This is a genomic window from 'Cynodon dactylon' phytoplasma (assembly GCF_009268075.1).
GTDB lineage: Bacteria > Bacillota_I > Bacilli_A > Acholeplasmatales > Acholeplasmataceae > Phytoplasma > Phytoplasma cynodontis.
The window spans coordinates 611-49,288 of record NZ_VWOH01000003.1 but is presented as its reverse complement, the minus strand read 5'-3'; the positions used below and the strand labels follow the sequence as shown (position 1 = coordinate 49,288).

The 48,678-nt window shown below is 19.0% G+C and carries 41 protein-coding genes; 13 read left to right on the top strand and 28 right to left on the bottom strand.

Annotated elements, in window-relative coordinates; translation table 11 throughout:
- Positions 1 to 896 precede the first annotated feature (896 nt).
- Complete coding sequence (locus F1741_RS01700; RefSeq protein ID WP_152309884.1) at positions 897 to 1,718, bottom strand: DUF2963 domain-containing protein; 822 nt, start codon at positions 1,716 to 1,718, stop codon at positions 897 to 899.
- Between the two features lie 581 nt (positions 1,719 to 2,299).
- On the opposite strand from F1741_RS01700, the gene F1741_RS01695 reads away from it, so the two are divergent.
- Positions 2,300 to 3,073 carry a YitT family protein gene (locus F1741_RS01695; protein ID WP_152309883.1) on the top strand — a complete coding sequence of 258 codons (774 nt, stop codon included), beginning with the start codon at positions 2,300 to 2,302 and terminating at the stop codon, positions 3,071 to 3,073.
- Positions 3,074 to 3,142: 69 nt separating this feature from the next.
- On the opposite strand, the gene F1741_RS01690 is transcribed toward F1741_RS01695, so the two are convergent.
- From F1741_RS01690 to F1741_RS01645, 10 genes are all read right to left on the bottom strand, one after another.
- The gene (locus F1741_RS01690; protein ID WP_152309882.1) at positions 3,143 to 4,249 is read right to left on the bottom strand and encodes a metal ABC transporter permease; all 1,107 of its coding nucleotides are present in this window, start codon (positions 4,247 to 4,249) and stop codon (positions 3,143 to 3,145) included.
- 2 nt (positions 4,250 to 4,251) lie between these two features.
- Complete coding sequence (locus F1741_RS01685; protein WP_152309881.1) at positions 4,252 to 5,295, bottom strand: metal ABC transporter permease; 1,044 nt, start codon at positions 5,293 to 5,295, stop codon at positions 4,252 to 4,254.
- 28 nt (positions 5,296 to 5,323) lie between these two features.
- The gene (locus tag F1741_RS01680; protein ID WP_152309880.1) at positions 5,324 to 6,055 is read right to left on the bottom strand and encodes a metal ABC transporter ATP-binding protein; all 732 of its coding nucleotides are present in this window, start codon (positions 6,053 to 6,055) and stop codon (positions 5,324 to 5,326) included.
- Positions 6,056 to 6,084: 29 nt separating this feature from the next.
- Positions 6,085 to 7,173: a metal ABC transporter solute-binding protein, Zn/Mn family gene (locus F1741_RS01675; RefSeq protein ID WP_152309879.1), complete on the bottom strand. Its 1,089-nt coding sequence runs from the start codon at positions 7,171 to 7,173 to the stop codon at positions 6,085 to 6,087.
- Between the two features lie 116 nt (positions 7,174 to 7,289).
- Positions 7,290 to 8,093 carry an ATP-binding protein gene (locus tag F1741_RS01670; protein WP_152309878.1) on the bottom strand — a complete coding sequence of 268 codons (804 nt, stop codon included), beginning with the start codon at positions 8,091 to 8,093 and terminating at the stop codon, positions 7,290 to 7,292.
- A 12-nt stretch (positions 8,094 to 8,105) separates the two neighbouring features.
- Positions 8,106 to 9,332, bottom strand: coding sequence for a hypothetical protein (locus F1741_RS01665; protein ID WP_152309877.1), 1,227 nt, complete (start codon positions 9,330 to 9,332; stop codon positions 8,106 to 8,108).
- A 22-nt stretch (positions 9,333 to 9,354) separates the two neighbouring features.
- The gene (gene mutM / locus F1741_RS01660) at positions 9,355 to 10,173 is read right to left on the bottom strand and encodes a DNA-formamidopyrimidine glycosylase (protein WP_152309876.1); all 819 of its coding nucleotides are present in this window, start codon (positions 10,171 to 10,173) and stop codon (positions 9,355 to 9,357) included.
- A 58-nt stretch (positions 10,174 to 10,231) separates the two neighbouring features.
- Positions 10,232 to 10,591, bottom strand: a complete 360-nt coding sequence (locus tag F1741_RS01655) for a hypothetical protein (protein WP_152309875.1) — start codon at positions 10,589 to 10,591, stop codon at positions 10,232 to 10,234.
- Between the two features lie 266 nt (positions 10,592 to 10,857).
- A complete protein-coding gene (locus F1741_RS01650) occupies positions 10,858 to 12,564 on the bottom strand; it encodes a ribonuclease J (RefSeq protein WP_152309874.1) in 1,707 nt (568 codons plus the stop codon).
- 71 nt (positions 12,565 to 12,635) lie between these two features.
- The gene (locus F1741_RS01645) at positions 12,636 to 14,315 is read right to left on the bottom strand and encodes a ribonuclease J (protein WP_152309873.1); all 1,680 of its coding nucleotides are present in this window, start codon (positions 14,313 to 14,315) and stop codon (positions 12,636 to 12,638) included.
- A gap of 139 nt (positions 14,316 to 14,454) precedes the next feature.
- On the opposite strand from F1741_RS01645, the gene recU reads away from it, so the two are divergent.
- Positions 14,455 to 15,057, top strand: coding sequence for a Holliday junction resolvase RecU (recU, locus tag F1741_RS01640; RefSeq protein ID WP_152309872.1), 603 nt, complete (start codon positions 14,455 to 14,457; stop codon positions 15,055 to 15,057).
- Positions 15,058 to 15,089: 32 nt separating this feature from the next.
- Here the strand turns inward: recU and F1741_RS01635 are convergent, their stop codons facing one another.
- From F1741_RS01635 to hrcA, 6 genes are all read right to left on the bottom strand, one after another.
- Entirely contained in the window at positions 15,090 to 15,761 is a 672-nt protein-coding gene (locus F1741_RS01635; RefSeq protein WP_212380324.1) for a hypothetical protein, read from the bottom strand.
- 55 nt (positions 15,762 to 15,816) lie between these two features.
- A complete protein-coding gene (locus F1741_RS01630; protein ID WP_152309870.1) occupies positions 15,817 to 16,806 on the bottom strand; it encodes a lipoate--protein ligase in 990 nt (329 codons plus the stop codon).
- Between the two features lie 278 nt (positions 16,807 to 17,084).
- The gene (gene dnaJ, locus F1741_RS01625) at positions 17,085 to 18,185 is read right to left on the bottom strand and encodes a molecular chaperone DnaJ (protein ID WP_152309869.1); all 1,101 of its coding nucleotides are present in this window, start codon (positions 18,183 to 18,185) and stop codon (positions 17,085 to 17,087) included.
- 260 nt (positions 18,186 to 18,445) lie between these two features.
- Positions 18,446 to 20,344, bottom strand: a complete 1,899-nt coding sequence (gene dnaK, locus F1741_RS01620) for a molecular chaperone DnaK (protein ID WP_152309868.1) — start codon at positions 20,342 to 20,344, stop codon at positions 18,446 to 18,448.
- Positions 20,328 to 21,230 carry a nucleotide exchange factor GrpE gene (locus F1741_RS01615; protein WP_152309867.1) on the bottom strand — a complete coding sequence of 301 codons (903 nt, stop codon included), beginning with the start codon at positions 21,228 to 21,230 and terminating at the stop codon, positions 20,328 to 20,330. The genes dnaK and F1741_RS01615 overlap by 17 nt, the downstream gene beginning before the upstream one ends.
- A 37-nt stretch (positions 21,231 to 21,267) precedes the next feature.
- Positions 21,268 to 22,335 (bottom strand): heat-inducible transcriptional repressor HrcA, encoded by a 1,068-nt coding sequence (gene hrcA, locus F1741_RS01610; protein ID WP_152309866.1) that lies wholly within the window; start codon positions 22,333 to 22,335, stop codon positions 21,268 to 21,270.
- Positions 22,336 to 22,660: 325 nt separating this feature from the next.
- On the opposite strand from hrcA, the gene F1741_RS01605 reads away from it, so the two are divergent.
- The 6 genes from F1741_RS01605 to F1741_RS01580 all read left to right on the top strand — a co-directional run bounded on the left by F1741_RS01605 (position 22,661) and on the right by F1741_RS01580 (position 30,903).
- Positions 22,661 to 25,597: a S1 family peptidase gene (locus tag F1741_RS01605; protein ID WP_212380321.1), complete on the top strand. Its 2,937-nt coding sequence runs from the start codon at positions 22,661 to 22,663 to the stop codon at positions 25,595 to 25,597.
- A gap of 218 nt (positions 25,598 to 25,815) precedes the next feature.
- The gene (locus F1741_RS01600) at positions 25,816 to 26,574 is read left to right on the top strand and encodes a hypothetical protein (protein ID WP_152309864.1); all 759 of its coding nucleotides are present in this window, start codon (positions 25,816 to 25,818) and stop codon (positions 26,572 to 26,574) included.
- 361 nt (positions 26,575 to 26,935) lie between these two features.
- Positions 26,936 to 28,273, top strand: coding sequence for a hypothetical protein (locus F1741_RS01595; protein WP_152309863.1), 1,338 nt, complete (start codon positions 26,936 to 26,938; stop codon positions 28,271 to 28,273).
- A 149-nt stretch (positions 28,274 to 28,422) separates the two neighbouring features.
- Positions 28,423 to 28,977, top strand: a complete 555-nt coding sequence (locus F1741_RS01590; protein ID WP_152309862.1) for a hypothetical protein — start codon at positions 28,423 to 28,425, stop codon at positions 28,975 to 28,977.
- Positions 28,978 to 29,393: 416 nt separating this feature from the next.
- A complete protein-coding gene (locus F1741_RS01585) occupies positions 29,394 to 29,927 on the top strand; it encodes a hypothetical protein (protein WP_152309861.1) in 534 nt (177 codons plus the stop codon).
- Between the two features lie 217 nt (positions 29,928 to 30,144).
- Complete coding sequence (locus F1741_RS01580; protein WP_152309860.1) at positions 30,145 to 30,903, top strand: hypothetical protein; 759 nt, start codon at positions 30,145 to 30,147, stop codon at positions 30,901 to 30,903.
- A gap of 181 nt (positions 30,904 to 31,084) precedes the next feature.
- On the opposite strand, the gene F1741_RS01575 is transcribed toward F1741_RS01580, so the two are convergent.
- Positions 31,085 to 31,750 (bottom strand): hypothetical protein, encoded by a 666-nt coding sequence (locus F1741_RS01575; RefSeq protein ID WP_152309859.1) that lies wholly within the window; start codon positions 31,748 to 31,750, stop codon positions 31,085 to 31,087.
- A 653-nt stretch (positions 31,751 to 32,403) separates the two neighbouring features.
- Between F1741_RS01575 and F1741_RS01570 the strand changes: the two genes are divergently transcribed.
- Both F1741_RS01570 and F1741_RS01565 read left to right on the top strand, forming a co-directional pair.
- Entirely contained in the window at positions 32,404 to 33,306 is a 903-nt protein-coding gene (locus F1741_RS01570) for an AAA family ATPase (protein ID WP_152309858.1), read from the top strand.
- Between the two features lie 541 nt (positions 33,307 to 33,847).
- On the top strand, positions 33,848 to 34,561 hold the full coding sequence (locus tag F1741_RS01565) for a hypothetical protein (protein ID WP_152309857.1): 714 nt from the start codon (positions 33,848 to 33,850) through the stop codon (positions 34,559 to 34,561).
- Between the two features lie 1,059 nt (positions 34,562 to 35,620).
- Here F1741_RS01565 and F1741_RS01555 read toward each other — a convergent pair.
- Positions 35,621 to 36,043 carry a hypothetical protein gene (locus F1741_RS01555; protein ID WP_152309855.1) on the bottom strand — a complete coding sequence of 141 codons (423 nt, stop codon included), beginning with the start codon at positions 36,041 to 36,043 and terminating at the stop codon, positions 35,621 to 35,623.
- A gap of 1,386 nt (positions 36,044 to 37,429) precedes the next feature.
- On the opposite strand from F1741_RS01555, the gene F1741_RS01550 reads away from it, so the two are divergent.
- Positions 37,430 to 38,032 carry a hypothetical protein gene (locus F1741_RS01550; protein WP_152309854.1) on the top strand — a complete coding sequence of 201 codons (603 nt, stop codon included), beginning with the start codon at positions 37,430 to 37,432 and terminating at the stop codon, positions 38,030 to 38,032.
- Positions 38,033 to 38,798: 766 nt separating this feature from the next.
- Here the strand turns inward: F1741_RS01550 and F1741_RS01545 are convergent.
- The 9 genes from F1741_RS01545 to F1741_RS01510 all read right to left on the bottom strand — a co-directional run bounded on the left by F1741_RS01545 (position 38,799) and on the right by F1741_RS01510 (position 46,382).
- Positions 38,799 to 39,278 (bottom strand): hypothetical protein, encoded by a 480-nt coding sequence (locus F1741_RS01545; protein ID WP_152309853.1) that lies wholly within the window; start codon positions 39,276 to 39,278, stop codon positions 38,799 to 38,801.
- A gap of 772 nt (positions 39,279 to 40,050) precedes the next feature.
- The gene (locus F1741_RS01540; protein ID WP_152309852.1) at positions 40,051 to 40,425 is read right to left on the bottom strand and encodes a hypothetical protein; all 375 of its coding nucleotides are present in this window, start codon (positions 40,423 to 40,425) and stop codon (positions 40,051 to 40,053) included.
- A gap of 208 nt (positions 40,426 to 40,633) precedes the next feature.
- Positions 40,634 to 41,104, bottom strand: a complete 471-nt coding sequence (locus tag F1741_RS01535; RefSeq protein WP_152309851.1) for a hypothetical protein — start codon at positions 41,102 to 41,104, stop codon at positions 40,634 to 40,636.
- A 265-nt stretch (positions 41,105 to 41,369) separates the two neighbouring features.
- Positions 41,370 to 41,774, bottom strand: coding sequence for a hypothetical protein (locus tag F1741_RS01530; RefSeq protein WP_152309850.1), 405 nt, complete (start codon positions 41,772 to 41,774; stop codon positions 41,370 to 41,372).
- Positions 41,775 to 43,002: 1,228 nt separating this feature from the next.
- Entirely contained in the window at positions 43,003 to 43,485 is a 483-nt protein-coding gene (locus F1741_RS01525; RefSeq protein ID WP_152309849.1) for a hypothetical protein, read from the bottom strand.
- Between the two features lie 146 nt (positions 43,486 to 43,631).
- On the bottom strand, positions 43,632 to 44,003 hold the full coding sequence (locus F1741_RS01520; protein ID WP_152309848.1) for a hypothetical protein: 372 nt from the start codon (positions 44,001 to 44,003) through the stop codon (positions 43,632 to 43,634).
- Between the two features lie 860 nt (positions 44,004 to 44,863).
- The gene (locus tag F1741_RS02265; RefSeq protein ID WP_193310880.1) at positions 44,864 to 45,019 is read right to left on the bottom strand and encodes a hypothetical protein; all 156 of its coding nucleotides are present in this window, start codon (positions 45,017 to 45,019) and stop codon (positions 44,864 to 44,866) included.
- A 402-nt stretch (positions 45,020 to 45,421) separates the two neighbouring features.
- Positions 45,422 to 45,724 (bottom strand): hypothetical protein, encoded by a 303-nt coding sequence (locus F1741_RS01515; RefSeq protein ID WP_152309847.1) that lies wholly within the window; start codon positions 45,722 to 45,724, stop codon positions 45,422 to 45,424.
- 31 nt (positions 45,725 to 45,755) lie between these two features.
- On the bottom strand, positions 45,756 to 46,382 hold the full coding sequence (locus tag F1741_RS01510; protein ID WP_152309846.1) for a hypothetical protein: 627 nt from the start codon (positions 46,380 to 46,382) through the stop codon (positions 45,756 to 45,758).
- A gap of 864 nt (positions 46,383 to 47,246) precedes the next feature.
- Between F1741_RS01510 and F1741_RS01505 the strand changes: the two genes are divergently transcribed.
- On the top strand, positions 47,247 to 47,645 hold the full coding sequence (locus F1741_RS01505; protein ID WP_152309845.1) for a hypothetical protein: 399 nt from the start codon (positions 47,247 to 47,249) through the stop codon (positions 47,643 to 47,645).
- 411 nt (positions 47,646 to 48,056) lie between these two features.
- The gene (locus tag F1741_RS01500) at positions 48,057 to 48,677 is read left to right on the top strand and encodes a hypothetical protein (RefSeq protein ID WP_152309844.1); all 621 of its coding nucleotides are present in this window, start codon (positions 48,057 to 48,059) and stop codon (positions 48,675 to 48,677) included.
- Position 48,678: the final 1 nt, after the last annotated feature.

Below are 48,678 nucleotides of genomic sequence, written 5' to 3'. Positions count from 1 at the left end.
GTTATCCATAAATCATTTCAATTTGCAGAAACTTCTTTTCCACTTTTATAATCTACTATAATTATTTCTTCTTTCGTTAAAATAACCGATTATCTATTGCCACATATTATCACAACGTGTATAACTGGTAAGGTTACTAAATATCTAGGCTGCTTTTCGTCCTCAAATGCGTCTACCAAATTTCGCCACATCAGCATATTATAATAATACAATAAAAATTTCAAAATTCTTTTTTTTTACTTTAAAATTAATTTAAAAAAACATTTCTAATCTATTATGTTCGAATAATGTTCGAATATACAATATAATAAAAATGGTGGAGATGAGGGGATTCGAACCCCTGTGCAACATTAAAAAATTTTATTTTTCTACATATTTATTTTGTTTTATTTTATAAAAACAAACAAAAGTATTTAAAATATATTCTTTAAATTAAGTAAAAGTCTTATAAAAATTTATAAAATCTATGGAAAATTTAAAATTAATTTCAAAAATATTTTTATAATTCTATATCTATTTTTTTAAATATAAAATTTAAAAAGCTGAAGCAGTCATCATTGATGACATACCACTTCCTAAAGAACTAAATGACAAACCTCTTAAGTTTTTATCATCTAATTCTTTTATAGATGAATCCGTTTTTTTATTTTCGTTGCCTTTTATTAAACCTCATAATATGTTTTTACTTGCATAACCAAGATATGCTTAATAAAACTTTTTAACCCTGGCAAAACCTAATAACATCCCCACAAAATATTTTAACTAAAAAAAATTAAAAAATAAATATCTTTTTAAAAATAAAATAAATATTCTTTAGAAAGAAAATTCATTTTCATAATTTTAACTTATTTTAACAATTTTAATATTTTTTTCTATATTATTAATGACTGATCCGTTTATATATTTTTAATGATTGATCCATCTTTATCAAACATCCAAATATTTTTGATAGTCTTTCCATCTTTTTCAAAATTTTTTTCTTGTTTTATTAATAGTTTATCTTTAGAATTTTCTGTTCTGTAATATTCTCTTTCTGTTTCTATTTTTTGATCGTCCAGATTAAATATACTATGTTTTATAATATTTCCATTCTTTTCATCCATATTTTTTATATATTTAATTTTTCCATCTTTTGAATAAGAAATTTCTTTGGTACATATTTCTTTATTAAAACCATCATAATAACATTTACTTTTTAAATAACCTTCTTCTTCATCAAAAAATTCTTGACTTTGTTTTCTTTGATTTTCATCAAATAATATTTTTTCTATAATTATTTCTTTACCGTCTTTTTGTTTCATTACTGTTTTTTTAATTATTTTTTCGTTTTCATCAAAATTTTCTAAAGTATAAAAATTATTATTTAAATATCCTTTGGTTTTTAGTTTTCCATTTGGAAAATAAAATTCACTAACTTCTTTTCTAAACGGACTATAAATTTTTGTTTCTCTTATTATTTTTCCATTTTGAAATTCTTGAATCAAATCTTTTTGCGATATTTTTATTAATTTCTTACTTTTAGAATCGTATTCTTTAATAGTTCCGTCAGATAATTTTTCAATAAAAGTTTGTGATAAAGGTTTTTTAATTATAGTATCTTTTGGAATTAATAATAAATATATTAATATACCTCCAATAGATAATAAAAATGATATTGTTACAATATAAATTTTTGAAAAATATCTTTGAAAAAAAATTGAAAACGAAGAAAATGACATTTTGAAAATTATTCCATCCTTCTATACAAAATTTATTTTTTAAAAAATTCAAATTTATACTTTAATAATATAAATTTATACTAATATTATAAAATATATTTTATTTTTTTATTTGAAAAATAATAAAAAAGATGATATAATCAATCAGGAAGATTGATGTTGTTACAATAGTTTTTAAAATAAAATAAATTAAAAACCAAATAAAACGATAAAGTATTTTTATAAAAAATATATATTTAAAAATATACTAATAATTAGAATATAGAAAAAAATTATAAACAAGTATAAGATAAAACATTCAATTTTAATCTTTAATTCTTTTTTTTATAGTATATGTAGTATAAAAAAAGATTAAAATAAAGAAATTATTAAACACTAAGAATAACAAAAAGTTTACTTTTATTTACTTTTTACTTTTATTATTTTTAAATTTTTTAATTTTTAAAAAAACGATGTTTTAAAATAAAATATCTTTATTCATTTATAATAAGATATTAATTCGTATAAATTTTATTTTTTATAATTTTTTTATAAATGAATAAAAAAACAAAAATAAAAAAATATAGAAAAGATGATAATATATGGATAATAAAAAAAAATTTTTAAGAACATTAACTGTTTTATTTTTTTTAATTTTATTTTTTTTAATTTTCAGTAATAATTTAATAATAAAAAAAATTTTTTTTAATAAATTTATTCAAATTCTTTTAAGTATTTGTTTATTGATATTTAATGTTTATTTTTTTATTTTGCCTGAAAATTTTATCATTGGCGGCTTAGAAAGTAATCTCATTTTTTTAGATAAAATTTTTTTTTATCATAAAAAAAAACAAAATTATTTTTTTAGTAAAAACAATCATATTATAATAATACGTATTCTTATTATTTCTATCTTTGGATATCTCATGAGAGATATAAAATATTTTTTTATTACTACAATAATGACAAATTTATTCTTTGCTTTTGTAATTAAAATATTTGAATACTATAAAATAGAAAGAACTTTTTTTATAGATAAAATGCCTTATGTTTTAAAAAATAATTTATTTTTGAAAATGTTGTTTCTATCCATCATAATCGGAATTAGTGTAGGATTAAGTTGTGGTTGCATTTTTTTAAATAATGGTTCTACTGGAGGAACAGACGTTATTTTTGCTTTTATTAGAAAAATTTTTAAATTAAAAAATTTAAAATTAATTTTTTTTATGACTGATGGATTAATGATTATTTTTTCTTTTTTTGTAGATTTAAAAAGAAAAATAGATAAAAGAAAAAATATATTTTTAAAATATATTTTTTCTTTTATAACTTTTATTATTGCTATTTTATTAATTGATATAGTTTTAAAATATTGAAATCAATAAAATTAAATAAATATAATATTTGCTCAAAAATTAAAATTAATAAGTTAATTAATTAGTGAATTATATATTAATTTTTAAACAAAATTTTTTTTCTATTTCTTTTAAAAAGAATTTTCCTTTTTTTGTTAAAATAATGTATTCTTTTTCGAATTTAATATAACCTTCTTTAAAAGCTTTATTTAAATATTTTTTTAAAATTAATGAAGACCATTTTAAATTTTTGTTCAATTCTTTAATAATGATTTTTTTTTCATGATTAGATAAATGAATTAATAAGGTAATTAATATAAAATTTTTTCTTTGTTTATAATTTTTTACTATTTTTATTATAAAACCTTTTTTGGGTTCTAAAATAAGAACGATAAAAAAATTAATTAAATGAATAAAAGAAATTAAACTAGCTACTGGTAAATCAAATAAAATTCCTAAAAAATAGCCAATACTAGAGTTGATAAAAGAAATCCATAAAGATAAAACAAAGCACTTAAACAAATTTGTACTTATCAAAAAAGCAGCAGCCGAAGGGCCAATAAAACTAGAAATAACCATAACAGAACCGACAATATCAAAAGAAACAACTACCGTTAAAGAAACTAAAAATATTAATAAATAATTAATTATTTTACTAGAAAAACCTAAAATTAAAAATAAAGAAGGATCAAAAATAAAAAACTTTAATTCTTTATAAAAAAGACAAACAAAAAATAAATTTAGAAAAAGAATAGGAATTATTTTCAAAATTTGTTTTTTATGTGTTAATTCTATATTTCCTAGAAAAACAGCGTCTGAATCAATATGTATATCTCTAATTAATATACTTATAATGATTATAGCTAAAGAAAAGAAAAAAGTAAAAACAATACCAATAGAAGCATCTTCAGGTATTTTTTTATTTTTGCTCAATAAATTAATAAAATAAAAAGTAAAAATACCTATTAAAGTCGCTCCTAAAATCAATATAGGAGAATCAAGATTTTTAACAATAAGAAAAGATAAAACAATACCTAAAAGAATACTATGACTCATAGCATCCACAATCATAGTTATTTTTTTTAAAATTAAAAAAATACCTAAACTAGATAAAGATAAAGAAGTTAAAATTAAAACAAAAAAAACATCAAATTCAAAATTAGTAATAATTTTTTCTATTATGCCTGTTATTTTCATCATTACACATCACCATTAATCAGTTTTTCTATAATTTTCAAACCTTTCTTAGTGATTAAAATTTTATTTTTGGAAAAAATAAGATATTTTTGTTCGAATAAAAATAAATCTTTTTTCTGAATATTAAAATTTTGATTTTTATGATAAAAATAAATTAATCTTTTAAACTTGATAATTTCTTTTTGATATTTTCTTTTTATTAAATAATTTTTTAAAATACCATATTTAGGAGCTAATATGATAGAAAATAAAAAAAATAAAAACATAATAACAATAATAATAGGTCCAGTAGGCATATGTTTAATTTCATTACTTATAATAGCCCCTATAAAACTTGTTAAAAGAGTTATAAAGATAGAAATATAAATATTAACATTTAAATGATCACTAAATTGTCTAGCAATAATACCAGGAATAATTAAAAAAGCACTTGTTAAAATAATACCGATTAATTTTAAACTGCTAACTACAATAGAAATTAACAAAATATTAAGAATAAAACTAATAATATTAGTTCGAAATCCTATACTTTTAGCAAACAATTCATCAAAAATAAAAATTTTAAATTCTTTCCATAAAAGCAAAACTGAAATCAAAATTATTATAGTTATAATCCCTGTATAAACAACACTTTTAAAAGAAATTAAAGCTGACTGACCTAAAATAAATTTTTCTAAAACAGCAATTTTATTATCTGGCATTCTATTTTGAATAAAACAAATTAAAACATTTCCTAACCCAAAAAAAGAAGAAAGAACCAAAGATAAAATAGTATCTATTTTTATTTTAGAATATTTTTTAATAATTTCCATAATAAACAAAGAAACAAAAGCTCCTAAAATAGAACCAATCCATAAAACAAACTCATTTGTATCTTTGACCCAAATATAAATTAAAGCTATTCCTGGTAAAACAGTATGAGAAACAGCATCCCCAACTAAAGATTGTTTCTTTAAAATAATAAAAATACCTAAAAGACTAGCACCACAACCTAAAAAATAAATACCTAATAATACTTTCAAAAAAGTATAGTTAAATAAATTCATACTCTCAATTTTTTTCTTTCTAATTTTTTTATTTTATTATCAACTGATTAGAATAGGTTTTTTGAATATTTTTATTATTAAAAACATAACTAATAGGTCCGCTAGCTATTTTTTGTATATTTAAAAAAACAACATAATCAAAATACTTTTTTATAGTGGTTAAATCATGATGAACTACAATAATAGTTTTATTTTTTTTTTGTAAATTCTTAAGAACAGAAATAATTTTTCTTTCTGTTTGAATATCTACTCCTTGGAAAGGTTCATCCATTAAATAAATTTCGCCTTGTTGTGCTAAAGACCTAGCTAAAAAAATTCTTTGTTGTTGACCTCCAGAAAGTTCCGATATTTGTCTATTTAAAAAAGGAATCATATCTACTTCTCTTAAGGCCTGTAAAGCAATATTTTTATCTTCTTGTGTGGGTCTTTTAAACCAACCTAAATGACCATATCTACCCATTAGAACAACATCAAAAACTGTAATAGGAAAATCCCAATCTACTGAATTTCTTTGTGGAACATAAGATATTTTTTTTCTAATTTTTGTATATTTTTGATCATTAAATAAAATATTACCAGAAATTTTAGGAATTAATTCTATCATAGTTTTTATTAAAGTGGATTTTCCAGCACCATTAGGTCCAATAACAGCTGTTAAAGAACTTTGGACAAAATCAATATCAATATCCCATAAAACTGGTTTTATATTATAAGCCACTGTTAAATCTCTTATTTTAATAGCTATTTTATTATTATTCATTTTTTTTCCTTATTTTAAATTAAATAATATTATGATAATTCTTTTTCTATAATATGTATGTTATGTAAAAAAGTACCAATATAACTAGAGAGTTTATATCTTTTATTAGGATTATAATAAAAGTGTTCGAAAGAATTATCATCTAAACCTAAAGAATCAGAAAATAATTCTTTTTCACTTATTTTAATATTGTGACCTTTATTTAAAACTGCTTCTCTTAAACTATCTAAAGATTTATGCGATATAGAAGATTCAGTAAAAATAGCTTTTACTTTTTTTTGAGCTAATTCATTAGCTAAATTATTAATATCTGAAATACTAGTTTCTGTTTGTGTAGAAATACCTTGTATAGATCTTAACTCAAATTGTACATTATTTTTATAAGCCAAATAACTAAAAGCATCATGAGCAGTTACTAACATTAAAGTATTACATTTTTTGTTTAGTTCACTAATTTTTTTTTGAAAATATGTCTTTAATTCTTCTAAATCATTATTGTATAGTTGAAAATTTGATTCTAATTTGATTTTATCTTTTTCTTCTAAAATATTATCTATACTTTTTTTTATTTTTTTTAAAACTTGTTGCCACAAATCAATACTAAACCAAATATGCGGATCTTCTTGTAATGTTTCTTCATCTATTCTAATATCTTTTTTATTTATTTCAGAAGAAGCTGAAATAAATTTTTCACTATTATCTTCTTCAGATAATATTTTTAAAGAATCAATCATTTTTGATTCTAAATGTAAACCATTAACGATAACTAAATCAGCTTTTTTTATTTTTTTACGATCAGAAAGTTTAGTTTTATAATTATGAGGATCTATTCCATATCCCATTAATGAAAAACTTTTAACATTTTCAATTTTTTGATACTTATTTTCTATTAAATCAACATCTCCGATTAAATGAAGAACTAAATCGTTTAACATAGTAGTAGTAGTTATAATATATTTTTCATTAGAAACAATTTTTTGATTATCTGAAGAAAAAAAAGATAATAAAAGAATATATAATATAAAGATAGTCAATATAGACATAAACCACAACCAAATATATTTAAACAAAATATATTGAATTGAAAAAAAATATTTTTTATCTTTCTTAATAATCATTTTATTCTTATACAACATTCTATATAAAATTATAATTAATATAAAAAATAAACAAATTTTTTTAAAATAAATATCATTGAATATAAAAAAAAGATAATAAAAATTTGTTTAAAAAATTAATTTTGTTCAAAAGGATAAATATAAGATAATGATTTAATCAAATTAATAATTTTATTTGCTTTTATTTCACTATTACAATCCTTTTGAGAAGAAAAATATTGTTCTAACTGGAATAAGTCTAAATTACTACTAAAAAAAATAGGTAATTTATTTTCATAACGATAGTATAAAAGAGATAAAAAAATATCATCTCTAAAAAAATCATTCATATTCTCAGTTCCTAAATCATCTAAAATTAAAAAAGAAACTGTTTTCAAATAATTTAATTTATTTTCCACGGATTCATTATACCAAGTTTTAAATTGTCTTACTAAATCCGGCATAAAAAGAAATAAAAAAGAAATTTTTTTTTTAATCAAATTTTTAGCTAAAATCTTAAGTAAAAAAGTTTTACCTATATTAAAAGGTCCATGTAAATAAAATCCTTTTTGAACTTTATTAAAATTATTAGCATAAGATTTAATTTTATCAATAATTTGTTTTTGATAATTACTTCTTATTTCTATTTTATTTAAATTAATATCATTAAATTTTATATTTTGATTAAATAAAATACTATTTTTTTGTAAATCGTTTTCAAAGTGAATTTTTTTAACTTTACTTGTTTCTTGAAAAACTACATGTATATAAGGTTTAAATTTTAAAACCATACGATATCCTGAATTAATTGATTGATTTTTGTTTTCTAAATAATTATAAACAATTAGAAGATCTTTATCTTCTATTTTCAAATCCTTAGTTTCGTTATGTTTTAATATAAAAGATCTTATTTTTTCTAAATATTTTTTATTAGAAAACATTTTATGACCTCTTTATTCTTCATTATTTAATGATAAATCTTTTTTTTTAATATCTTCTAACCATTTAGGTCTGATTTTATAATTTCTTTGGCTTTTTTTAATTTTTTTGTTATTTCTTTCGATTAAGAAATTATAAGCTAAATCAGTAGTAACAATACCTTGATCTAACCAAGAATCTAAAACAGTTTGAAAATAATTATAAGAAAGAAAAGCAAAATCTTCATGTTCTTTAATTTTGCAAATATACATAATCAAAGCATTAAATAAACCTTTTTCTATATCGCTATTTTGTTCGACTAATTTAAAAATAATATTTTGTAAGTTAATAGAAGCATTATTATCTTTAACAAAATTACAAATAATCTTATAAGGATCTGCTTTTTTTAAATAAACAATCATTTCGTCTGTTTCATTTTTATGATTTCTACTATCTATTAGTTTTATTTTAGAGTTTGTTTCAAGACACCTTCTTTTTAAAAAAATTCTTAATTTATTCAAATCAGGTTCTTGTTCAGAATTTTGACGAAATATTTTTTGATAAATCAAAGACATTTCTTCCGGAGATAAACCATAAACAAAACTTAATTTCATAAGATAATTTATATTACGATATTCAAATAAAAAAGGTTTTTGAAAACGTTCTGGTAATATTTTTATGAAAAAATCAAAATCAAAATTATTATAAAAATTATTTTCTAAATTATTATTTTGATTTTGATAATTTCTATAATTAAATATTCCTTCTTGTAAATTAATTTTTTTAAAACAAAAAATATCTTGAAATTTTTTACTAATATTTTGATATTCTGTTAAATCTAAATCATTTTCAACAAACATTACTTTTTCCAAAGTAAAATAAATATTTTCTCCAACAATACTTAATAAAAATTGACTTAAAACCGGATCTTTAAAAAAATCATAACCATTTATAGGAGGATTAATAATATAAATTTTTTTTTGAAAATGATTTTTATCTTGAAAAGTTTCTAATAAACCAATAGCTTCTAATTTATCCTTATTTTTGTGAAAAGAATCAATATCCATATTTAAAAATTCTAACAAAAAATTTAAATCATACACTGAATTATTATTATTATTTTGGCTTAACCAATAAAAAATTTGAAAAATATTAAAAGCAAAATGACCTACTATAGGAAAATATAATAAGGATAAAACTTTATAATCTTCTAAATTTAATTTTTTTTTATTTTTAATTATTATTTTTTCTGGCAAATACATAAAAAAACACCTTCTTATGATTTTATAGCTTTTGACATTGAAAGCAAAAATAAGAACTTCGGCCGCCTATCTTTTTTTTTTGAATAATATTATCACAAAAAGCACATTTTGTTTTATCTTTTTTATATACTAAAAGTTTTTTTTGAAAAAAACCTTTTTTTCCTAAAACTGAAAAAGTACTAATAGATGATCCGCCTAATAAAATAGCATCTGATAAAACACGTTTAGATTCTTTTATTATTAAAGAAACTTGTTGAAAATTAAGTAAAGAAGATTTAATTTCAGGATTAATTTTAGATAAAAAAAGTATTTCACTAGCATAAATATTACCAATTCCTGAAATAATTTTTTGATTTAATAAATTTTTCTTAATAGCGACATTACTTTTTTTTAAAATATTAAAAAAACTTTGAATATCAATCTCGAAAGGATCTAAAGCTATATCTTTAAGTGGGCTTTTTGTTAAATAATCTTCTTTTTTATAAAGAATAAATCTACCAAATCTACGAAAATCATAATATCTTAAAACTAAATTTGATTCTAAAAATATTCTAAAATGTTCATGTTTATCAGCAATATCATTAGTTTTTTCAGTACTAGTAATATTAAATTTTCCTTCCATTCTTAAATGCCCTAATAAAACAAGATCATTACTTAAAAAAAATAATAAAAATTTTCCTTTTCTTTGGATATCTAAAAAAATTTTATAACAAATTTCATTAAACTGATCAATATTTTTAACAATCGATTCTGAAAATATACTAACTTTTATTATTTTTTTATTAACCAAGTATTCTCTAAGATTTCTGACTGTTATTTCCACTTCTGGCAATTCTGGCACTTATATTTTCCTCTTATTTATTCTTATTTTTTTTTGTAAAGAAATATAAACAAAAAAATTAAGAAGAGTTTATTTCTTTAGATCTCTCTTCTTCATTCAAATGTTTAAATTTATCAACAAATAAAATATTTTTTTTTGTTTGTATTAGTAGCTTACTTTTAATTATATTAATAATTTGTTCGGGTTGTAAAAAAAATTCTGGATTATCTTCATCTATATGATTAAAAAATACTATAACTTCAGATAAATTGTATTTTTTGTTATTATGTAAAAAAAATAAATTTTTTAAAAACCATTCTTTTTTAATCTCATTTTTTTTTATTTTAAAATATCTAGCATAAACTTTAACTTTTAAATTACTTAAATTAATAAGATCATCATTTTTTAAATTGTTTAAACAATTTTGATCGTAATACATAAATGATTGTTATAATCCTCTTTCTATTTTAACTATATTTATAATAAATTTATGTAATTAAATTGTATTTATTTTTATTTATCATTTATGAGTATAAATAAAATAAATTTGTTTAAAAATATAAATAAATATTTTTTTTATTTATATAGTATTTGCATTTAATAAAAAATTCAAAATTACTTTATTTAGAATATCATTACATTAATTATTATATTCAAAATGATAAAAAAAATCATTTTAAATAATAATTTAAAATTAAAATTTTACTAAATAGACAAAATAATAGGAATAATTATAGGTTTTCTTATTGTCAAATCATAAATTTTAGAACTAACAAAATCTATCAAATATTTTTTTAAACAACTTTTATTTAATTTTTCATTTGTTAATAAATAATTTTGTACTTTTTGTTTAATTTCTAAAGATAAATCTTTAATTAACTTTTTATTTGTTTTCATATAAATAAAACCTCTAGATACAATCATAGGGAAATTTAATATTTTTTTTCTTTTAAAATCAACAGAAATAATAACAGATAACAAACCTTCTTCGCTTAAAATTCTCCTTTCTTTTAATACTAAATTACTCAAATCTTCCACACCAGAATCATCAATATAAATATTAGAATTAGATCTTTTACATACAATTTCAGCATTATTTTGGTTAATACCTACTATGTCTCCATTATCTAAAATAAAAATATTTTTAGGATCTACACCACATTCAACAGCTAATTGTTTGTGAGCTCTTAACATAATATGTTCTCCATGAACCGGAATAAAAAATTTTGGTTTAATTAAGTTTAATATTAACTTTAAATCACTCTGACTAGCATGTCCAGAAGTATGAGTTTCAACAAGAAAACCATTAATAATAACATTTATATTCATTTTAAATAACAAATCCAAAATTTTATTAACACTATCCTGATTTCCAGGTATAGGAGAAGAAGAAAAAATAACTGTATCTTTTTGATTTAATTTTATTTGCCTATGAATTCCATTAGCCATTCTACTTAATGCAGCTAAAGGTTCACCTTGAGAACCTGTACAAAGTAAAGTAATATTAGTATATTTCTCAATATTGTTCCCGCTTACAATAACTCCTCTAGGAATTTTTAAATAACCATTTTTAATTCCTATTTCAATTGCTTTTTCCATACTTCTTCCGAAAACGGTTACTTTTCTTTTTGTTAAAATGCTAGCTTCAATAATTTGCTTAATTCTGTAAAAATTAGAAGCAAAAGTTACAATAATAATTCTTCCTTTAATTTTATAAAAAAGCTGATTAATAGTATTACCAACTGTATTTTCAGATTGAATCATACCTTTATGTTGAGCATTAGTAGAATCAGATAATAAACATAAAACACCTTCTTTGGACAAATCTGAAATTTTATCATACTCAGCTAAAGGACCGGCTGGTGTTTGATCAATTTTGAAATCACCTGTATAAAAAAGAATATTAGTCTTTTCTTGGAATTTATTTTTAAAAACAATACCATAAGAATCAGGGATAGAATGATTCATTCTTATAAAGGATATTTCTGTATTACCAAAATTTAATTTAGAATCTTTAGAATATCTAGTCATTATATTAATATATTTATTTAATTTATGTTCTATTAATTTTAATTCAATTAAATCATAAGCAATACCAGTTACAAAAATTTTAGGAATATTTATTCTTTTGATCATAAAAGGAATTCCGCCTATATGGTCTTCATGACCATGAGTAATAAAAATACCTACAATTCTATTTTCGTTTTTTATTAAATAATCATAATTCGGAATAACATAATTAATACCCAAAAAAGAATCACTAGAAAAAGAAATGCCTGAATCAACTATAAAAATTTGCTGATCAATTTCAAAAACATACATATTTTTTCCTATTTCGCCTATACCACCCAAAGCGTAAAAAAATATATTATATTTTTTAGCTAAAAAATATTTTTCAAGAATATTATCCATTTATCTTTAATCCTTTCTTGATTCTGAAAAACAAATAACTTATAAATGATTAATCTGATGATAAACTAAAATTAATAAACAGAAATTAAAACAGGAATGATAACAGGTCTTTTTTTTATTTCTTTGAAAATAAATTTAGATAAGATTTCTTTTAAATTATTTTTAAAATCACTCCATTTAAGTTGATTTGGATTATTTAAAAAATCATTATAAATATTTGTAACAAATATTTCTTTAAATTTACTTAATATATCTTCAATTTTATTTTTATCCAAAAAACCTTTACTAATTAATTCTATATTTCCTATAATTCTTTTAGTTCTAACACTTACGCCGCAAACAATAATAATAACACCATCATTAGCTAAAAGTTCTCTATCTTTTAAAATGTAATTATTACCATCTAAAACAGGAGTTCCGTCTATTAAAATTTCTCCTAAATTTTTAAAAAATTTCTTTTTAATATAAGGATTGTTTTTAATATCATAAATCCATTTATCACCATTTTCAAACATAAAGATATTTTTTTCATTATAGTTAAAATTTTGAGCAATTTTTTTAATTTGGTATTGATGTCTATATTCTCCTACTACAGGTAATAAAAATTTAGGTTTTAATAAATGTAACATTAATTTAAAATTTTCTTCATAATTATAAGAAACTGTTAGTAAATCTTCTATCAAAATATCTACAATAAAACCATTTCTAGCTAAAATATCTAATGTTTTATTTTGTATTTTGTCAATACCTGTAATTTCTATAGAAAGTAATAAAATTTTATCTTGAGAATTTAATCGCATTAAACGATCTGTTTGTTTACACATTCTTTGCAAACGATAAAAAGGCTCGAATCTTTTTCCTACTACAATTATAACTAAGTTTTTATATTTTAAAAAATCATTTGAATTTTTTAAATCTACTAAAAAACCTTCAGGAATTTTTAAATAACCTTTTTTTAGGGCTAAATCAATAATTTTTTCACTTTTTCTTCCTAGAATAACAATTTTCAAATTAAATTCCACAGCTAAATCAATTGCTAACTGTATTTTTAATAAATCTGGTATTAAAAAAGAAATAATAATATTATTTTTTATACTAGCAAAATAACTACTAAAATAATATTCTAAAAGTTCTTCTTTTTTTTGTTTAATAATACTAAAAGATCCTTGAGAAGCTGGTATAAACGCTAAAACTTTTCCTTCTCCTAATTTAGCTAAACTTGAAAAATTAGTTTGAAAATTTTTATTTTTAGATTGTAAAAAATGCATTTCACTTATATAAATAATATAACCTTGTTCAGTAGAAAAAGCTAATCCTAATGTTTCAGGAAGAAAATGAGCTATATTAAAAAAACATATTTCAGTATCTGAAAAATTTACTTTTGAATTTTCATCAACTATATAAAATTTCAAATTTTTAGTTTCTATATTATTTTGTTTTAAATTATTTTTAATTACATCAATAACGAAATCAGAAGCATAAATAGGAAAATTAAATTCTTTAATTAAATAAATTAAAGCTCCTAAATGAGTGTCAAAAGCAGAAGTTATAAAAATAGCTTTAATTTGATCTTTAATCGATTCTAACCTAGTATATTCAGGAATAATACAATCTATTCCATGAGTAAAAATATCAGGATACTTTAAACCTACATCTAAAATAAAATAAGAAGATTTTATTTGAAGCAAATAAAAATTTTTACCATTTTCTCCTATACCACCCAAAGCCGAAAAACTTATTTCTTGTTGCATTTTTATAATAAAACTCCTTTGTTGTTCTTTTTCCTTTTTTTATAAATTTTTAGTGAAATAAATGTTTATATTTTTTATAATTATTTAAAAAGACAAAAAAATATTAATTTAATGATTTTATAAGAAAGTTGTTTAATTTATGAAATATCCTTTTAAAAAACTTGTAACAAATAAAATAGAAAAAAATAATGATAATTTTTTAAAATTAAATTACAAAAAAAATTATGTTAAAAAAAATTTAGGAATCAGTTTAGAAAAAGATATAAATCTAACAAATTTTTTTTATGCGCAAAAAAATATAGCTTTAATTTATAAAAACGAAATTCCAATTAAAATAACAAAAGTAGAATATCCTAACAGAAAAAAAGCTAAAATTATTCAAGCTTATTTTAATTTAAAATCACTTCCTGATTATCATGGTTTATATAAAGGAAAATTTATATCTTTTGATGTTAAAGAAACAAGTCATAAAACTAATTTCTCATTAAGCAATATTCCATTGCATCAAATAAAAACTTTAACAAAAATAAATAATTTAAAAGGTATATCTTTTTTTATAATTCATTTTAAACAAAAAAATAAATATTTTTATCTACCTATTGATTTCTTAAATAATTATTTAATTCAAAATAATTTAAAAAAAAGTATCAATTATAAAATTTTTGAAAAAGAGTTATTTCAAATACCATTTGGTTACTATCCAAGAATTGATTATCTTAAAATTGTTGATAAATTTATTTAATAAATAACAAAAAAATAATTTAAAAAAAATCTTTAATCCAAAAAATATTCAATATATTCATTTTGTTTAAAAAAATAATTTAAAAAATAAAATAATAAAAAACCAATAATTACATTATTTAATATAATAGAAAGCAAATTATAAATTAAAAAAATATAAATCAAATAATTAAAATAATAATTGTTTATATTTAAAAAATCAGAAAAGTTTTTAATTAAATGAAATATTAAATCTGAAAAATTATTATAAAGAATTGTTATAAAAATTAAATAAGAAAAAATTTGTAAAATTGAAATAGAAAAAAAAATAAGAAAAAAAGTTTTTTTTCTAAAAAAATTTTTTTTTTCTGAAAAAGAACAAAAACCAGAAATCGAACAGACCAAGTAAGGAATAATAAAAATAAATAATAAAACAATAAACAATAATTTATAATTATTTCGTGCATCTGTCAACAAACTATGTTTTTGATATGAAATAGCAAATTCTATTACTATATGAATTAAAACATATAATAAATTCGAAAAAAAACTTAACTTAAAACCAAATAAAAAACCTATCAAAATAATAGGTAATAATTCTAATTTGATAAAAGATTGACAACAATCAATATTTAAAACAAATCTATTAAAAATAAATTCTATAATAAAAGATATTGCTAAAAGAAATGAAATAACCACCATTTTTTTTAACAAAAAAACTTTCATTTTTTTCAAACCTTTCTTTTTTTCCAGTAGATTGATATTTTGATTTTTTTAAAAATTAATAAAAAGCATTTTCTTCTAATAAATCAAAAAAATCTTTATTACTAGCATTTAAAATATATTCACTAATATCAATATTCTCTGAAATTTTTTTTATATTTTCTCTATTATAAATAATATTTTCAAATTTTTCCAAAAAAAACGATAAATTTTCATGTTTATTAAAAAAATCTCCTGTTAAACTCATTTTTTCTATCTTTCCTTTTTTTAAAGATAATAAAACATTTAAGCTTCCCCATTCAAAACGTTTTTTTAAAACTTTAGAATAACTAGGATATTCGTGATATATCCATTTGGGTGATGAAAATTTTTCTGACATTTTCTCTACTTTTTTAATTTCTTCTGTACTCAAAATATAAACTTTATTAGTTAAATTATTTTCTAAAAATGACATTAGTTGATCTTGATTAATATTATCTTTTAAATGATCTTTTAAATTGGTAACTCTTGATGAAATACTTTTAATACCTTTAGAAATTAATTTTTCGTCATCAACAGTAATACAACGTATCATAGTGTCTATATCACAATCATAAAGTAAAGTTCCATGTATAATAATTCCGTTTTCATTTTGTATAAAAGAACTTCCTGAAACTTTTTTATCACCTAATACAATATCATTTCTTCCGTTAAAATCCAAATTGACACCTATTTTTTTAAAAACATCGATAATTTTACACAAATATTTCTTAAAAGAAAAATCTTTTTCTTTTTTAGTAATTATACTAAAAAGGGGTGTTTTAGGGTCATTATAAACACAACCTCCTCCAGTAGGACGTCTAAAAATATCAATTTTATTTTTTTTAACAAAATCTAAATTAACTTCATTTTCAATAATTTGATTCTTACCGATTACAATTCCTTTAATTTTCCATAAAAAGAAAAATGATTCATGTTTTTTTAGTAAATTATTTAAAATATACTCTTCTAAAGCAAAATAAAAAAATGGTTTTAAATCTTCTTTTCTTAAATATTTTACTAAAATCATAAAATTTTATTTCCCTCTTTTAGATATTTACTTAATTAATTCTTTATTTATTAAAAAATAAATCAAATATTTATATCATTAAATTGTTATTAATAAAAAAAATAATAAAAAAATACTATTCTTTTGTTATTTATCTATAGATATAATATCATGAAATTAAATCATAATATAATTTCTTTTACAAAATAAAAAAAATAGTATTTATAAATTATTTAGAAATTAGTTAATAAAATAAATATTTTTTTTATTAATAAAATTTAATCTAAATTAAATTTGAATTAAAAAAACCATCTAGATTTACTTTTTTTTTTATCATAATACATTTCTTTTAGTTGTTTTAAACATTCTTTTTCTTTATGAGTTAAATTCGTAAGAGTTTCGACTTTAACAACTACATAATGATCTCCTTTTTTATAAGAAGATTGAAGATAAGAAATACCTTTATTTTTTAATCTAAATTTAGTATCTGTTTGTGTTCCTTCCGGAATTTTTAAATTAACTATACCATAAATAGTAGAAACATTGATTGTATCTCCTAATATAGCTTGAAAAATATCAATAAAAATAGTAGAATAAACATCATTTTCTTTTCTAACGAAAATATCATGAGGCTTTATTTTAATATCAACATATAAATCTCCACTTATACTTCCGAAAAGACCATGATGACCTTCTTGAGATAACTTTAAAGTCATACCTTCTTGTATTCCTGCTGGTATATTTAATTTAGTTGTTTTAGTTTTTAATACTCTTTGTTTTCCCTTACAAAAAAAACATTTATTTAAAATTACTTTACCGCTGCCTTTGCAATTCGAACAAACTTGTTGTTTTGTAATGCTTCCTAAAAAACTTCTTTGAGCAACGGTAATGTAACCAGTTCCTTTACAATAATAACATATTTGAATATCCTGAGGGTTTTTAGCACCAGTACCTTTACATTCCTGGCATTCTTCTTCAATATTAAATTGAATTTTTTTTTCAACTCCTAAAGCGGCTTCTAAAAAATCAATAGTAATTTTAACATGTTTATCTTCGCCTTTTTTAGAATGTCTTTTTTTATTATTTCTTTGACCGAAAAAACTATCAAATATATCTGAAAAATCGAAATCCTCTTGATAAAAACCTTGAAAACCACTATTGTTATTATTAAAACCACTAAAATCAGAATGTCCAAAACGATCATAATTTGATTTTTTTTGAGGATCATTCAAAACTTGATAAGCTTCTTGAACTTCTTTAAATTTTTTTTCAGCATCTGGTTCTTTACAAAGATCTGGATGATATTTTTTAGAAAGTTTTCTATAAGCTTTTTTTATTTCTTCTATACTAGAATTTTTTGATAAACCTAAAACTTCATAATAGTCTTTTTTCTGACTCACAATAAAAACTCCTTTATTGTAATATAAAAATTGCAAAATAATATATTCAAATAATTATTAAAAACTTAATTTATTTAAATCCTGTAAACTAAATATAATAAATATTTAATAAAAATAAAAGTATATTAAAAAAAACAAAAAAAATAAATAAAACATATAAAAGAATTATAATATAAATTTCAATTAATAAATAAACCAAAAAAAGATTTTTTCTCTTTTTTTGGTTTTATATTAACAAAATAACAAAAAATCAAATTAAATTATTTTTTTTCTTCAAATTCTGCATCTACTACTTTTTCAGCAGATTTGTTTTTATCTTCAGATGTTGTATTATCTGTTGTACCGTTATTATTTTTCTTTTGTTCTTCTTCTTGTTTTTTTTGATGAGCTTTTATTAATATTGTTTGAGATTCTTTAGTTAAAATATCCATTTTTTCTTTGATTAAATTATGATCATCACCTTTTAAAGATTCTTCAAGATTTTTAATATTCGCTTCTAAACTATTTTTATCTTCTTCAGAAAAATAATTTTCTAAAGTTTTTAAAGATTTTCTTGTTTGAAAAATTAATTGATCAGCTTCATTACGAGTTTCTATTTTTTCTTTTTGAATTCTATCTTTTTCAGCATTTATTTCGGCTTCTTTAATCATTTTTTCGATCTCTTTTTCTGACAAAGTATTGCTACCAGTAATAGTAATTTTTTGTTCTTGATTAGTTTGTAAATTTTTAGCTTTAACCGAAACAATTCCATTAACATCAATATCAAAAGTAACTTCTATTTGAGGTTCTCCTCTAGATGCTGGAGGAATATTATCTAAACGGAAACTACCTAAAGTTTTATTATCTTTAGCTAAAGGTCTCTCACCTTGTAAAACATGAATATCAACTGAAGGTTGATTATCAACAGCAGTTGAAAAAATTTGTGATTTAGAAGTAGGAATAGTAGTATTTCTTTCTATTAACTTAGTAAATACATTACCCAATGTTTCTATTCCTAAAGATAAAGGAGTAACGTCTAATAATATAACATCTTTAACATCCCCAGCTAAAATAGCACCTTGTATAGCAGCTCCCATAGCAACAACTTCATCTGGGTTAATAGTTTTGTTAGGTATTTTTTTAAGTTCTTTTTCGACTAAAGATTGAACAGCAGGTATTCTGGTTGATCCACCTACTAACAAAACTTGATCAATTTGTTCTGGTTTTAGTTTAGCATCTTTTAAAGCTTTCTGAATAGGTTCTATACAACTATTTACTAAATCTTCTGTTAAAGCTTCAAATTTTGCTCTTGTCATATTATAATTTATATTCAATGGAGTTTTTCCATCTATTAAAACAATAAAAGGTAAAGATATTTGAGTAGATAAAGCACTACTTAACTCTTTTTTAGCTTGTTCAGCAGCTTCTTTCAATCTATTTTTAAATTCTGGATTGTTAGAAATATGTTTTGATATTTCATCTTTATATTTCGGATTTTCTCTCTTTAACAAATCAATTAAAAAATCAACAATTTTATTATCAAAATCATCTCCACCTAATTCATTATTACCAGCAACAGCTTCAACAGCAAAATTTCCATCTGCTAAAGTTAAAATAGAAACGTCAAAAGTTCCGCCACCTAAATCAAAAACTAAAATTTTCTGTTCTTTATCAGTAATTTTATCTATTCCATAAGCTAAAGCGGCTGCTGTTGGTTCATTAATAATTCTTTCAACTTTCAATCCAGCAATTTTTCCTGCATTTTTAGTTGCTTGTCTTTGAGCATCATCAAAATAAGCCGGTACAGTTATAACTGCTCTTTCTACTTCTGCACCTAAATGAGTCTGCGCTTGTTCTTTAAGACTTTTTAAAATTAAAGCACTAATTTCTTCAGGACGTTTTTCTTTTCCATCAATTTTGATTGTTATATCTTTTCCGTTTGTATCCTTTTTACCCATTTTTCTTTTAACAGAAGAAATAGTATTTTCAGGATGAATAACAATTTGGTTCTTAGCAACTTGACCGACTAAAATTTCATCTCCTTTAAAAGCTACTACAGACGGAGTTGTGCGACCTCCTGTACTATTAGGAATAACCCTAGCTTCGTTGCCTTCAAAAACAGCAACACAAGAATTTGTTGTTCCTAAATCTATACCAATAATTTTATTTGTTTTCTTCATCACATTTATCACTCCATTCATTTACTTTAACCATAGCTGGTTTTAATATAATATCTTTATAAAAAAATCCTTTTTGAATAACTAAAACATTAGTATTATTAGGTTGATTTTTATCTGAAATTTTGTTGACAGCATAATGTATTTCAGGATTAAATTTTTCTCCTAAAGCTTTTATCTCTTGAACACCATTTTTTTCTAAAATTTCTTTCATTTTTTGATAAATTATTTTAAAACCTAATAAGAAATTTTTCAAAGAAATATCATCAGTATCTATTGAAGTCACTTTCTCTAGTTGTTCAAAAGGAGTTAAAATTTCCTTTATCAAATCTAAAGAAGCATACTTCTGCTCTTTTTCCTTCTCTTTTTTTATTCTTTTTTTAAAATTATCTAAATCTGCAGAATATCTTAATTTATCATTAATAAAATTTTTCTTCGCTTCAACCAAATTATTCTTTAATTCAAAATTATTTTTTTTTAATTCTTTTATAATATCTTCTAATTTTTTTTGTTGAAATAAATTATTATTTTCATGATTACTTTTTTGATTATTATTTTCTGTTTCATTAGAAAAAACAAATTCATCAGATTTATTATTATTATTTACCTTTTTATCTTCAGAATATTTTTCTTTTTCATCACAATTACATTCTTTGAATGAGTCATAACAATTTTCTTTAGTCTCTAAATTTTTATCTATTTCTTGAAAATTATCTTTCTCATTTTTATCATTTTTATTATTTTGATCCGAATTTTCTTTAAATTTTTTATTGTTTTCACATTGACAATCTTTATTATCTGTGTTATTTGTCGTAACTTCTTCTCGTTCTTTATAATTATCATCATTATGTTTATTCACATTTTTTTTTTCATCAAAATCTTTTTTCATTTTAGAAATACACACTCCTCATTATTATTTTAAGAAATTAATATATTTGAAATTGTCTTTGACAATTATTTTCAAATAATTGCGTTAAATGAGCAGATAAATACTCTAATATAGGTATTATTTTGTCATACTTCATTACAAGAGGGCCTAAAACTCCAATAAAACCTCTCTCATTGTCACTGATTTGGTAAGGAACAGAAATTATAATAAAATTACTATAAGTTACCAAAGTTATTTGATTAACAAGTTTACAAACGTTATTTTTAGAATAAGAAGAATTAAAGAATATTTTGCATAATTCTTTAGTATCGAATATTTTAACAAGTTCTTTTAAAATCATATTATTTTCAAAATTATATTTATTGAAAAAATTAGAAATACCATAAATGTAAGAATTATTACTAGAAAAACAATAAAAAGTGTCTCTTAAAAATTGAATTAAAAAATTTGAATATTGAAAACATTTTTTTTCTATCTTTTTTTTGATATTATCATTTTTTAAAATTTCTAAAGCTTCAAATAAATATTTCCCAAAAAATAGATAATTTAAAAAATCAACTAATTTTTCAAGACTAATGAAAAATAAATATTCTTCTTTGGACAAAAAAATATTCCTATATCTTAAATTACCTTTATCTGTAATAACTAAAACAATAACTTGATTAAAACCTAAAAAAATTAAATCAATTTTGTTAATTTTACTTGTTTCGAATATATCAGGAACAACGTTCAACGTTACATAATTTGTTAAATTACATAATAGTTCTAAAATTTCTTTAATTAATTTTTCTTTATCTATATTCTTTTTTTTTATTATATCTTCAAATAAAGAAATTATTTTTAAAGGAGTTTTGGATTCTTCACGAGTCATTAAATTTTTTAGATAAAAAACATACCCTTTAAGTGAAGGTATTCTTCCACTAGATTTATGATTTTTAATTAGATAACCTTCTTTTTCTAATTGAACCATATCATAACGAATAGTAGCGCTAGAAAATTTTAAATAAGATAAAGAAGTTAAAAATTTAGAACCTATTGGTTGATTTTTTCTAGAATAATTTTCGACAACAGCTTTTAAAATTAATTTTTTTCTGTTGGAAAGCAACTTAACACCTCTAGAACAAAAATTTAATATTTATTTTATTCTAGCACTCATTTATAATGATTGCTAACACAGATATATTTTATTCTTTTTTTTAATCAATGTCAATACTTTATGTTTTTTTAATTTTTATAATTTTCATTATTTTTATTTTAAATAACTTTCAAAATAACTGTTAAAATATTAGATATAGAGTTTTATCAAAAATACAGGAGAATTTTAATTGAAAATTAATAATTTTGTAAAAAATATTTATAAAAAAAATAAAAATTTTTTTATAATAATGTTACTTATAATTTCGACTATTTCGATTCTAATATATTATAAATTGATTATCAATACTTTTAAAAAACAACAGATTGAATTAATAAAAAATTTTATAATAAAAAAACAAGCTATGAGAATAGCAAATCATAATAAAAAAAATACAAATAATCAAAAAATTAAAATAAACCAAAATAAAATAAAAAAAATTTTTGATCTAAACAATAAAATAAATTCAGATCCAAAACAAATTTTTTTTGAACTTAAAAAATATAATTTCCAAAAAGGAGACTATGTTTATGCATTTGTTTTAGATAACAATGAAGAAAATCAAAAACCTTTTCAAGAAGGTATTGTAAGTAAAGATTATAATGAAAATCAAATGTATTTTTTACCTATTTCAATTAAAGGTAAAAATAATAAAATTTTTTTTAATAAAGATGGAGATTTGATAGGAATTTCTTTACCAACTCAAAATAAAAAATCAGAAGTTAATTATATCATAACATCTAATTTAATTTTTCATCTTATAAATTGTTTTTTATGGCATAATCATAATATTGATTTATTTCAAATAAATCCAGAAATGAATCAACAAACAAAATATTGTATATCTTTAACAATAAAAGAAGCAGAAAAGAATCAAAACGAACAAAAAACGGAAAAATTAGATATTTGTTTAAATCAACAAGGTTTTTTTATAGGATTAAAAATGGGAGATAAATTTTTAAGTAAGTCTCAAATATTTCAAAAATATAGTTTATGTTTAGAATGTTTAGAAAAATTAACCAATAGCGATAATGATAATCAAAATAATATCAATAAAGAAAATGTCGTTTTTTTAAATAATAATTTAACACAAAATGAAACACAAAATAATTTAAACGAAATAGATCAACAATTATTTTCATCTTCTGAAGAAAATTATGAAAAAAAATTAAAAGAAAAAATTCAAGATTTATCTAAAATTACTTTTTTAGTATATCTAAAAAGAAGTTTAGGTTCTGGTTTTATATATAAAACTGAAAAATCATTTTTAGATAATAAGTATAGATATTATATGCTTACCAATAGACATGTTATTGAAACAGATCAAAAAAATAACAATATTTTGATTTTTAACAAATACTTCACTGTTCAAAAAGTAAAATCATTACTTTTTATAGAAAATAAAAAAGATTATGATGACTTAGCTATTTTAACTTTTGAAGAAGAAATAAATCCTGAAAATGAAGAAAAATTCGAAAAAGTGAACAAAATTTTAGATTATGCTTTTCCAAAAGATAAAAATGTAGATATTATTCAAGGAGATGAAGTGTATTCAATGGGTTCTCAAGTTTCCATTCTTCCTAGTATTAACTTGTTATTAAAGCCAACAGAATATGATTTTAATATATTGGAAAAATATTTAAATAAAGAACTTTATAACAAAATGATAGAATTATATACTCGTGAAAATATTAAAAAAAAGATAGAAAAAAATTTATTAAAAAAAGGGCATATAATTTCTTTTAACGATAAAATAATAACATTTAATATAACTATTGATGATGGAAATAGCGGAGGTCCTGTTTTCAATAAGAAAGGTCAAATTGTAGGTATAAACAGAAGTACTATTCAACATTCTCTTATTGTAGACTATTTTTCTCAATCTATTAATATAAATCATATTCAAAAAATATTGGACGAAAACTATTGGAAAGAAAATGAATATTTTAAACAAAAAAAAATAGATTTTTTAAAAAAAGAAATGTTAGATTTTAAGGATATTCTTCAAAAAAATGTTTATTCAAATGAAAAAAATCCAAAATTTACTATTTTTATTGACGAACTTTTATTTTTATTTATGGAAAAAAAAAAAAATATTTCTCATGATCGTGATCATTATCAATTTAATCCTATAGTATTATTCAGTACTCCTATTATTAAAAATAAAACAAATGAATTAAAAATAATGATTAATTTTTTTAAAAAATTAGATTTACCTGAACAAATATTTTATTTTGATCCAAGCAAAGAAATTGTAAAATTAGAATTAAATATAGAAAAAAACAATAATAATAATCAATTTTTATTAAAAATTATAAAAGAAAATGAACAAAATGTTATTTTAGAAAGTAAAAAATTTTATTTCGAATTAGAAAAAGATTTAAAAGAAGAATTTTTATTTAAAGATATTCGAGATATAAATTATTTTTTATCTTTTGAACTCTATCATTTTATACCTCAAAATCAAATTAATAGTCAAGAAAAAATCAAAAAATCTTTAGTTGTTTGGTATAAAGAAGATGATGATATCGAAGGAAACGGAATTATTTTTCACAAAGAAAAATTAAGTAATGGTAATTTTTTATACTATGTTTTATCTAACTATAACGGATATGTAAGTATTTTAGATGAATTAAAAAATATACTTTTTGATCAAACCGAAATAATAACTTACAAATCTAATATATATGAAAAAGAAAAAATAAAAATAAACAGTTTTTATTCTAATAATATGAATAATTTAGTTTTAATGAGTTTCGAATCTGATTATGAATATGATGTAGCACAAATAACTCCTAATTCAGAAATTTCCACAGGAGATGAAATTTATTTTTTAACTAATTTTAATAACGAAAATTATTTTCCTCAAATATTCAAAAGCAATATAGGGAATATTTTAGAAGAAAAAAAATCATTTCTTTTTGATTCAGTCTTTGATCTAAAAGAAAAAACAACTTTAAAATATTTTCAATTAAATTTTTTGTGTTTTGATAAAGAAGGAAATTTTATAGGTTTTAATGATCATATCAAATACAAAAATAATAAATTTATTCCCTCACACTTTATTCAAGGTTCTTTTTTAAAGAATGAAAATTTATTACATCTTTTTTCTAAATCTATATTAAAAGAAAAATTTAATATAGTATTTACAAACATATTTATTTTTATTTATTTTTACATTTTGTTAAAAAAAATACCTAATAATAGTAAAATAAAAAACGAAATTAATTAAAATTTATTTAATAAATTCAATATTTTTTAAGAAACAACTTAAAAAAATAATAATTTTTATTAATTTATTTTTTTTATATTTTATGTTAAAATAACAAAGTTTTATATTCAATTCATATATTTTATGTTAAAATAACAAAGTTTTAATAAAATAAAGCTATTCAAAAATATAAATAAAATAAACAAAATAATAAAGGTTAGGATGAAAAAAATAAAAAAATGAAAAAAAATATCAAAAATATTGTTTACTATCTTACTATTTTTATTTTTATTATTAATTTTATAATGAAATTTAATGGTAATAAATTTTTTATTGATTACAATTTCTATGGTGATTATAATTCTTCTGCAATAATCACAAAAAAACTTTCTGCTACAAACTGCTTGAATTTAAAAAAAGGTGATAAAATAATAGATGTAAAACGAAAAGAAACGTTTATTGTTGATGATAATAACAAAGATGATAAATATATTTCTACTATAGTTAGGTATATTGATGAAAATAAAAAGCCAAGTTTAAAATCTGAAAAAATAGAATACTCTTCTATTAACTATAAAATAATTTTTGAGATATTTTATATATTTCCTTATATTATATTTTTCGCGCTTAGTTTAGCTTTTTTTTGTTTCTTTTTAATACATAAAGAAGACAACAAAATAATAATTAATTCTCCCAAAAATTCAAAAGATTATCCTTTATTTTTTTTGAATATAATTTTATTTTTGCATTTAGCAGTTAATACAATGTCATTAAATGGAAATGATTTAATAATGGTGATTTATTCAATAATATGTTTTCATGTATATAAAAATCCAACAAAAGATATTGTTCATAAGTATGGATTTGTTATTTGTTCTTTATTTAATACATTCTATATGAAACTTTACTTTGGAATTGTAGCAACTATTCTTATTTTATTTTTGTTCACTCTAATATACTCTATTTGTTATAAAATTAAATCTTACCAAGGTACATAAACTTTTTAAAAATTCAATATCTATTTTATTTAATAAATATTTTTATAATTTGTTCAATTTTATTTAACTTTTCAATAAAAAATAAACTAAACAATTTTAAATTTATATGATTTGAAACCTTTATGCTTTAGCTTTAACTATCTTATATGTATATATTATTCTTTTTACATATATTATTTTTTCAAAAAATTTTAAAAATAAATTTAAAAAAATTGACATTTTATTATAAATTAATATTATGTTTCATATATATACTAATTTCAAATTTTAAAAAAATAAATTTTTAAATTAGTATATTTTTTTTAAGTATTTTATTTAAATTTTTTAAAAAATGTTAAAAATAAAGGAGTATATTTTAGTAATGTTTAATATTTTAAATTTAAATAAAAGAAAAAAATACTTTTTTATTTGTTCTTTTATTATTTTATTAATCTCAAATTTTTTATTGATTAAAAATCAATTTTTAGTATTTGCTTTTAATAAAAATCAAACTTTCAGATCTCTTTACGATACAAGTATTACAAATCGTAATCAAATAAATATTTTTAATGTATCAGACAAAGAAAGAATTCCTTATTTGCTTAACAAAATAGATTTATGTAAACAAATTATTTTGAACGACAATGAAAGTGAAAAAGATATATATTATAACTCACCTAATGCTAGTACTTTTAAATATCGAATTAAAGATCCGAGAACAGGTTTACTAGGTATTTATATTAAAACTAAAAACAATAATAATATACCTGATTTTAGACCACAAGATAATACATTCACTTTAGAAGAATTATGTCAAAAGATTTATGATAGTCAAATATTTATTTTTTGGAATCTTCAATATCCAATAAAATTTGATTTATCAAAAAATGTTATAGAATATCAAGCAGACATGTTACAATTTTTAAATAGTGAAGAAATTTATAAAGCAATAACGAACAAAATAAAAGACGAAAGAATTAATTATTCTATAGCGGTATTTAACGAATTTATAGATGACAAAGCATTATCACTTGAATATGAAAAGAATAACAAATATTATAATATTTTTTTCCATATACCTGAAGAAGATTTATCAGATGAAGAAAGTATAAAAATAGATAATCTTTTAGGTAAAAACGAAAATATAAAAAAATTAAAACAAAAAGAATCAGAATTAAAAGATAAAAATAATAATAAAAATATTAATAATGAAAAGAATGAATTTGAAAAAGATAAAATTATAACAGAACCAAAAATAAACAAAAATAGTTCTATTAAAAGTTATGATAATGAATCAGAATCATTTTCTTCAAAAGAATCAGAAGAATCATCTTCTTTCGACACACAAAAAGAAGAAATTAAATGGAGAAATGAATCTTTCTTTATAAGAAATAAAAATTATTCGGCAATTAAAGCTAAAAAAATGATAAAAAAACATAATAAGGTTTATGTAATTAATAATCAAACTAAAATAATTTATGATTATTTTGATGTATCAATAGGAAAAAATGTGAGGGTAGTATTAGAACCTTTGACTGATCAAAAATTTTATTATTTTGAATTTAAATCTGGTCAAAAATCAATGATTAATTATTTATTAAATATAGAAATTAAAGGTAAAATAGAAAATGAGATACATACTTTATTAGTACCAAGAGAAGCTACCTTTTCGTTTACAGATAACTCTGACTTAGTACCACCTTATTTTATCTTTAATTAAATTATTAAATAATAAATAACAATAGACATTAATTAGCTTTTTTCTTTATTTTGAAAGCAAAACTAAGAAAACTATAATATACATTTATAATCTTTTTGATTTTATTATACTAATAATAGTTCAAAGAAAGGATCTTGTTAATTTTGAATATGTTATATCGAAGTCAAAAAATTTATAATATAATCTTTTCTTTTTTTACTTTTATTTGTATTTTTTGCATTGTTGTTTTTGGACTTACTTCAAAATATGTTTTCGCTATGAAACAAAATTATAAATTTGATCATGATGATAATACGAAAGATTTTTTAAGTAATTTCTCTAATAATAATTATTTTGAAGAATCAAAAAGTTTTTCTCAAAATACTACCAACGATGCCCATTCACAATCTTCTAAAATTGATTTAGATTTATCTTTAACACCATCCTTTTTAGCACAAGAAGAAGAAAATTCTTTAGATTTAAATTTAACTTTAAGTTTTAATTTAAAAAACTTAGAAATAATAACAGAAGAAAAAAATCATGAATTAAAACTTAAACATAAAAGAGAAAAACATAATCAATATCAAAGAGCATATCGAAAAAATCATCTAGAAAAAGTTAGAAGTTATCGTAATCAATATCAAAGAGAATATAGAAAAAATCATCCTAGAAAAGATAATAAAAGTTATCATTTAATAAACAATTTTCAAAAAAATAATATTTAAAAAAATAATAAATATAAAATTTTAGATAATTTCAATAAAAAAACATAAAAACATTCATTCAAAAAAAAATAAGATAAAGATAATTATAATATTCCTTTTTAAAAAATATAAAAAAGTTATTTAGATTATAACCTTTATTTAAAAATTAGACTTTAAGAGAAATAAAAAAATCAAACTGTTTATTTTTACTATTTATTTTTTTGTTAAAAAAAATTGCTTTTAAATAACAGCTAAACTTTTTTATTTCTTTTTTTTTTAGAAAAAAAAATTATTTTAATATTAAACTAATTGAGTTTTTTAACAAAATCAAAAATATATTTAATTATATTTAATACGAACTAAACTTAAACTTTAGTAAAAATTTTGTAATTAATGTTTAAATAAATATTATAAAAAAATGAATCGGAGAAAAATTTATGATTATTTTCAATATCAAAAATAATAAAAATGATAATATAAAAAATATTTTTTTAAATTTTTTATTAAAAATTATTTTATTTTGTTTAGTTTTAAATGTAATCAATATAAACAATATTTATGCTGGTAATGTTTTTACTAAAAAACAAAATAAATACACACATATAGAATACTATGATAATAATAAATTAATGTTAAAAAGATTAATGAACTTCAATACAAACAATCAATTAGAATATTTTATTGAATATGACCGATTTGGTAAGAAAAAATTTTTACTAGAATATTTTGTTGAAGAAAATAATCAGATTAACCCAAAAAAAAGATATGTAGAATATCTTTTAGATGGCTCTCGATTTTGTGAAAAAAAATATGATAAAGAAACAGGAAAAGTAATGGAAGAAACATACTATCATAGAGGAGGTATTATTAAAAGCATGTCTATTAAATCTGATAAATTCACAGGTAGAATAATAAATTACGAAAATTATAACGAAAAAGGAGAAATGACTTCTTCATTATTTAAATATTGAAATTTTATATTATTAACTTTATAATTGACTTTTATCAATTAATTGCTAAAATTTCCTTGGATATCTCTTAATTCAATTTTACTTTTGTACTTAATTATTATTTTTCTTATGAGATTAATAATAATTATTTAATAGTTAAATTTTAATAAAAATCATTACAATAACAAGATATTTTTGAGATATTTTTTTAAAAAGAAAGGATTTTTTAAAAATAAATATGAAATTTAAAATAAACAAAATGAAACACAAAAATAATTTTTTGATATTTATATTTTCTACTATTTTAGTTATTTTAATTTCTATTTTTTATCATCCAAATTATATTTTTGCAATGAATAAAAATAAAAATATTGATTCTTCTTCTTCCTCAGGTTATAAAAAAACATTAGATTTAAATCCAAATTCAAAAAAAATAGCAATTTTAAGTCATTTAGAAAATAAAGCTGGTCAATCAAATTCTTTTTATGATATTTTAAAAAATACAAAAGTACTTTTAAATAGACAATTAAAAATTAATTCTTTAGAAGAATTAAAATCGAAGTTTTCAAATATTGAAATTAATTCATTTATTTCATTTGATTTTTTGAATATTGCTCCAAATTATGATAACAATCAAATTATTAATAAAATTTTTTCTCAAGAATATTATCCAATTTCAACTAATATATCTTTAAATGAATTGGAAGAAATAATAGATATTGACAATGAAAATAATACTTTTGTAAAATTAAAAAAAGAAAATATAAGTCTACATCGTTTTTTATATGATAACAAAAAAAATTCTTATATAGGTTGTAATGAAAATACAAGATGGAATGCAGATAACATTCTGGAATATTTTTTAAATATAGAAATAATACAAACAAAACAAAATGATATTAATATAAATTTACTTTTTAAAACATATTCTTTTACATCAGATAACTTTTGGTTCACAGCTGGTTTGAATTTAGAAAATATTGTTTTTAAAAATTAAAAAATAAATAATATTTTTAAAAATTAAAAAATAAATAATATAAGATAAAATTTAAATTATGAATTTACCATTATTAATAGTTAATAGTTAATTAATGGTAAATTTTTATTTTTTTATCTTATAAAGTATATTTATTTAGATAATCAATAACTAAAAAATTATTTCAAAAACTTAATTAAAACTAATTTAAATATTTATCTATTATATTTCTCCAATTCATTACTGTTTTGTCTAACGAAAAAATTAATGCATGAAAAAAACAATATCCATCACCAGGAGTATCATTTGGTTCTTCAATAAAAAAATGAGAATCATTTTTATTACGTAATTTTAAATTAATAGTATTTTTAGATTGTTTATGATCTAATGGATTAATTAAACAGGAAGATAACACAAAATTATCATTAATGATTAAATTTATTTCTCTATTTAATATTTTAGATAAAAAATCTATAGATCCTTTTATTAATGAAGTACTAACTGTGCTTAAAGTTCCATTTAAAACATTTTCTTTAAATTTTTCAGGATCACCTATTATAATATTCTTATAATCTTCTTGATATCTAGAATTTGATAAACCTTCTTCAAATTGTTTTAAACTTAAATATGCTAATTTTTTTGCTAATTCTAATTCCGATTTTTTTGGTTTTAATTCTTGTATTTCGATATCTTTTTCTACATTTAATTGATTTTTATTTAAAAAATCTATTTGTCTTTTATCTTTTTTATTAATATAAAAACTACGATTACGTTTAATATACAGAATACAAAAAATTATAAAAAAAATAAAAAATATTAGAATTAAAAAAAATAAAAAAATTTTATTTATTTTAATTTTTTTGTTCACTTTATTACTCTTTTTCTTTTTTTACTTTCTTTTTTTTAGGATTTTAATTTATTTTTTTTATTTTTTTATAAATAAAAATATAAAATAAAACACTTTTACTTATTATAACTTAAAAAAAATAAATATTAGATTATTTTTTTAAAAAATGATATACTTATGTCAATGATATTTTAAATGATATGAAAGAAGGAGTTTTTTTCAATAAATGTTAAGAATATTAAAAACTAAAAAAAAAATTTTATTTTATTATTTTTTTATTTTGGGTAATTTTTATTTTTAAAACAAATTCTATTTATTCAAGTAAAAATTTTTTTTCATGTTTTTTAAATCAAAAAAAAGAAAAAAAATTAGAAAATTATAATAATATAAAAGAATTAGAAAATAATATAAAAGAATTATTTGAAAAAAATAAAAAAATAGAAATTAAATTTTTCAATTCCGAAATTGAAAAAAATAAATTCACCCAAGAGAACAATAAAAAACTAAAACAAAAAATAATCGATATAGAAGAAAAAATAAAAAATTCTTTCAACACAGAAAAAAACAAATTTAGATTTAGAAAAAAAAATATAGAACAAACATATAATAAAGAAAAATATTTTTTTGAATTTATAAATCAATTAAATATAAAAATTGAAAATATTGATAATAGAATGAAATCGATAACAAAAAATAATTTAAAAGAATATACAAATTTATTAAGTTTTAAAGATTTTTTATTAAAACAAAAAAAATTTTTTGAGGAAAAAATAGTATCTTTATCTTCAGATCAAAATAATATTAAAATTACTTTGAACGACATTTATGGTTTAGAAAAAGAAAAAGAAATAATAAGAGATTTGATGTTTTTTTTAAAAATAAAAGATAATGAAAACAATCTGCCTATTAATTTTAATTATGTAAAACCTAGAGGATTTTTATTATATGGACCTTCTGGAATAGGTAAAACTTTCTTAATAAAAGCTTTAAGTAACGAATGTAACGATCAAAACAATTATGTGCATTTTTTTTACGTAGATCCTGCTATGTTCCAAAGTCAATATGTTGAAGCAAGTGAGGTAATGATAAATAATTTTTGTAAAAAAATCGAACAATATAAAAAAAGTATTGTCTTTATAGATGAAATAGATGTTTTTTCTAATAAGGATAACAAAAATAAAACTTCCATTTATGGCATTACTGATATATTAATGAATAAAATAGATGGTTTTAAAGATAATGAACAAAAAATTATTGTCATTGGAGCAACTAATAACTTAAATAAAATAGACAAATCCTTAAGAATTCGTTTTGATAAAGAAATTTATATTGGCTTTCTTAAAAATAAAGAAATTGAAGAATTTTTAAAACATATTGTTTTACCTTTAGATATAAGTTATGAAGCTTTTATTTATTTAAAAGAATTGGCTACTGAATTTTATGATAAAGAATATTCAAATAGAAAGATAAAATCTATTATTGATTCAGCTTATATTAAAACAGCTAAAAATAAACGAAAATCAATGTCAGCTTCTGATCTTAAAGAAGCATTTGAAGAAATGAATAGAAGAATATAAAATAAATCAAAAATAAAAAAATCATCTAAAAAAGGTTTGATTCGTTATTAATTCTTAAATGTCTTTAAAACTCAAGAAAATAGTTTTACCATATAACTTATTTAGTTTTAAGAAAGAATTTAAGAAAGAAATTGATCGTTATTTTTTTCTATAAAATATTAAAATTAAAGAATCTTTTAACATTTTTTAAGGTGTTTTTACCTTACATTTATTCTTATAACTTATCATTCTAAAAACTTTTCTGGAATACCAAATTTGTTAAAATTTTCAAAAAGATCTTTTTTTAATTAAAATATGAAATTTATAAAAAGAAGAATAGAAATAATTATTTTATCTTTATTAATAGAAAACATAAGAATATTAGTAAAATAAATATTAGTCAAATAGAAATGATTAACTATTTTTGATTATATTATTTTGTTTATCAAATATTATTTTTATTTAATTATTTTTATTTTATTCTGAAATTGATTAGGGTATTGATTAGATAATCTTTTTTTATTATAATAAAAAAAGATTATAATAAAAGGAGTTACATTTTGTGAAAAAAATAAAACAAATCAAAAAAACTCCTTTATTATATCGAATATTTCTATTTTTATTTTTTTTAATCTCTTTAATAATTTATTTAAAACAAGTTTTTTTTGTTAATAACTTCTTTCTTTTAATAAAAAAAACTTTTTATTTTTTTACAAATCAAAGTAATTTTTTAGTCGTTATCATTTTATTTTTAAACTTTACTAATTTTAAACAAAATAAATATTATCCTTTATTAGCTTTTATTGTTTTGATAGATATTCTATTAACAGGTTTAGTTTGGAATTTCATCGCTTCACCAAAAAATGAATTATTAGAAATCAACAAGGATTTTTTCACAATTAGTTTATTTCAACACTTATATATTCCCTGCTTTTATGTTATTTTCTTTTTTTCTCCTTTAGTACCTTTTAATCCTTTTTTTACTTTAAAACAAGCTTATTTAGCTTTAATTCATCCTTTATTTTACTTATTTTATTCTTTGATCTTGGCTTATGGCTCCCAAGAAAAAATTTATACTTATCCTTATAACTTCATGAATCCGAAATCAAAATGTAATTTAAGTAATCTTTTTTTACATTTTTTATCGTTAGATTATTACTATCAACAAAAACAAGGTTTTTTAGGTGTCTTCATTAATAATATAGTTTTATTAATCATTTTAAGTATTTTTATTCTTTTTTTATATTCTCTGTATCGAAAAATTAATTTTGAATAAAAAAAATCTATGAAACTTATCCAAAAAAAAGACTATTAAATAGTTTTTTTAAAACAAAATTTGTTTCTAATAAAATTAACTTTTATATTTTTATTATCTTGCCAAACCAGATATTTATATTTTTTTGTTTATATAAAAAAAACTAATTTTGAACTGATAATAAGAAAGTCTTCGTCAAAATCTTTTTAATTTTTATCAATATAATCTATATATTCGTCACTTTGATATTTTCTAGTTTTATCCAATATTTCTTGAATGAAATTAGAAATACATATTCATCAAAATAATTACTCTGTAATTGTAACATTATTATAAATATTTTGTAGAGAAATTACTTTCTCTATGTTTTATTTGTTTCTAATTTTAGCTATGTTTTATTTGTTTCTAATTTTAGCTATAAAAAATCTTTATCTAGTGAAATTACCTTTTCATCTAAATAAGATATAAAATTGTCATATCTTATTTTATTATTTGTCATTATTACATATCTTACTTTTTTATATGAACAATTTTTAGTTAATATTAAGAACCATTTTTACAGATAGATGGTCTTATACCCAATTTGTTTTAATAAAAATCCAAATATTTTAATAAAAATAATAAAAAAACAAAAATAAAAGTTGATTTAAAATAAATATTTTCAATAATAATTAACTTACTTTTTTTTATAAATTTTTTTAAAAAAATATTAAAAATAAAAGGAGATATAAAAGAAACAAAAATTAAAATCAAAAGTCTTAATAAAATACAATCAAAATTTGCTAGAACACTATAAAAATATTCATCAATAGATAAAATAAAAAAATAAAGCAAAATACAACAATAAAAAATAGTGAAAATAAAAGTTAATATCTTAATTTTATTCAATTTTAATTTTTTAAAACCTCTTTTTTTTTCTTTCAAAAAATGTTTAATGTTTTTGAAATAATTAAATTAAATTTTATAAAAAAATAAACTTTTATAAAAAAAATATAAAGAAATTTAAAAAAAATTTTTTTATATATGTATTTTTTTTAATAAAAAAACTAAAAAAAATTTTTTAAAAATTATTTAAACATATTATTTAAACAATAGTAAAGTTTGAGAATCGCGATATTTTTGTTCTTCTTCTTGTTTTTCTTTCAAAAGTTTTTTTTCTGCCAAAATTTTTTTTTGTTGGAATTCTCTGTAAACAGACATTTTTTTTTGATATCTTTCACGTTCTTTTTCTGTTCTTTTATTTCTATTTTTTAAATAACATTTTTTACTATAATGACTTCTCATAATACTTGCTTTCGGAACAAAATGAAAACTTTTTTCAATTTTACCACTTTCAATATCAAAAACAAAAGTTTCTTTTTTTACTAAATCTATTGTTTGAGAAGAAGAAGCTAATAATAAATTTTGATTATTTTGATTAATAAAAATAAAACAGAAAAATAATAAATTAAAGATGAAAATACTATAGAAAATACTATAAAATTTAAAATTAATTGATAACATGTTTTTCCTTTCTGTATTTTTAAATTTTTTGAATAAATAAATATTTTATAGAATAAATTATGTAAAAAATAAGATTTTTTATTCAAAACAAGCTAAAAAACCCAAATAGATACTATTAATAATTCTAAATAACAACACATAAAATTTTTCACCTATACTATTTTTTTCTAATTTTTTATTTTTAAAAAACAAATAAATTTTATCAAAATATAGAAAAAAAACAAAAAATTTGTTTATATATTTTTTGGTTAAAAGATTTTTATAGATTTTTTTCGAAATTTGATAGAAATATGACTATTTTTGAGTAAATATCAAGAGAAGTTGGATTTTAAACCCAGTTTTACCGTCGAAATTTTTAGTTTTTATTTATATTTATCAAAAAAATATTTTTTATAAAGAAATAATATATTTGAACTTTATAGACTGAACAAAAAAAATGTTACTAATGATAGAAGTTCAGAAAAATTCAGTCTGAAATTAGGCGAAAATGTTTGTAAAAAAATCACTAGAAAGAAAATACCTTAAAAAAAACTAGTTTTTTTGATCTTTTTACTTTAAAATAGTATTGCTTCATAATAATTATCACTTTAGAATTAGATATTAGGAATAAATTGATTACAAAGACAGAAATTACTCAAAATAATAAAAAAATAGCTATTCTAAGCACTAAAATAACTATCAGTTTGATGATTTGTTTTTGTTTTATTTGTTTTAAATTATGGTAGCTCTTATTATTATGAATTTTTTTCCTTTAGATAAACGTCCTTTTAAACAAATCTCTATTACTTATTCCCAAACCTCAAATTAAAGAAATCCAAAAATACCCAGAAAAAAACCAAACCATGATTGAAAAAACTTATACTTTCTATTATTTCAATAGATTAGGATGATACTATCAAAAAGAATGGTAAAAAGAATTAAAAGAACCTTCAAAAACTCCAAATAAGGATTTAATTATATTGTTAAAAACCGTATTCTACTAATGCAACAAGACCAGACAGAACCAAAAAATTATTTTTCCTTTTGTAAAAAAACCCTTTCAAAGAATGGAACGATAATGATTATAGTGGTGTATCGACATCGGTATTGAATAGCGCTACTCTGATGATAAGAAAAATATTAATTAAATTCAGTATTAATTCAATATATCAAATTTTCTAAATGTGATGAAATTACCGGCTAATTCTATTTTCATTTTGCTGGTCCTCAATACTTTTTAGAGATAGATGAAGATTATTACATTGATGATGCTGGTTTACCTTATTATAATTATTATAAAAAAAATAACTACCACAAAAAATTATTATTTATACTTTAACCCTATAAGCAAAAATTTAAGTTTGTATATGAAAAAGCTTAACGCTATAAATATAAAAAAGGAGTTTAATGCAAAATAGAAAAAGAATTTTAGATTTATTTTTATGTTTTTTTAGTTTTATTATTTTAATATTGGGGTTTTTAAAAGGATATCAAAAACCTTTTTGTTCTTTTTATTTATTTACAAGACAGACTATTTTATTAATTAATCTTTATTTTTTAACTAACTTATGTTTTGCACAAGAAAATAGATATTTTTCTTTTATATGTGCCTTAGATAGTTTAATAATGATAATCATTTGTGCTCCGATTATTAAAGAAAAAACCTTATTTCAAAAAAAAACCTTCTTTAGTATAATAGTTTTTTTCTTAGAACATTATGTTTTAACTACTATTTTTGTTTTTTATTATTTAGTAATTGATCAAACCGTTTTAAAATTAAAAAAATTTTATATCGGAATAGTCCATTTATTAGTTTATTTTATTACTTCTTTATATGTTTGGAAAAAATATCATCATTATCCTTATGAATTTTTAAATCCCCAACATCATTTCTTTTTTTATAAAATAATTGTTTTAAGTGTTTTAATTGTTTGCATAGCGTTCTGGTTAATTTATCTTAAAAACCAAAAAATAAAGCGGTCATCTAGAACATTATTTAAGCATAAATGAACTGCTTGAACTGCTCCAGTCTGACCCAGTCTGACCCAGTCTGAACGGTACTGATACAAAGATACAAAAAAAGCTAAGCTTTTTTATTTAATAAATAAAAACAGCTTGGCTTTTTTTCTTTTGGCTAAAGTGAGGTTGTGAATGAAAAGGAGTTTAACGAAAATGAACGTTTGTGAAGTATTATTGAATCTAAATAATGATATATGTTCTTTGTTTTTTACCCCATAAAATAATTTATTTTTATCTAATTCAAAAGATTTTAGTTAAAGAAGTCATATTAATGTATCAAAATCACATAAAAAAAATTTTTCAAGTGTTTTATTTTGAAAAACTTTATATCTTTTATACTTTATAACTTAGTAATTTAAATTTTGTTATCTTATATCATTTTACTAATATTTTTTTATTGTATTCTTTTACTTTTTTTCTAACATTTTCTTTATATTAAATATTTTTATTTTTTATTATATTTTAATTTTTTATTATGTTTTCAAAACAAAAATAAAATAAAGAAATAATTAGTAATAAATTAAAGATTTTTAACAAAAAAATAATAAATTATTTGTTTTTTTATGCAAAAAACTCCAAATATACGAAATTTTCAATCATATAAATAGATTCATTTTTATTATATTAAAAAGCATTTTGCTCAAAAAAAACATTTTCTTATTTTTTTATTAATTAATTTTTGTAAATTTTATAATTTAGTTTAACAATATCTTTGATATTTTTATAACATATTTTAAATTATATGTGATTTAAAAAATTATCTTAAAAAAGGTTCACCGAAAAAAAAGAAATTATATGTTAATTCGCTTCTTTCAATAGAAACACTAAAAAGAATTGCAGATAAATAACTGCAAATATTTTCAACCATTTTTTCTGGCGAAGAATCAACTTCATTTTTAAATTTCATTAAATATTCATTGAGCTTCGGAGCAAACTTTTTAGAAATTGCTTTTTGTTGATTTTCATCCATAAAATCTAAAATATTTTTTTTGAAAAACTGATAATCTTCTTTAGCAGAAATAAAATCATTAACACAATTTAAACTTTTCTGTCTTGAACTTTTTTCTAAAATTAATTCTTCTTTTGATTTATTTGATGTCATTTTTTCTTCTGAATTATTATTTTCTGATACTAAAGCGAAAACACTAGATTTTATACTAATCATTAAAATAAATAAAATAAAAAAGAATAAAATGTTTTGAAAAATAAATTTATTTTTTTTATATACAAAGTTCATTTTTAAAAAATTCCTTTTATTTTTTTATATTTTTTATATCTTTTTTATATTTTTTTAAAAAAAGATAAAACACAATATTTCCTAAAATCTTTCAATAAAATTTAGTAATAAATTGTCATAGACATTATACAAATTATTAATTATTAAGCAAACATTTTAAATTTTAAATATTTTTAAAAAATTCTTGAATACTTTGATTTCTGTAAAAATTAAATCTACCATTAATGAACCCCTATCCAAACAAATTTTTTCATCTATAATTCTCAATAATTCCATAATTTTTGCATCAGTCATTGATTTATTGAAAATAAAAATTGTTGTTTTTAAATTTTCATAATTATATTAAATTTCTAAATTTAAAAAAAACTATTAGATATTTTGATTTCTATATTATCATATATTTTATTAATAAATTCAATAAGAATTTTTTCACTAATCTATTATTCTTATTCTTAAAAGTTTTAAAATATCTTCATCAATTGTAAATTCAACAAAAAAATAGGAATATAATTTTCGAACTTTAGATTTTAATTTTATCATCTACTATATCTAAAATTTTATCTTTAAAATAAACATAATCATTTTTTTTATTTTTGGAATTTTTATATTTATTTTTATCTAAATTTGGATTATACATTATAATTGGTATTAACTAGGATTCCTTCAACATAAAAATAATTTTGATAATCTTTTAAAAAAACCTAACTAAAAAATATAATAAATATTATTAAAAAAATTTTTCTTAATAGTCTAAAAAAATTAATTAAATTATTTAATCAATTTTAATAAAAAAATCTTTAAAACAAATAACAAAAAGAAATATCAACCAAAAAATATTTGATACAAGAAAAATAGACATAGCAGTAAAAGAAACACTCATTTTTTTATTTTTAAAATAATTCTCTATTTTTTGTTTAAAACAAAAATAAATAAAGAAAAAAATAGTAAAAAAAATAGTTATTGTTAAAATGAAATACAATAAAATATTTAAAAGATAAATTATTAAATATTTATATTGATAAATAATTTTATTAATAAAAACAATTTTCGATCCAAATTTAATAAACAAAAAAAGAATTAGGAATAAAAAAATATTAGAAAGAATTAAAGTTAAAGGGCAAAAAAATATTTTTTTAATTTTTTTCAATTTATAAACTCCTCTATTTAATATTAAATTTTAATATATAATATTAATATACAATATTTTAACATTTTATAACAAGTTATTTTAAACTTTTATATGATTTACCGAAAAAAAATATAAAATTATAAATAAAAATAAAAATTTTGGATGTTATTAATTACATCCAAAATTTTTTTATTGAATATTTTAAAATATTTTTCTTTAAAAAAAATTATTCTATTTCGATTGTAAAAAATTTTTCAGTTAAATCTGTTCTATAAATATTAATATTAGTTAATATTTTTGTTAAAATTTCTAAAGAAGATTTTCTTATTTCTTCTAAATCTGATTTTTCAATGAATTGATTAATAAAAATATCTTTAACTAAATCTATTTCCTTTTTGAAAACTTTATCTAAAATTCTTTGTTTGAAAAAAACAAAATCAAGATTATCTATTGTTGGTTCATCTTTTAAACCGATTTTATCTATTTTATGATTAATAGTCTCTATTCTTTTTTGTTTTTTTTCATTTTCTTCTGACTTTGGATCTATAATTGCTTTTGTTTCTAACTCTTGAGGTTCTAAAGCATCTAAAGCGAAAACATTATTAGCTTTAAAATTAATTAAAATTAAAAAAGATAAAAAAAATGTTAAAACAAAATTTTTTAAAACAAAATTACATTTTTTGTTTACAAAATTCATTATTTTAAACTCCTTTTTTTTCAATTATGAAAAAGATTAAAAACAAAACTTTTAAATACAATGTAATAATAAAAAAAATATATCTAATTGTCTAAAAAAAAGAAACCTTTTGACTTTTTTTACTTTTTTTCAAAAAAAGAATAATATAAATTAAAATGAGTAAAAGAATAAAAAAATTTACAAAAAAAATTTTAAAATAGTTATTTTGTTCATTTTTTAAATAAAATTTGATCTATTTTTTTCTTTAAAAAAATAAAAAAATTAATTATTTAAATAATGATAAAGTTTTAGAATCGCGATAATTTTGTTCGTCTTCAGAAATAAATGTTTCTGATTTGGAATTTTCTCCAAAAATAGATTTAGATTGTTGTGTTTGAGATATTTTTTTTTTATCATTTTGTTTTACATATTTTTGTCTTTGATGATATTGTCGAAAATAATCTAATCTATCAAAATAACGACGTGATCTTGTATCATCATATTCAGAACAAATAATTTTTTGTTCAATTTGTCCGCTTTCTTCATTAAAAACAAGTTTAATTTGTTTTCTCATATTAATTTCTGAATCAGAAGAGGCAGCCCACAAAACTTTAGGAAAGCAAAAAGAAAATAAAAATAATAAAATAATACCAGAAAAAATATTATAAATTCTAAAAGATTTAATTAACATAAATCGAGAAACCATCCTTTAATTAAAAATTTTTGAAATACATAATAATTTACAATTATTTAAAAATTATTTTTTAAAAAATAAAAATTTATGATCAAAATAAATATTTATTTTTTTATCTTAATAAATTAGAATCAAAATATATTAACCAAATAATTACAACTAAAAAAACAAAAAAAACAATTATTCAAAAAAAAATATTAATAAAATAAAGTCTTTCTTTTTTTACAAATTTGATTAAAATTATTTGAAAAATATATGGTTGATTAAAAAATTAATTTCAAAACGAAAGATTTGATAAAAAAACATAAAATATTAATAAAAACATTCTTTTAGTTTCAAAATAAGGAAACCAACTTAAAACAAAAAGAAAAGAGGAATATTTTTTTATTTTAATTTTATTATTAATAAAATAATAAAAACATTTTTTTAATTTTTTAATCTTATTTTTTTACTTTATTAAAAATAAGATTAAAAAAAAACTTTTCTTATTTTTAATAAGAAGACACAATATGTTATTATATTTACTATATTTAATTTAAAATATTTTTTAAATTAAAAATTTTTTAAATTAAAAAGATTTTATTAAATAAATGGCCATCTATACCATCTAGTTTTTACTTTAATAAATAGATAACGAAAAATAAAAAATTTTTAAATTTTTTCAAAAAAATAAATAATACACATTTTTATTTATTTTTTTGTTATAAATTTTTTTATCCTTTTTTTTCTTTTTTTGTCGTATTGAAGATGATTTTCTTACATAAAATCTTTTTTATATTTTTTTGTTCTAATCTGGAAATTGGGCTATAAACCTTTTATCAGTTTCTCTATTTGGTTTGTACACATTTCATTTCAATAGCTTTTTTAATATCTAAAAAAAATTTTCTGATTTTAAGACATAAGAAATAAATTAAAATCTAAATATTCAGAAAAAAAGAATTATTAATTTTAAGATTTAGTTCTAAATCAATTTTTTCATCAAATTTTTAACTTTTATTATTAATGAAATTTTTAGAAATAACTTAAAATTATAAAAAAAGAATAGTATTTCATTATAACAAACACATTATTTTTATTAATTTAAAAATTAAAAAAACAAAAAATTAATTATTTTATCTTTTTTTCATGTTTTTGTTTATTTTTAATTTAAACAAAATAATAATTTAAATATAAAAAAATAAAATATTTCATTTGCATAAAATATTTTATATATTTTGTTTAAAATTTATTTATTTAAATCTACATTTAAATCTATATCATAATGATTGTTATTACTAGTTTTTAATCTTTTTTTTGAAGATTCTTCATTTGTTTGAATTTTATCTGTTCTTTTAAAATTTAAATTTGAAGAACTTTCTGGTAAAAAATTAATATTTTGATTATCTGTTAATAATCTATGTTGAGAATTAGAATTATTTGGTATTTTAAATTCGAAATCTGCTAAAATAAATTTAGGTTTCCAAGGTTGAAAATCTTTTTTTATAGAAGGATTTTTACTCCTTTTAATTTGTTTAATAAGTTTATCAAATTGTTCTATTTGCTGATCACTAACTTCTTCCTTATTATTTTCAACATTATTGGATGGATTTTTTTTCATAGCATATATAATATTTTTATTAATAAATAATAAAGTAAAAATTACAAAAAATAATAATTTAAACAAAATTAATAAATCAATATTATTTTTTAATTTATCTTTTAATATCATTAAATAAAACTCCTTAATATTTTAATTTAAAAATTAAAATTCATAGTATGATTTTATCAAAAGATAAATCTATTCAAAAGATAATTCTATAAAGTGAATTTTTTATTTAATCTTCTTACCACTATTAATTATTAAGTATCTTAATCTTAAACTTGTTCTTTATTATATTCATTTTTTTCTGCTTGTAATTGTTTTATTTTTTCTGTGGAATTATCTGTATTTTTTTCTTTACTATCTTCTAATTGTTCCATAAAATTGTAAAACGGTTTTAGAATTTGTTTAATTTGTTCATCACTAACTTCTTCTTCTTCACTATTTCTAATTCGATCTATTATATCATTCATTTCATGTAATGTTTCATCTTTATTTGAACTAGACTGAGACATAAATATAGCAACTAATAAACAAACAAGTAAAGCAATTAATATACCAACCACAAATCCTAATATTCCATAAAATATTCCAATAAAAAAATTTTTTATTTTTTTAAAAGGATTATATTTTTTTACTGACATCATAAAACTCCCTAATAACTTTAATTCAAACAAATAAAAAGTAAATTAAATCTATATTTATTTGCTTTCAAGTTATTATAATAACTTATGAAAAAATGTCAAATTTTATTATTTTAGACAAAAGAATATAAAATTTTTATAAATATAATATTTTTTTATTTTTTTTGAGATATTATCAGTAATTTTGCTTTGCATTTTAGATAATGAATTTTTATTTTTAAATTTTTTTATTTTATTTTTTATATTTTTTTAGAACAATTTTAAAAAATATAAAAAGATTATTATCTTAAAATAGATTTTTTTAAAAAAAATATAAAAAAAATAATAAAAGTAATTATTATTTTTCAGATTAATTTTAATTTTATCTTTTAAAAATACAAATTTTTCTTTAATACAAAATTTATCTTTTATTATATATTTAAAGTATTACAAAAAAATGTGAACAGTTGTAATCTAATCTTAATTAACTGAATTGATCCAGACTACCATATAGTTTTTAGTACGATATAAAAGTACGATATAAAAAACTAAAAACAGAATCTATAACTTCTTCTACAGTCATTTCCTTGTCTTCATCAAATTCTTTTTTAATCGATTCATGTAATCAATATATTCTTCGTTTTAGGCTTTACGAGTTTTCTCGGATATTTCTTGAATAAAATGCGGCGTACCATATTCACAAACCTTATCACTTTGTGCTATACTATCTTAGTAAATGTTTTTAGAAGATATTATTTTCTCTATATTAATTGGTTCTAAAGTTTTTGCCGCTTTAGAGCTTTTTTTCTTTAAGTATTAAATTAAAAATCTTTTTATTTCTAAAACAAGGTCTTTTATTTAACATTAATAAAACATTAAATCTTTTATCTTTTTTGCCCCACAATTAAATAATTAATTTGATTATCGTATTGTTTCATTAAATTAAGTAAAAAGGCTTGAATATCTCTTTCATTAAAACTCTTTTTTTTGTCTAAATAAGCAATAAAAATATTTTTATATTGGATTTTTTTATTTTCCATTTAATTTACCAATCCTTTTTTTGTGTGTCTTCTATACAAAAACCTAGAAACTAATTAGTAAGGATTGGTATTAACACACAACTAACTAATTTCTAGGTTTCTATGTAGAAAATACATAGAAATAAATCTATTCTTTACTTATATTTCTGAACTGCTCAGACTGGGTCACATCCGGGCAATAGGTTTTTGAACTGTTTCTGTGATTGAGTTTGAGGGAGTAGTAGGAGTATTTTTGAAATCTTTTAATTGGTATAATTCCCAACCTAGATAAGCTAAACTTCTCCAAAAAAAACAACGACTAGTTAGTTTTAAAGTTCCTACACCGATTTTTAAGAAAAGGTTTTTGGTAATGGTTTGTTTTAATATTCTGAAAAAATTAGAAAAAGATATTTTAAATTATCTTTAATTATTATTATTTCTTGTTCTTAAATATTCCAAAAGAATTCTAAAAGCTTCGTTATTTCTTCTTATTCTATTGATCAAATTTTCATTTAATATTTCTCTTGTTGTTGTTTCTTCTAATTGTTCTTGTATTCTTTGATTTATTATTAAATTATTTATATTTTTAGAAGATTGTGAATGATTATTTTTTTTATAACCTTTATCTTTAGCCCAAATAATATTAATATTGGAAAGACAAAATAAATAAATAAAAAATAAAACAATAATAAAATAAAATTTAATCTTTTGTAAAGTTAAATTCATAATAATATAATACCTCTGTTAATATTTAATTTTATTTAGTATTAAACTTCTCCGTATACACACTGAGGGTGTTTCGGACTGGATTAAAATGTAAATGATATTGTTTACGCTGAGATAATTTTTTCTGAGGATCATAAGGTAAATTAGCATCTCCAATATAATAATCTTTATCTATTTCTAAAAATTTTTTAGGTCCTTTATAATAAAAAGTAATTTGATATAAATTCTCTAATACTTTAAAATTATCAATATATGAACAAAATGATAAAGGTTCTAATGAAGATGATGAATGTTCTTGGAGAAAAGAACCAAAATATGTTTCTCCTTCTTCCCAATTTTTAAAAGGACCATAAACAACGGGTAAAAGTTCTGTAGGTTCTTTTTGATTTTGAATTCTATTTTGATAAATATCAATTAAATTAGGATTTTGGTCTGTATTTGATTTAATTTTTTCTTTTTCAAGTTGTTTTTGATAATAATTTAAACCGTTTAAACCATAAAAAACATAACTTTTAATAATCATTTCTTGATTATTTTCAAACCATTTATTCGTTTCATAAATTATAGGTTTTTCTATAGATTCAGGTTTTATTTTTCTCGGATCCTTTAATATATTATTTAAAAATATAATTAAAGCTAAAAATATTAAAAAAATCAAAAATCCTTTGAATATTTTTTTAATAATTATTAAAATGAATGTTGATATTTTTCGATGTAGAGAATATTTTATTTAATTTCCTTTCATTTTGAATTAGTTTATTTTTTCACTAACCTTATTTTAAAGAAAAAATTTTAAAAAAAATGATTAAGAAAACCAGTTTTTAAAGGTATTCCAATAATTTTCTATATCATAGTTGATTTTCGTTGAATAGTTCCACCTATTTCAGACCATTTTTGGTTTTTTAACTTTATTTTTTTTCTAATTGATGACATTCTGTCTCCATATTTGTATATTGAATTATTTTTTCTTGTAATTTTAACTATTTTAAGATTCTTAAAAAAAAATGAAATAAAAGTTTTAATTGCTTTTGACAATGATGAGGTAGGAACAAAAAACGCTTTGAAAATCAAAAAACAATTAGATAAAAGAAAAAAATAATGAATGAAATAAAAAATCCCTGAAAAGTACTCTCATTTTAAAGATGTTGATGACATTTTAAGAAAATATGACTTAGAAACGTATAAAAGAATCTATTTATAAAAAAAAAGAGCACGAGGGTTTTAAAAAGAAATAGTTTTTTTTATATATGTGTTGTGTATTTTGTGAGTCATAAATAAAAATGCAAAAAAAAGAAGAAAAAAAGTGAATCAGAAGTTTATTCGAAAAATCATTGTATAAAAAAACAAAAAATGTCATTTTGACTCATTAATCACCAATATATAATATTAATGTAAAAATTTTCTATTTATTTTTATCCTGCGATCTTTTTTTTATAAATAGATTTTTTTTAAAAAAAGTTTTAAAATTAGATTGTATTTAATTATTTTTTTGAATAAATTAAAAAAAAAGGAGTTTAAAATAATGAATTTTTTAAATAAAAATTTTAATTTATTTTTTAAAAAAATTTCTTTTATATCTTTTTTATTTTTTTTAATTTCAATTATTTTAAGATATAATTCTGTTTTTGCCTTGGAATTAAAAAATGATTTTGAACCAAAAATAGAATGTTTTGAAATTTTGTCCAATGATAATAATGATAATGAAGATATATATGTTGAATTTAGGAAAAGTGTGCTAAATACTGTCGACAAAGAAAGAAATTATTTTATTGAAAATTTTTTCATTACTTGGATTAAAAATGAATCTACTACTTTAGAAGATATAAGAAAAAATGCTGATACTAATTTAAAGGGAATTTTACAATCTAATGATTTGAAAAGAAATGCTTTGGCTCAAAATTTTTTACATACTCACTTTTAATTAATTAAAAAAATTTTAAAAAAAATTCGGCGATAGGTCTAGCCGCAAAACTGACTTCAAATATTGTCTTTAAACTTCTTATATTTTTGGCCAAATTTGTTCTAAAACCAATGAAAAACTTTTAAAGATAGAAATTTTATTAATATTTTTATTAATTTGACATCTTTTAAATTAGGTTATAATAGAGTATGGAACAAAGCCTGTTTTATTGAAAAAAAAGTATATTATGCAAGAAAAAATACTTATATAATATAATCACAATGACCTCATTTATACGCTCAAGATGTGTCGTATAACTGAGATCATTTTTTTTAAAGTTATTGTCAGTTTATAAATTAAAAAAACTATCTAACTTCTTTTTCTGGAATAGGAAAAAAAGCTAGATGGCGTAACCTAAGTGAGGTTAAAGAAATGTTAAATAAAATTCAATTTATAAGAAGAAGATTTTTTGCTGCTTCTGTTTTATTATTTTTTTTACTATTTATCGCTCGTAACTCTATCAAAGCACAACAAAATTTTGATATTGAAAAATATACTGTTAAAGACAATCTAATGATGCATGAAATGTTATTAAATAAAAAATATTTACTACATGAACTAGTTTGGGATTTCATGAAACAAATGATTAAAAGAAATAATTTTAACGAAAAAATTTTGAATCAATATCATTGTTATGAAAAATTTTTTAATTTAATAAACAAAAACGTTAGTGATTTAACTTTTTCTGATCATGTACCAACTCTTGACCAACAGAAATCAATTAAATCGCTTTTAACGATGACTGATATAATGACATCTTTTGGTAAATTTTTTCTAGATCATCTATATTCTTTAGAATCATTTAATCAAATAAAAAAGAATTTAGAAAAAGAAATGCAACAATCTGGATATGATGAAAACTATAATAATAGATTTTTGGAAATGATTAACAAAATGACTGAATTATATGATATTGAAGAAGATTATTTTAATTATTTTTTTAATATAATTCATGATCTTTCGAAAGATTTAAAAAAGACAGAAAAAATATAAG

Coding starts and splice junctions, on each gene's coding strand:
- F1741_RS01700 (WP_152309884.1), bottom strand. CDS start 1,718: ATGTCATTTTCTTCGTTTTCAATTTTTTTTCAAAGATATTTTTCAAAA.
- F1741_RS01695 (WP_152309883.1), top strand. CDS start 2,300: ATGGATAATAAAAAAAAATTTTTAAGAACATTAACTGTTTTATTTTTT.
- F1741_RS01690 (WP_152309882.1), bottom strand. CDS start 4,249: ATGAAAATAACAGGCATAATAGAAAAAATTATTACTAATTTTGAATTT.
- F1741_RS01685 (WP_152309881.1), bottom strand. CDS start 5,295: ATGAATTTATTTAACTATACTTTTTTGAAAGTATTATTAGGTATTTAT.
- F1741_RS01680 (WP_152309880.1), bottom strand. CDS start 6,055: ATGAATAATAATAAAATAGCTATTAAAATAAGAGATTTAACAGTGGCT.
- F1741_RS01675 (WP_152309879.1), bottom strand. CDS start 7,173: ATGATTATTAAGAAAGATAAAAAATATTTTTTTTCAATTCAATATATT.
- F1741_RS01670 (WP_152309878.1), bottom strand. CDS start 8,093: ATGTTTTCTAATAAAAAATATTTAGAAAAAATAAGATCTTTTATATTA.
- F1741_RS01665 (WP_152309877.1), bottom strand. CDS start 9,332: ATGTATTTGCCAGAAAAAATAATAATTAAAAATAAAAAAAAATTAAAT.
- F1741_RS01655 (WP_152309875.1), bottom strand. CDS start 10,591: ATGTATTACGATCAAAATTGTTTAAACAATTTAAAAAATGATGATCTT.
- F1741_RS01650 (WP_152309874.1), bottom strand. CDS start 12,564: ATGGATAATATTCTTGAAAAATATTTTTTAGCTAAAAAATATAATATA.
- F1741_RS01645 (WP_152309873.1), bottom strand. CDS start 14,315: ATGCAACAAGAAATAAGTTTTTCGGCTTTGGGTGGTATAGGAGAAAAT.
- recU (WP_152309872.1), top strand. CDS start 14,455: ATGAAATATCCTTTTAAAAAACTTGTAACAAATAAAATAGAAAAAAAT.
- F1741_RS01635 (WP_212380324.1), bottom strand. CDS start 15,761: ATGAAAGTTTTTTTGTTAAAAAAAATGGTGGTTATTTCATTTCTTTTA.
- F1741_RS01630 (WP_152309870.1), bottom strand. CDS start 16,806: ATGATTTTAGTAAAATATTTAAGAAAAGAAGATTTAAAACCATTTTTT.
- dnaK (WP_152309868.1), bottom strand. CDS start 20,344: ATGAAGAAAACAAATAAAATTATTGGTATAGATTTAGGAACAACAAAT.
- F1741_RS01615 (WP_152309867.1), bottom strand. CDS start 21,230: ATGAAAAAAGATTTTGATGAAAAAAAAAATGTGAATAAACATAATGAT.
- F1741_RS01600 (WP_152309864.1), top strand. CDS start 25,816: ATGAAAAAAAATATCAAAAATATTGTTTACTATCTTACTATTTTTATT.
- F1741_RS01595 (WP_152309863.1), top strand. CDS start 26,936: ATGTTTAATATTTTAAATTTAAATAAAAGAAAAAAATACTTTTTTATT.
- F1741_RS01590 (WP_152309862.1), top strand. CDS start 28,423: ATGTTATATCGAAGTCAAAAAATTTATAATATAATCTTTTCTTTTTTT.
- F1741_RS01585 (WP_152309861.1), top strand. CDS start 29,394: ATGATTATTTTCAATATCAAAAATAATAAAAATGATAATATAAAAAAT.
- F1741_RS01580 (WP_152309860.1), top strand. CDS start 30,145: ATGAAATTTAAAATAAACAAAATGAAACACAAAAATAATTTTTTGATA.
- F1741_RS01570 (WP_152309858.1), top strand. CDS start 32,404: ATGAAATCGATAACAAAAAATAATTTAAAAGAATATACAAATTTATTA.
- F1741_RS01555 (WP_152309855.1), bottom strand. CDS start 36,043: ATGTTATCAATTAATTTTAAATTTTATAGTATTTTCTATAGTATTTTC.
- F1741_RS01550 (WP_152309854.1), top strand. CDS start 37,430: ATGCAAAATAGAAAAAGAATTTTAGATTTATTTTTATGTTTTTTTAGT.
- F1741_RS01545 (WP_152309853.1), bottom strand. CDS start 39,278: ATGAACTTTGTATATAAAAAAAATAAATTTATTTTTCAAAACATTTTA.
- F1741_RS01535 (WP_152309851.1), bottom strand. CDS start 41,104: ATGAATTTTGTAAACAAAAAATGTAATTTTGTTTTAAAAAATTTTGTT.
- F1741_RS01530 (WP_152309850.1), bottom strand. CDS start 41,774: ATGTTAATTAAATCTTTTAGAATTTATAATATTTTTTCTGGTATTATT.
- F1741_RS01525 (WP_152309849.1), bottom strand. CDS start 43,485: ATGATATTAAAAGATAAATTAAAAAATAATATTGATTTATTAATTTTG.
- F1741_RS01520 (WP_152309848.1), bottom strand. CDS start 44,003: ATGATGTCAGTAAAAAAATATAATCCTTTTAAAAAAATAAAAAATTTT.
- F1741_RS02265 (WP_193310880.1), bottom strand. CDS start 45,019: ATGGAAAATAAAAAAATCCAATATAAAAATATTTTTATTGCTTATTTA.
- F1741_RS01515 (WP_152309847.1), bottom strand. CDS start 45,724: ATGAATTTAACTTTACAAAAGATTAAATTTTATTTTATTATTGTTTTA.
- F1741_RS01505 (WP_152309845.1), top strand. CDS start 47,247: ATGAATTTTTTAAATAAAAATTTTAATTTATTTTTTAAAAAAATTTCT.
- F1741_RS01500 (WP_152309844.1), top strand. CDS start 48,057: ATGTTAAATAAAATTCAATTTATAAGAAGAAGATTTTTTGCTGCTTCT.